At 53.0% G+C, this 57,671-nt stretch carries 46 protein-coding genes, 1 tRNA gene and 2 pseudogenes (1 of these 49 only partly in view); 29 read left to right on the top strand and 20 right to left on the bottom strand.

The annotated features are described in order from the left end of the window. A protein-coding gene (locus tag Y5S_RS09385; RefSeq protein WP_035232451.1) for a GntR family transcriptional regulator crosses the window boundary here: on the top strand, positions 1-404 show its 3' portion. 361 nt of this gene lie to the left of the window's left edge; the window shows 404 of its 765 coding nt (coding positions 362-765); its start codon lies off the left edge, out of view; the stop codon is at positions 402-404. A gap of 124 nt (positions 405-528) precedes the next feature. On the opposite strand, the gene Y5S_RS09380 is transcribed toward Y5S_RS09385, so the two are convergent. Next, on the bottom strand, positions 529-1,278 hold the full coding sequence (locus tag Y5S_RS09380; protein WP_035232450.1) for an aspartate/glutamate racemase family protein: 750 nt from the start codon (positions 1,276-1,278) through the stop codon (positions 529-531). A 284-nt stretch (positions 1,279-1,562) separates the two neighbouring features. Here Y5S_RS09380 and puuE point away from each other — a divergent pair, with 284 nt between their 5' ends. Genes puuE through Y5S_RS09365 form a run of 3 tightly spaced genes read left to right on the top strand, consistent with a single transcriptional unit; the run spans position 1,563 to position 3,855 of the window. Further along, positions 1,563-2,495: an allantoinase PuuE gene (gene puuE / locus Y5S_RS09375; protein ID WP_407921415.1), complete on the top strand. Its 933-nt coding sequence runs from the start codon at positions 1,563-1,565 to the stop codon at positions 2,493-2,495. Further along, entirely contained in the window at positions 2,495-3,343 is an 849-nt protein-coding gene (locus tag Y5S_RS09370) for a bifunctional allantoicase/(S)-ureidoglycine aminohydrolase (RefSeq protein ID WP_035232448.1), read from the top strand. The genes puuE and Y5S_RS09370 overlap by 1 nt, the downstream gene beginning before the upstream one ends. A gap of 20 nt (positions 3,344-3,363) precedes the next feature. After that, positions 3,364-3,855 (top strand): ureidoglycolate lyase, encoded by a 492-nt coding sequence (locus Y5S_RS09365; protein ID WP_035232447.1) that lies wholly within the window; start codon positions 3,364-3,366, stop codon positions 3,853-3,855. Positions 3,856-4,179: 324 nt separating this feature from the next. On the opposite strand, the pseudogene Y5S_RS19685 reads toward Y5S_RS09365, so the two are convergent. Together Y5S_RS19685 and Y5S_RS19680 are read right to left on the bottom strand one after the other, a co-directional pair. Further along, positions 4,180-4,503 (bottom strand): annotated as a pseudogene (locus tag Y5S_RS19685) (M48 metallopeptidase family protein); the annotation flags it as partial. 12 nt (positions 4,504-4,515) lie between these two features. Beyond that, positions 4,516-4,659 (bottom strand): hypothetical protein, encoded by a 144-nt coding sequence (locus Y5S_RS19680; protein WP_156107686.1) that lies wholly within the window; start codon positions 4,657-4,659, stop codon positions 4,516-4,518. A gap of 92 nt (positions 4,660-4,751) precedes the next feature. Here Y5S_RS19680 and Y5S_RS09350 point away from each other — a divergent pair, with 92 nt between their 5' ends. The 14 genes from Y5S_RS09350 to Y5S_RS09285 all read left to right on the top strand — a co-directional run bounded on the left by Y5S_RS09350 (position 4,752) and on the right by Y5S_RS09285 (position 18,187). Continuing rightward, entirely contained in the window at positions 4,752-5,360 is a 609-nt protein-coding gene (locus Y5S_RS09350; protein ID WP_052041495.1) for an IS3 family transposase, read from the top strand. Positions 5,361-5,588: 228 nt separating this feature from the next. Then, positions 5,589-6,740 carry a substrate-binding protein gene (locus Y5S_RS09345; RefSeq protein ID WP_035232439.1) on the top strand — a complete coding sequence of 384 codons (1,152 nt, stop codon included), beginning with the start codon at positions 5,589-5,591 and terminating at the stop codon, positions 6,738-6,740. A gap of 63 nt (positions 6,741-6,803) precedes the next feature. Next, positions 6,804-7,640: a branched-chain amino acid ABC transporter permease gene (locus tag Y5S_RS09340; RefSeq protein ID WP_035232437.1), complete on the top strand. Its 837-nt coding sequence runs from the start codon at positions 6,804-6,806 to the stop codon at positions 7,638-7,640. Beyond that, positions 7,633-9,426: a branched-chain amino acid ABC transporter ATP-binding protein/permease gene (locus Y5S_RS09335; RefSeq protein WP_081939722.1), complete on the top strand. Its 1,794-nt coding sequence runs from the start codon at positions 7,633-7,635 to the stop codon at positions 9,424-9,426. Before Y5S_RS09340 ends, Y5S_RS09335 begins: the two co-directional genes overlap by 8 nt. Then, positions 9,423-10,130, top strand: coding sequence for an ABC transporter ATP-binding protein (locus Y5S_RS09330; RefSeq protein ID WP_035232435.1), 708 nt, complete (start codon positions 9,423-9,425; stop codon positions 10,128-10,130). The genes Y5S_RS09335 and Y5S_RS09330 overlap by 4 nt, the downstream gene beginning before the upstream one ends. Before the next feature lie 79 nt (positions 10,131-10,209). Then, entirely contained in the window at positions 10,210-10,896 is a 687-nt protein-coding gene (locus Y5S_RS09325) for an urease subunit beta (protein ID WP_035232433.1), read from the top strand. A gap of 3 nt (positions 10,897-10,899) precedes the next feature. Further along, positions 10,900-12,615, top strand: coding sequence for an urease subunit alpha (gene ureC / locus Y5S_RS09320; RefSeq protein WP_035232431.1), 1,716 nt, complete (start codon positions 10,900-10,902; stop codon positions 12,613-12,615). Positions 12,616-12,627: 12 nt separating this feature from the next. Continuing rightward, the gene (ureG, locus tag Y5S_RS09315; RefSeq protein ID WP_035232430.1) at positions 12,628-13,242 is read left to right on the top strand and encodes an urease accessory protein UreG; all 615 of its coding nucleotides are present in this window, start codon (positions 12,628-12,630) and stop codon (positions 13,240-13,242) included. Then, positions 13,239-14,054 carry an urease accessory protein UreD gene (locus Y5S_RS09310; protein ID WP_035232428.1) on the top strand — a complete coding sequence of 272 codons (816 nt, stop codon included), beginning with the start codon at positions 13,239-13,241 and terminating at the stop codon, positions 14,052-14,054. The genes ureG and Y5S_RS09310 overlap by 4 nt, the downstream gene beginning before the upstream one ends. 7 nt (positions 14,055-14,061) lie before the next feature. Further along, positions 14,062-14,565: an urease accessory protein UreE gene (locus tag Y5S_RS20165; protein WP_052041494.1), complete on the top strand. Its 504-nt coding sequence runs from the start codon at positions 14,062-14,064 to the stop codon at positions 14,563-14,565. A gap of 37 nt (positions 14,566-14,602) precedes the next feature. Next, the gene (locus Y5S_RS09300) at positions 14,603-15,271 is read left to right on the top strand and encodes an urease accessory protein UreF (RefSeq protein WP_197055122.1); all 669 of its coding nucleotides are present in this window, start codon (positions 14,603-14,605) and stop codon (positions 15,269-15,271) included. Positions 15,272-15,295: 24 nt separating this feature from the next. Next, on the top strand, positions 15,296-16,840 hold the full coding sequence (locus Y5S_RS09295; protein ID WP_035232423.1) for an ABC transporter substrate-binding protein: 1,545 nt from the start codon (positions 15,296-15,298) through the stop codon (positions 16,838-16,840). Positions 16,841-17,570: 730 nt separating this feature from the next. After that, entirely contained in the window at positions 17,571-17,810 is a 240-nt protein-coding gene (locus Y5S_RS09290) for an AbrB/MazE/SpoVT family DNA-binding domain-containing protein (RefSeq protein ID WP_022990735.1), read from the top strand. Further along, entirely contained in the window at positions 17,810-18,187 is a 378-nt protein-coding gene (locus Y5S_RS09285; protein WP_022990734.1) for an antitoxin Xre-like helix-turn-helix domain-containing protein, read from the top strand. The genes Y5S_RS09290 and Y5S_RS09285 overlap by 1 nt, the downstream gene beginning before the upstream one ends. A gap of 103 nt (positions 18,188-18,290) precedes the next feature. On the opposite strand, the gene Y5S_RS09280 is transcribed toward Y5S_RS09285, so the two are convergent. Beyond that, positions 18,291-18,575 carry a metallophosphoesterase gene (locus Y5S_RS09280; protein WP_197055121.1) on the bottom strand — a complete coding sequence of 95 codons (285 nt, stop codon included), beginning with the start codon at positions 18,573-18,575 and terminating at the stop codon, positions 18,291-18,293. Then, a complete protein-coding gene (locus Y5S_RS09275) occupies positions 18,572-19,177 on the bottom strand; it encodes a 3'-5' exonuclease (RefSeq protein ID WP_035232417.1) in 606 nt (201 codons plus the stop codon). The genes Y5S_RS09280 and Y5S_RS09275 overlap by 4 nt, the downstream gene beginning before the upstream one ends. A 544-nt stretch (positions 19,178-19,721) precedes the next feature. Between Y5S_RS09275 and Y5S_RS09270 the strand changes: the two genes are divergently transcribed. The 3 genes from Y5S_RS09270 to Y5S_RS09260 are packed head-to-tail and all read left to right on the top strand — an operon-like array spanning position 19,722 to position 26,699. Beyond that, positions 19,722-20,969, top strand: a complete 1,248-nt coding sequence (locus Y5S_RS09270) for a hypothetical protein (protein ID WP_035232415.1) — start codon at positions 19,722-19,724, stop codon at positions 20,967-20,969. Continuing rightward, positions 20,969-23,332: a hypothetical protein gene (locus Y5S_RS09265; RefSeq protein WP_035232413.1), complete on the top strand. Its 2,364-nt coding sequence runs from the start codon at positions 20,969-20,971 to the stop codon at positions 23,330-23,332. Before Y5S_RS09270 ends, Y5S_RS09265 begins: the two co-directional genes overlap by 1 nt. Next, positions 23,325-26,699: a site-specific integrase gene (locus Y5S_RS09260; protein ID WP_035232412.1), complete on the top strand. Its 3,375-nt coding sequence runs from the start codon at positions 23,325-23,327 to the stop codon at positions 26,697-26,699. Before Y5S_RS09265 ends, Y5S_RS09260 begins: the two co-directional genes overlap by 8 nt. Before the next feature lie 303 nt (positions 26,700-27,002). On the opposite strand, the gene Y5S_RS09250 is transcribed toward Y5S_RS09260, so the two are convergent. From Y5S_RS09250 to Y5S_RS20020, 3 genes are read right to left on the bottom strand one after another with little or no spacing between them, the layout of a single operon-like run. Next, positions 27,003-27,296, bottom strand: a complete 294-nt coding sequence (locus Y5S_RS09250; protein WP_035232409.1) for a hypothetical protein — start codon at positions 27,294-27,296, stop codon at positions 27,003-27,005. After that, positions 27,286-28,494: an Arm DNA-binding domain-containing protein gene (locus tag Y5S_RS09245; protein WP_035232407.1), complete on the bottom strand. Its 1,209-nt coding sequence runs from the start codon at positions 28,492-28,494 to the stop codon at positions 27,286-27,288. The genes Y5S_RS09250 and Y5S_RS09245 overlap by 11 nt, the downstream gene beginning before the upstream one ends. Further along, complete coding sequence (locus tag Y5S_RS20020) at positions 28,487-28,723, bottom strand: hypothetical protein (RefSeq protein WP_035232406.1); 237 nt, start codon at positions 28,721-28,723, stop codon at positions 28,487-28,489. The genes Y5S_RS09245 and Y5S_RS20020 overlap by 8 nt, the downstream gene beginning before the upstream one ends. A gap of 151 nt (positions 28,724-28,874) precedes the next feature. On the opposite strand from Y5S_RS20020, the gene Y5S_RS09235 reads away from it, so the two are divergent. Beyond that, a complete protein-coding gene (locus tag Y5S_RS09235) occupies positions 28,875-29,081 on the top strand; it encodes a helix-turn-helix domain-containing protein (RefSeq protein ID WP_035232404.1) in 207 nt (68 codons plus the stop codon). A 57-nt stretch (positions 29,082-29,138) separates the two neighbouring features. Here the strand turns inward: Y5S_RS09235 and Y5S_RS09230 are convergent, their stop codons facing one another. Both Y5S_RS09230 and Y5S_RS19855 read right to left on the bottom strand, forming a co-directional pair. Continuing rightward, positions 29,139-30,482, bottom strand: a complete 1,344-nt coding sequence (locus Y5S_RS09230; RefSeq protein ID WP_052041493.1) for an McrC family protein — start codon at positions 30,480-30,482, stop codon at positions 29,139-29,141. Next, positions 30,479-33,106: an AAA family ATPase gene (locus Y5S_RS19855; RefSeq protein ID WP_035232402.1), complete on the bottom strand. Its 2,628-nt coding sequence runs from the start codon at positions 33,104-33,106 to the stop codon at positions 30,479-30,481. Before Y5S_RS19855 ends, Y5S_RS09230 begins: the two co-directional genes overlap by 4 nt. Before the next feature lie 288 nt (positions 33,107-33,394). On the opposite strand from Y5S_RS19855, the gene Y5S_RS09220 reads away from it, so the two are divergent. Further along, entirely contained in the window at positions 33,395-36,811 is a 3,417-nt protein-coding gene (locus Y5S_RS09220; RefSeq protein ID WP_035232399.1) for a TM0106 family RecB-like putative nuclease, read from the top strand. Positions 36,812-36,866: 55 nt separating this feature from the next. Here Y5S_RS09220 and Y5S_RS09215 read toward each other — a convergent pair whose 3' ends face one another. The 9 genes and pseudogenes from Y5S_RS09215 to Y5S_RS09175 all read right to left on the bottom strand — a co-directional run bounded on the left by Y5S_RS09215 (position 36,867) and on the right by Y5S_RS09175 (position 48,543). Next, a complete protein-coding gene (locus Y5S_RS09215; RefSeq protein WP_035232397.1) occupies positions 36,867-37,730 on the bottom strand; it encodes an HNH endonuclease family protein in 864 nt (287 codons plus the stop codon). Further along, positions 37,723-39,309, bottom strand: a complete 1,587-nt coding sequence (locus Y5S_RS09210) for an AAA family ATPase (protein ID WP_035232395.1) — start codon at positions 39,307-39,309, stop codon at positions 37,723-37,725. The genes Y5S_RS09215 and Y5S_RS09210 overlap by 8 nt, the downstream gene beginning before the upstream one ends. After that, positions 39,309-42,371, bottom strand: a complete 3,063-nt coding sequence (locus Y5S_RS09205) for a type I restriction endonuclease subunit R (RefSeq protein ID WP_035232584.1) — start codon at positions 42,369-42,371, stop codon at positions 39,309-39,311. The genes Y5S_RS09210 and Y5S_RS09205 overlap by 1 nt, the downstream gene beginning before the upstream one ends. A 4-nt stretch (positions 42,372-42,375) precedes the next feature. Further along, the gene (locus Y5S_RS19445; RefSeq protein ID WP_081939720.1) at positions 42,376-43,548 is read right to left on the bottom strand and encodes a restriction endonuclease subunit S; all 1,173 of its coding nucleotides are present in this window, start codon (positions 43,546-43,548) and stop codon (positions 42,376-42,378) included. Then, on the bottom strand, positions 43,549-45,039 hold the full coding sequence (locus Y5S_RS09195) for a type I restriction-modification system subunit M (RefSeq protein WP_035232393.1): 1,491 nt from the start codon (positions 45,037-45,039) through the stop codon (positions 43,549-43,551). It abuts the gene before it with no gap. After that, on the bottom strand, positions 45,036-46,535 hold the full coding sequence (locus Y5S_RS09190) for a type I restriction-modification system subunit M (RefSeq protein WP_035232390.1): 1,500 nt from the start codon (positions 46,533-46,535) through the stop codon (positions 45,036-45,038). Before Y5S_RS09190 ends, Y5S_RS09195 begins: the two co-directional genes overlap by 4 nt. Positions 46,536-46,701: 166 nt before the next feature. Further along, positions 46,702-47,289 carry a hypothetical protein gene (locus tag Y5S_RS09185; protein ID WP_052041492.1) on the bottom strand — a complete coding sequence of 196 codons (588 nt, stop codon included), beginning with the start codon at positions 47,287-47,289 and terminating at the stop codon, positions 46,702-46,704. A 231-nt stretch (positions 47,290-47,520) separates the two neighbouring features. Next, a pseudogene (locus tag Y5S_RS09180) lies at positions 47,521-48,194 on the bottom strand (transposase); the annotation flags it as partial. Positions 48,195-48,466: 272 nt separating this feature from the next. Continuing rightward, positions 48,467-48,543 (bottom strand) — tRNA-Arg (locus tag Y5S_RS09175). Between the two features lie 249 nt (positions 48,544-48,792). On the opposite strand from Y5S_RS09175, the gene Y5S_RS09170 reads away from it, so the two are divergent. The 6 genes from Y5S_RS09170 (at position 48,793) to Y5S_RS09145 (ending at position 54,682) form a co-directional block, all read left to right on the top strand. After that, positions 48,793-49,122: a DMT family transporter gene (locus Y5S_RS09170; RefSeq protein WP_035232388.1), complete on the top strand. Its 330-nt coding sequence runs from the start codon at positions 48,793-48,795 to the stop codon at positions 49,120-49,122. Between the two features lie 150 nt (positions 49,123-49,272). Next, positions 49,273-49,962 (top strand): response regulator transcription factor, encoded by a 690-nt coding sequence (locus Y5S_RS09165; RefSeq protein ID WP_035232386.1) that lies wholly within the window; start codon positions 49,273-49,275, stop codon positions 49,960-49,962. 33 nt (positions 49,963-49,995) lie between these two features. Continuing rightward, entirely contained in the window at positions 49,996-51,117 is a 1,122-nt protein-coding gene (locus Y5S_RS09160; protein ID WP_035232384.1) for a FecR domain-containing protein, read from the top strand. Between the two features lies 1 nt (position 51,118). Further along, entirely contained in the window at positions 51,119-53,713 is a 2,595-nt protein-coding gene (locus tag Y5S_RS09155) for a CHASE2 domain-containing protein (RefSeq protein ID WP_035232382.1), read from the top strand. A gap of 151 nt (positions 53,714-53,864) precedes the next feature. Next, the gene (locus Y5S_RS09150) at positions 53,865-54,323 is read left to right on the top strand and encodes a c-type cytochrome (protein WP_035232578.1); all 459 of its coding nucleotides are present in this window, start codon (positions 53,865-53,867) and stop codon (positions 54,321-54,323) included. A 2-nt stretch (positions 54,324-54,325) separates the two neighbouring features. After that, positions 54,326-54,682, top strand: coding sequence for a c-type cytochrome (locus Y5S_RS09145; protein WP_231552661.1), 357 nt, complete (start codon positions 54,326-54,328; stop codon positions 54,680-54,682). Positions 54,683-54,699: 17 nt separating this feature from the next. On the opposite strand, the gene ggpS is transcribed toward Y5S_RS09145, so the two are convergent. Beyond that, entirely contained in the window at positions 54,700-56,985 is a 2,286-nt protein-coding gene (ggpS, locus tag Y5S_RS09140; protein WP_231552660.1) for a glucosylglycerol-phosphate synthase, read from the bottom strand. Positions 56,986-57,671: the final 686 nt, after the last annotated feature.

Genomic DNA, 57,671 nt, shown 5'->3' with positions numbered 1-57,671 from the left:
GCATCACTGAAGCCGACATTAGTGAGCTGCGAGACATGGTCAAAAGGGAGCATGAAGCGCTCCGTAACCGTGAGCAACGAATCGCCATAAAGCTCTCCGCATCCTTTCATGCCCGTTTGGCCGACATTTCGGGGAATCGAACTCTGGCGGGCTTTGTGAACCAGCTGGCCTCACGCTCCTCTCTGATTCTCGCCGTGTATGGCAACGCCGGCAATCTGGGTTGTGAATCACACGACCATAAAAACCTGATTGACCTCCTGGCCGCTGGCGATGGGGCTAAGGCAGGCGATTTTATGGCGCGGCACCTGAAGTCGATTGAAGCGTCGTTGTCTATCTTCGAGGAACCCGAGGAAACCCCGGATTTGAGGGAGCTCTTTGCGGTTGATGCCTTAAGCTCAAACTAGAGCTCCGCGTTGTACATGCAGTGTCTTGTCCATGCCATTGCTGGCTTGGATGTCTGTGCCACCGATGAGTCTTGTGGGGGCATTGCAGCTGGGGCTGCATCAGGTCTCTTGGCGGTGATGTTTTTTATTGGGTCTTCAGGTTAGAGAAACTCTCGAAGCGACCGACGAACGGCTTCGGACGCGGGAACGCCAGGTCGCCGTGTTTGCTGGTGCCCAGGTTCAGTCCAACCAGGGCTTCCGACAATTTCACAGCGGCCGTGACGCCTTCGACAATTGGCAGACCGATGGCCTCGGAGATGTGATCGGTGAGATCGGCCATGCCACCACAACCGAGCACAATGGCGCCAATGTTGTCTTCTTCTTTTGCCCGCAGACACTCTTCAATCAGGCGTTGAAGGGCGGCGTCTGCGTTGTCTTCCAGGTCCAGCACGGGGATTTCTGCGGCCCGAACCCGACGGCAGTGATGACTGAAGCCGTAGCTCTCCAGCAGGTGCTCGGCGATGATGCCGGTGCGCCCGAGGGTGGTGACAACGGAAAAGCGCGTGCTGATCATGGTGGCGACGTGGAAAGCCGCTTCGGCAATGCCGACAACGGGTGCCCGGGTGAGCTCCCGCGCTGCCAGAAGGCCGGGGTCTCCAAAGCAGGCGATGATGTAGGCATCAACGGGGTCGTCACCCTGTTCGCCGGCCAGGACCTCTTCGGCAACACCGACGGCGCTGATGGCTTCGTCAAAGTGGCTTTCGATGGACACCGGGCCGCTATCCGGCTGGGTTGCCGTAATTCGCGTGCCCGGTGCCGCCACGTCTTTAGCCGCTTTACCGATGGTCTCGGTCATGCCGCGCGTGGTGTTGGGGTTGATGATTCGAATGTGCATGGTTTCCCCGATTCGATTCTTTGGTGAACAAAGCAATAATTAATTGTATACAATTTAGAGCGATGTCTGGGGAGTGTGCAAGTATTTGTTGCAGAAAAATGCCAATGCTCAGCTTCTGCGTGGTGTTTCGCGGGCCACGCTCCTAGCCTTAAAGGCGCCTTATCAGTCTGAGTGACGGAAAATTTTCACAAAAACAGATTTTGTTGTATACAATATTTTGGCGTCTTAACTCCAAAAGCCGAAACCGATTCCCTGTCATTAGTTGAGGACGTGTAGTTATGAGTATGACAACGGATTACCCCCGTGACCTGATCGGCTATGGCCGTGACCTTCCGGAGGTTCGCTGGCCGGGCCAGGCGAGGGTGGCCGTGCAGTTCGTGCTCAACTACGAGGAAGGCGGCGAGAACTGCGTGTTGCATGGAGATAGCCACTCCGAGCGTTTTCTGTCTGAAATTGTGGGCGCTGAGCCGTTTGAAGACCGCCACATGAGCATGGAGTCTATCTACGAATACGGCTCCCGGGTCGGGGTCTGGCGTCTGCTCAAAGAATTTGAACGCCGTGGTCTCCCGCTGACGGTGTTTGGGGTGGCGATGGCGTTGCAGCGTCATCCGGAAGTGGCGCAGGCTTTCCGTGAGCTGGGTCATGAGGTTGCCTGCCATGGCTGGCGCTGGATTCACTACCAGAACATTCCGGAGGACATCGAACGTGAGCACATGCGGCGTGCCATCGAGATATTCCGGGAGCTGTACGGCGAAACACCCTTGGGCTGGTATACCGGCCGGGACAGTCCGAACACCCGTCGCCTGCTGATGGACGAGGGTAGCTTCCTGTACGACTCCGACTATTACGGCGATGACCTGCCATTCTGGGTTCAGCAACAGGATTCCGCCGGCGAGTCCCATAATCATCTGGTGGTGCCGTACACCCTCGACACCAACGACATGCGATTCGCAACACCGCAGGGTTTCAATACCGGAGATCACTTCTTCGAATACCTGCGTGATGCTTTTGACGTTCTCTACGAAGAGGGCAGGGAAACGCCGAAGATGCTGTCGGTGGGGCTGCATTGCCGGTTAATTGGCCGACCGGGCCGCTTCCGTGGGCTTCAGCGTTTCCTCGACCATATTGAGTCCCACGACCGTGTCTGGGTGACACGCCGTGTGGATATTGCCCGGCATTGGGCAGAGCACCATCCTTTTGAATCCGGAGCACTCTGATGATTGACAGGAACAATCCCTCTCCCTACTACGCACCGACCGGCGGGCATCCGCCTCAGACACAGCTGCTGACGGATCGCGCCGTGTTTACCGAGGCGTATGCCGTCATCCCGAAAGGCGTGATGCGGGACATCGTTGCCAGTTATCTGCCGCTCTGGGAAAAAACGCGTCTGTGGGTCTTATCCCGCCCGCTCTCCGGATTTGCCGAGACCTTCTCGCAGTACATCATGGAAGTGTCTCCGGGTGGCGGAAGCGAACGGCCGGAGATTGATCCCGGAGCCGAGGGCGTTCTGTTTGTGGTGGAAGGCCAGATGACGCTGACCCTGGCAGGGGAAACGCATCAGATGGCGCCGGGTGGCTATGCATTCATTCCGCCGGGCAGCGACTGGGCGGTGCGCAACGAGTCTGGCTCCACGGTTCGATTCCACTGGATTCGAAAGGCATATGAAGCGGTGGATGGCGTCGACTATCCAGAGCCGTTTGTTACCAACGAAGCCGACATCGAGCCCATCGAGATGCCGGATACCAACGGCTGCTGGGCCACCACGCGCTTTGTGGACCAGAGCGATATGCGCCACGACATGCACGTGAATATCGTGACCTTCCAGCCAGGGGGCGTGATTCCCTTTGCAGAAACCCACGTGATGGAGCACGGGCTGTATGTGCTCGAAGGCAAGGCCGTTTACCTGCTCAACAAGGATTGGGTGGAAGTGGAAGCCGGTGACTACATGTGGCTCCGGGCGTTCTGTCCCCAGGCCTGCTATGCCGGCGGCCCTGGCCGTTTCCGGTACCTGCTGTACAAAGACGTGAATCGCCACATGAAGCTCAGTGGCTTTGGCGCTTGCTGAAAAGCCAAGGGAACACCATCATGCTGAAACTGACCGCCCAGCCTTTGACACCGGAAGCCTTCGCACCCTTTGGCGATGTGATTGACAGCCGGAGTGCTTCCAATTCGTTTCCTATCAACGGAGGTCGAACCCAGCGCCACCACGACCTGGCAAGTGTTGAGATACTGGGTGAGGGTGGACGGCCCATGATCAGTATCTTCGCAAGCCAGCGGGTTCAGGTTCCATTGCAGGTTGACTGCCTGGAGAGGCATCCATTGGGAAGCCAGGCGTTCATCCCCATGCACGGTGAGCGTTTTCTGGTTGTTGTGGCTCCGCCGGGTGACGGTATTGATCCCGACTCCGTACGCGCGTTCGTAACCGACGGACGTCAGGGTATTAATTATCGCGCAGGCACCTGGCATGCGGTGCATTCGGTGCTGGAGTGCGAGGGTGAGTTTCTCGTTGTTGACAGGGGTGGGCCAGGGCATAACTGTGATGAGCAACCAGTTGAGGCGCTCATCACTCTGGATTGATCGAACGCTTGATCGATATCCTCATTGGGAGTCGTAGACGTCAATGATCGTTCGAGTCAGCTCAACGATCCAGGGCTCGCTGGGAGGGGCAGGATTCTTAATCGTCGCTTTTAATGCTGGCTGGAAAGATTGGGGGCTACTCGGCTTTTGGACAATCACCGGCATAGACATTAGCAGGAATTGGAAAAGCTCCGATCCAATCTTCCTGCAAAAAACGATGAGCAACTAACGCCTATCAAAAAGGAATCATAGGTGTTCAAGGAGATTGTGTTCTACCTCAAAACCAGACAATTTCTCCAAGAGCACTACAACCAATTTTTGACTTTAGATTCTAGTCAAAATTGAATCTGCCTGACCATCCAGCCTTTCCTTCACCGACCGCCAATCCGGCATAAACCGATCCAGTAGCCCATAAAAGCGCGGGCTGTGGTTATGCTCCACCAGATGACACAGCTCGTGCAGCAGCACGTAGTCGATGGCACAGATCGGGGCTTTGATCAGGTGAGGGTTCAGCAGGATGGCCCCTTCCGGTGAGCAGCTCCCCCACTGGGTTTGCATCTCCACCATGCGCCAGGTCGGTGCCGTCGTTGTCCAGGGCAGACTCTCAACCATCAGGTCGAGCCTGCGCTGGAACACCTCCAGGGCGCGATCCCGGTACCACTAGCGCACGGCTTTCTGTATCCGATCCGCACTCAGCTCCTTGCCCTGCACGCGCAGCTGGCCGCCAATCAGTTTGCAGGTAACCTTGCGCTGCTCCGGGGCCTGGATGACCTTCAGCACATACCGCCGGCCCAGATACAGCATGCTCTCGCCGCTCACCCATTGTCGCGGCCGGACATCCCGGTGGCGCTCGGCGAGATCTTTCCGGCCGATAGCCCCGATACCTTTATCGAACAATTTGTTCGAAGGCGGGCCGGGCTAGGCGCAACAAGGCGGCCAAGAACCGACAGCCGCTACAGCAGGCCAACCATCCCAATCACATCTGGGGCATGGATTTTGTTTCAGACGCGCTGTTCGATGGTCGGCGACTGCGCCTGCTGACGATCATTGATCTGTTCACCCGGGAGTGCCTCGGCATCGTGGTTGGACAGAGCCTGAAGAGCCATGATGTTCAGGAAGCCTTGACGGCGATTGCGCGCTTCCGGGGCAACCCGGACGTTCTTAAGACCGACAACGGGTCGGAGTTCGCCGGCAAGGTCATGGATCGCCGGGCGTATGAGCGGAACATCGAAATCGACTTCTCACGGCCCGGAAAACCTACCGACAACGCAACGGTAGAATCGTTCAATGGACGGCTGCGACAGGAGTGCCTCACCGAAAACTGGTTCTTGTCACTGGCCGACGCCAGGGAGAAAATCGAAGCGTGGCGGACGTTCTATACTCAAGTCCGACCCCATTCTGCATTTACGTGGTCCACGCCGTCTGACTACGCCAGAAAACATGCGGTTTCACGAGGAAAACAGAAGCAACTGGAGCCGGATTTTTCCAACTCCGGATGGACCTAATACGGGGTCAGGGTCAGGCCTGCCATTGTTACCATAGTGAGCTGGTTTGGTGCGGGTGCGCTCAATTATGGAGCATTTTTGAGTGTGCCTTGGTTTAGTTTTAGAAAAACACGCAAGTGTGCACACCGCGATCCCAAGTGAGCTAGCGCTGAAAAACAGAGCTTTTCCCGACTTGGCCCGTCCTTTGCTAGAAATCTGCGCAACTTATCTTTTATAAAAGGAAAAACCATGAGATTAAAAAGTTTAGTTTTCGGTCTTGGGATTTGCTTGAATATTTCTGCTTACGCCGCCGATCCGATAAAGATTGGAATTCCTGTTGGACTGAGCGGAGCCAATAGCGTTGTCGCGCCATCCATGGTTCAGGCGGCTGAGTTGGCGGTCGCCGAAATTAATGCCAAAGGAGGAGTAATAGGCCGACCTTTGCAGCTGGAGATTGCTGATGATGGATCCGGGGCCCAAGGCGCACAGCGAGCATACGATAGCTTGGTCTTTCAAAAAGAGGTCGACGGCATTGTCGCAATGGAGACTACGGCGGCTCGAAATGCAGGCCTGCCAATTGTAAACCGTGGCAGAGTTCCTCTCATCTATACATCCTTCTATGAGGGTCGTTCCTGCTCGCCATGGATGTATATAAATGCCTGGGTTCCGGAGCAACAGGTAGAACCTATCGTAGATCAGTTTATGTCTGAATATGACGCTAAAAAGTTTTTCCTGATTGGCAGTGACTATGCCTTCGGTCGGGGAATGCTTAAATTTACGCGTGAGTATGTGGAGAGCAAAGGGGGAACCGTCGTCGGTGAATCCTATCTGCCCATCGAAGGCTCCGATTGGACAGCAATCATTTCGCAGTTGCGTTCGGCAAATCCTGATGCATTGATTACTTCTACATCGGGTGGTGCTCCTAATGTGACACTCACGCGGCAGCTCCGGTCAGCAGGAGTGGATATTCCATACGGGAACTATGCGATCGACGAGGGCACTGCAAAAAGCATGGGCGGGGACGCGGAAGGAGTCTATTTAGCAGCGTCTTATATATCAAGCTTGGACACACCAGCCAACAGAGAGTTTCTTCAAGCTATAAAGGATAAGTTTGGCGATGATGCGGAGACACCTCATGAGCTGTCTGTTCCTCTGTACGACGGGATATACGCATACGCTGCCGCTGTCGAGAAGGCTGGATCTACTGAACCATCCGCAGTCATAGACGCCCTCTCCGAGGTAACTGTCGAGGGTCCAAGAGGGGCAATAAAGATGGATAAACAACGGCATGCCGCCCTAACTATGTACCTTGGTAAAGTGGCAAGCGATGGTTCCGTCGAGGTCGTGAAGTCTTTTAAGAACGTTGACCCGGGCGAACAGTGCCCGCAATTCGCCGACTAATTAGCTTGTGGCGCGCGGTCTTATATATTTAGATCCGCGCCCTCTACTGGTAAGAGGTTTAATGTGGGTAGCGTCATCTTCGATATTTTGACGACAGCCGGAATTCTATTTGTCGTAGCAAGCGGTTTAATGATCATCCTTGGGGTAATGAAGCTTTTGAACTTCGCCCACGGGGCGTTTCTTACCGCCGGTGGATATGCCGCATACCTAACCGGTGCTGCTGGCATAAGCCCATGGTTTTCCGTGCCACTCGCCGGGATCGTCGGGATTGTTTTCGGGTTGCTTGTCGAACGTACCATCATCAGGCCGCTTTATAACCGACCGCTTGACGCCATTCTCGCCACTTGGGGGCTAGGTATTGTAATCAGCCAGATATTTGCGCTGACGTTCGGTCGCGGCGTTCAGTTTGCCCCATCCCCATTATCGGGAACTATTGAGGTTCTCGGTATTGAGTACTCGGCATACCGATTAGCAGTTAGCGCTATCGCCGTACTGCTCGCGATTGCCCTTATAGCATTACTTAGCCTTACACGTTTTGGTCTCAATGCCCGGGCTGTGATTGTCAATGAGAACCTGGCCCGCGGTTTGGGCATTGATAGCACCAGGGTCCGCGCCATCACTTTTGGCTTAGGTGCGGGATTGGCTTGTGCTGCTGGCGCCCTGATAACGCCGTTACTATCGGTTGATCCCAATATGGGACTACCTTGGCTGGTCAACAGCTTCATGCTGGTTCTGATATCGGGAGTCTCTTTCCCAAGCCTTCTGCTTGCATCGCTAGTTCTGGGGGGAACTCAAGTGCTCATCAGTACTTTCATCAGCCCTATTCTCGGAGGTATGACAATCGTGGTTCTTGCAGCAATGATTCTCCGTTTAAATCCGAAGGGGTTTAGTCGTGCCTAGAAAAGAAATTACGCTATCTCGTACTCATCGCACAGCCCTTATTGGGTGTCTGGTTGGGCTGTGTACAGTAGCCATCGCGCCTTTGTTTCTTGACACTTACTTTACCAACATCCTCATTAGGACATTGCTTCTTGCTGCCGTGGTTATGACGGTGGATATACTCTGGGGATATACAGGTATTCTGACGTTTGGCCAATCCGCCTTTTTTGGTATAGGCGCGTATGCATGTGGCCTTGTATTTACTCACTACGGATTCGGGCCTGGCTGGGCTCTAGGTGGCCTAGCTTTGGCATTGGGTTCAGCGGCAGTCGTGGCAGCTGGTACGGGATGGTTGGCCTTTTTCCACGGTTCGTCACCTATTTATGCGTCTATTATAACCCTCGCATTACCTATCGTTCTCACTCAGGTCATATATTCCGGCGGTAGCTACACTGGATCGTCCAGCGGACTTTCGGGCTTTCCGACGTATTTCTGGAGCCTGGAAGTTTGGTTCTGGATAGCTGGGTGTTTTCTTGTACTAACCACTACCGCAGGATGGTTGCTGGTTCGTAGCGACTTCGGTCGTGTACTTATTGCTATCCGTGAGAACGAGGACCGCAGCGCATACTTGGGCATACCTGTATCGCGTATCAAAACGATGCTGATGGTGGCTGCGGCAATGGTAGCCTCAGTTGCCGGGTTTGCGTACGCAGCGTTCTCAAATGTTGTTGCGCCAGAGCTAGCGGGTTTTCAGCTTGGTACCGAGCTTTTAATCTGGACTGCTTTAGGAGGGAGGGCGACCTTGCTTGGCCCCGTTTTCGCGGCCATCGGTATTGATACCATGTCTTCCTGGCTTTCAGGGGCAATGCCCTTCTTCTGGAAACTGCTCACCGGCATAGCTTTCGTAGGGGTTATAGTTGCGTTACCCCGTGGTCTCGCACCCCTTATCAGCGGCCTATGGAATCGCCTCCGTCCGCAACGAAATGCCATTGATTTTGAGGCCAGCGTTGTTAAAGCACCGGGGACCAGAATGTTGCAGGGATCTTTCGGAGATGCACCACCCTTAAGAATAGTAGGGCTCTCACGTCGGTACGGTAGTTTAGAGGTCTTAAGGGATGTGAACCTCATAGGAAAGGGTACCGAACTGCTGGGTATTATTGGTCCCAATGGTGCGGGGAAGACTACTTTGATGCGCTGCATCAGCGACGGAAAAGAAAGAACGACCGGGACGCTTTACATCAACAATGTCGAGATAGCGCACAGTTCACCTCAGCAAGTAGTGGGTCTGGGCGTGGGCAGAAGTTTTCAGAACACCAATCTATTCGAGACACTAACCGTTTCGGAATGTCTTAAGCTGGCTCGTTACCGGATTGATGGCGCCAGTCTCTTCAGTCGTAGCGACACTGTCGCCCTACCTCAGCCATCACTGGACATTCTGCAAGCAACAGGCCTAGACAAAAAACTTTCCGAAGAAACTAAGAACCTTTCCCATGGGATGAAGCGTGGCCTGGAGCTAGCGATGGTTTTGGCAACTGAACCGTCGGTACTTCTGCTCGATGAGCCTACGGCAGGGCTAACAAGACCAGAGCGCATGGCTATAGGTAGTGTCCTGACAAAACTGACACGGGACTTCGGTCTTTGCATCGTTCTTATCGAACATGACCTCGACTTTGTTAGAGCGATTAGTGATCGCGTTGTCGTTCTTCATCAAGGGGCAATCCTGATGGAGGGTACTGTAGAAGAGGTCGTCGCGTCTGACTTGGTCAAGGCCGTGTACGCGGGCCACAAAGAGGATGAATCGGCATGAGCGATGCGATCCTAACACTAAGCGATATTACAAGCGGGTACGGTTCAGCTGCCGTGGTGAGGGACGTTTCGCTGGATATAAAACAGGGTGAGATCTTGGCAGTACTGGGAAAGAACGGTATGGGCAAGTCTACTCTTCTCAAGACTATTATGGGCTTTGTTAGTCCTTTTGGCGGACAAGTAATCTTAAGAGATAAGGACGTTACGCAGACCCCCCCGCATATGATGGCGCGATCTGGCGTTGCTCATATTCCACAGGAAAACACCTTATTCCCTGACCTATCAGTCGAAGATAACTTACGGCTTGGGGTCAATTCGGACCGCCTCTTCAGGCAGCGCCTGCCAACAATCGAGTCACTCTTCCCTCGTATCCTTGAACGGATGAAACAGCGGGCCGGCACTCTTTCTGGAGGTGAGCAAAAGATGTTGTTGATGTGTCGAGGCCTAATTTCACACCCGAGATTGATGCTTATCGATGAGATAACGGAAGGCCTCCAACCCGCAATGGTTGACCGTATGGCAGAAGTATTGGTCAAGGCACGTGATGACCTAGGTATTTCCGTACTGCTCGTGGAACAGCACCTGGACTTTGCTTTAAGCATTGCGAACCGCTTCATGATCCTGAAGCTCGGCGAGATAGTTGACCAAGGGGTAGTGGATAGCCAAGTAACAAGCGATCAGTTGTCGGCTCATCTAGCGGTCTAAACAGGCGCGGGTGTGGTCGCCCATTTCAAGTGCAAGGTCAGTAGTGAACAGATCATGCGCAATTGTTAGGAGGTAAGTAATGCGGCTTTTTCCGCGCGAAATTGATCGGCTTCTGTTGCACCAGGCAGCAGAGCTTGCGAGGTCTCGTCATAAAAAAGGACTTTCTGTCAGTGAGCCTGAAGCCCGGGCTATGATCGCCGACGCTATCTGTGAAGGTGCGCGTAAAGGGGGAACCGTTTCTGACATGGTTTCCTTAGGAGCAAGCCTGTTAACCGAAGATGATGTGATGCCGGGCGTTGCTGAGCGGATCGACGTCGTTATGGTTGAGGCATTTTTTCCAGATGGGCAGAAACTCGTTTGCGTCCATGATCCGATCGGGCCGGGAACGTCGGATCTTATGGTACCCCTCAACCCGCGATGGAAGCTTGGTAAAGCACCAGTAGAGGTAAACAGCGGGCGCGATACGACGAGCTTAAGGGTCCAAAGCAAAGCTGACCGCCCCGTCCAAGTTGGTTCGCATTATCACTTCTTCGAAGTCAACCCAGCGCTATATTTCGATCGTACGGCCGCATACGGATTTCGCCTCGATATCCCTGCTGGAACAACACTGCGCTTTGAGCCAGGGGACCTGCGGGAGGTCAACCTAGTGGCAATTGGCGGAGCCAGAATTGTAAACGGCCTTGCAGGTTTGGTTAACGGCTCTCTGGACGACCCAAACGTCTATTCCGCCGCAAAATCCCGACTATCAGACTTCTTGCAGGAGTAGTGTATGGCTCATTCAATCGAACGTTCGAGGTACGTACAGCTTTATGGGCCTACTGTAGGGGATTCTGTTAGGTTGGGTGACACCGGCTTATGGGCAAAAGTGGAGCACGACAGCTGTGTTGGTGGTGACGAGTTAGTGTTCGGTGCAGGTAAAACCATGAGGTGCGGCACTGGATGCGATGGTGTTTTAACTGCGGCTGATGGCGTGCTTGACCTCGTCATCACTAACGCTTTGATCATCGATACGGTTCTTGGCGTTATTAAAGCGGACATTGGCATCAAGAATGGCCGGATTGCTGGCATAGGTAAAGCAGGTGATCCAAACATAATGGACGGCGTGACTGCTGGCCTTATCGTGGGAGTTAACACAGATGTTCGAGCGGCTGAGGGGTTAATCGTCACTGCTGGCGCGATTGACTGTCATGTTCATTTCATCGACCCGGGACAAGTAGAGGAAGCGCTTTCGGCTGGCTTCACAACATTGATGGGCGGCGGTCTCGGCCCGACTACTGTTCCTATAGCCTCAACTGGAACGACAAATTTGGGGCACATGTTGCGGGCAGCAGAAGCCTTCCCTGTCAACTTTGGATTTATTGCAAAGGCCGCTTCCCACACAGTTGAGCCGTTACTAGAACAGTTAGCCGCCGGCGCAGCGGGGTTAAAAATTCACGAGGACTGGGGTGCGACTCCGGCGGTTATTGATGCTGCTCTCAAGGCTGCCGAGATCGGTGGGGGTCAAATTCAGCTGCATACCGATACGCTTAATGAGTCCGGATTCGTCGAACACACAATGCGTGCCATCGCCGGACGTGGCATCCATGCATACCATGTAGAGGGTGCTGGTGGAGGCCACGCGCCAGACATCATTCGAATGTGCGGAAAAGCCAACATTTTGCCTTCATCGACCAACCCGACGAACCCGTTCACCATAAACACCTTCGATGAACACTTCGATATGGCCATGACGAGTCACCACCTTAATCCTCGGCTGCCCGAAGATGTTGCATTTGCGGAGAGCCGAATCCGTAAAGAAACTATTGGGGCCGAGGATGTCTTGCATGACATTGGCGCCATAAGCGCGATCGGATCAGATAGCCAAGGAATGGGGAGAATCGGAGAGACTATTACGCGGTGCTGGCAACTTGCCGATCATATGAGAGAGCTTCGGGGGACGTTACCGGAAGACCGCGGTAGTGGAGCAGATAACTTCAGAATTCGTCGGTATCTTGCAAAATATACGATCAACCCAGCACGAATGTTTGGCATTGATGCTGAAGTTGGTTCGCTAGAGGTAGGGAAATTGGCCGATCTCGTGTTTTGGAAACCGGAATACTTTGGAGCCAAGCCGGAACTCATTATGAAATCTGGCTTTCCTGTGTGGGCGCCGTTGGGTGAGGCCAACGCATCGCTGATGAGCTGTGAGCCACTTCGTTACAGACCTATGTGGGGCTATTTCGGGCGGGCACCTCAGGCTTTGGGTGTGCGCTTCGTCTCTCCAGCCGCGATCACTTCAGGCATTGCTCGTCGACTAGATCTCAAGTCCGCCATGGTACCCGTAGCTGACACACGAGGGACCAGAAAAAGCGATATGTTGCTGAATGATCTAGTGCCGAACATCGATGTTGACGCAGAGTCTTTTCAAGTACGAATCGATGGTCAGCCACTCATCAGCACACCTTTAACTCGGGTGACGCTGGGACAATCATACATGCTTAAGTAAGGAGTCTAGGCTATGGCAGCGGTTCGTTTAGGGTTCGGAGGCCCAGTTGGTAGTGGAAAAACGCGGTTAGTGGAACGCTTGCTCCCTTTGTTTAGTGAGGAATCTATCTCTGTCGCAGTGATAACAAACGATCTTGTTACAGATGAGGATGCTGAGCGGGTCAAGCGTTCGGGCTTAATCGATCCCGAGAGAGTTCTAGGTGTCGAAAGCGGGGCCTGTCCTCACACTGCCATCCGTGAAGACCCATCTGTAAACCTTGAAGCAGCGGAACGGTTAGAGCGACGCTTTCAGCCTGACGTCATTCTCATCGAGAGCGGAGGGGATAACTTAGCTGCCACTTTCTCTAGTGAGCTTGTGGACTGGTGGGCTTTTGTCATAGATGTATCTGGCGGAGATGATATTCCCCGAAAGCGAGGTTTGGGTGTGTTGAGAGCAGATTTGCTGGTGGTCAACAAGATAGATCTAGCTCCGCATGTAGATGCCGATTTGGAACGGATCACAGGCGACGTCTCGTTAGCGCGCCCAGATAGAGCATCTCTTTTCACCGACCTCCGCAGTGGCCTGGGAGTAAAGGCAGTGTTTGAGGAAATTAAACGAAGTGCGCTTTTCGGAAAGCTGACCGGATGAACGACGGTCTGCTGGCGCTGCGTTTTCGCACCGACAAATACGGCCGTACTAGACTAGTGGAGCGTAGGCAGCGGTATCCGATGACTACTACGGGAGTGCTTCCATTTGAGTCTGAATCTGGCGCCTTGATCTACACCCAGAATGCGGCGGGGTCGGTTTTTGGGGGGGACCGGCTTCATACCGATTTGCATCTTGAGGACGATGCCTCAGTTTGCATCTCAACGCCCTCCGCAACTCGTATTCAAGGCAATGGATTGGCTGCTCAGACAACGCACATCAAGCTGGGCCGAGGGGCGTTTATCGAATCGATTCCGGACATGATTATCGCGCATCCCAAGGCTGTGTACCGGCAGGAAACTCACATTGACCTGGCTGAGGGGGCAGAGGCAATCCTGGGTGAAAGCATTGCTCCTGGTAGGGTTGCCCGCGGTGAGGAATACGTTTATGACGCGGTCTCGTTACGCCTTGAGGCAAGTTTTAACGGTCAGCCGGTATTGGTCGACGCGTCGACGTTTAGGCCGGGCGAAGCGAGCCCGGCGTTAATAGGAGCGTTGGGGCAAGCCGGATATATTGGCTCTCTTGTGATCTTGAGCCAGAAAAACGATCAAGAAGAGCTGGCCACGAAAATTAGTGCACGGCTTGAGGAATTAAAAATGGTCTATGGCGGGGCTGCAGCTCTCGCTTCCGGTTGCGGCGCCATCGTCCGTTTTCTTGCCGACGATGCTCCGGCTTTACGAAATGCTATGCAGAGCGTGTGGGCTATCGCCCGACATCATGTTCGAGGTCGCCCGGTACCAACATTAAGGAAGTAGAAGAACAATGTTGCTAGTACACGAAATTCTAGGTCGTTTCGATGACATGGCTTTTAACGGAAGAGCTAGAGATAAAATCTGGATCACAGCTGCAGACGCAGGACGTCGCCGATTGCGTGCGGTTAGTGAAAATGGAGAGCAAGTCGGGATAGATTTACCCAGACCAGATTGGCTCTTTGATGGGGCTGTAGTCCACGATGACACTAGACGAATTCTAGTTGTTGCCCGGCGACCTGAGTTAGTGATGGTCGTCGCCTTGAGCGAGTTAGAACCTTCACAGGCCTTCCAGATTGGTCATGCACTAGGTAATCGGCATACCCCTGCTGAATTCCGCAATGATGAAATTCTGGTACCCGTAACTGACACACCAGACCTAACCGCACGGCCAGTTCGCGCACTAGGCTTCCGGAATATCCAGATTCGGTTTGAGGAGCGAGCTTTTGCTGCTGACGCGCCCCCGAGTGGCGCGACCGTCTTAGACCATGGTTCCCATCATCACCTCCATGACTAACTGTACCTTCGATACTCACGCTAGCTCTGTATTGGCAATGATGCAGCTTTCTGATTCAGCATTGCCGATTGGGAGGCATGCACATGCATTTGGTCTTGAGCGCTTGTTCAGAGATGGGCGAGTCGAAACGCCACAAGATCTGCAAAGCATGATTATGTCAGCTCTGACTCACGGGGTTGCACGAGCTGATGGTGCAGCTGCCGCGTTGGCCCATGACGCGCTTGGAGCTGGCCTTCTTAGCGGTTTGCTTGAGATAGATGCCCGGCTAGACCTCCTCAAGCTGACAGCTTCATCACAAGCGGCTTCTCGTCGTTGCGGTAGCAGGCTAGCTACGTTGGCACCCGCTTTCCACGCTAACTCTACGCTCGTAAAATTTGTCCAGGAAGTCTCGGACAAAAAAACCCCAGGCCATGTATCAGTAGTATCTGGAGCCGTTGCAGCTGCAATGGGAATAAGCAGGGAAGATACTGTGCTTATGGAGTTACGAGGCGTCGTCACGATGATCCTGTCAGCGGCCGTTCGTTTGGACGTGATTCCTGCGTCTGCAGCTCAAGAGATGTTGGTCGTTCTTGCTCCTGAGATTATTGGGTCTGCGGGGATATCTCTTGGCACGGGGATCGGTGAGATGGAATGTGGTGCCGCAGCAGGTTTAGAGATCGCGTCAATGCGCCATGCCGGAGATCATAGTCGGTTATTTGCCACTTAAAAAATATTCAATTAGGAAAAGCATATGCAAGAAGACAAGATCCTGAGGGTTGCTCTTGATTGGTCGGTAGATGAGATTGATCCCCCCAGATCGTTCGGGGGGTGGAATACGGGTCGAGTAGTGCAGCAGACCCATGAAAGCCTATTCGAAGACGATTTTGATTCCGCTCCCGCTAATTTCAATGACCCGACAGATGTTATCCCAAGGCTCGCAGTCGAATGTGAGATATCAGAAGATTTTCGTACCTATGTTTTCAAAATAAGGGACGGCGTGAATTTTCATGATGGTGCTCCACTAAACGCAGAAGCTGTGGTTATCAACTACGAGCGCTTATGCTGTCCGGATTCACCTTTTTTCTCACCTGTGGCCGCGGACTTGAACCGCTCTGGAGTTGGACTGATCGATAGAGTTAGAGCACTTGATGAGATGACGGTTGAGCTTAGCCTTTCCGAGCCAAATCCGGAGTTTCTCCGGTATATGACACAAGAGGACGCTCCGGGATCACAGTCATTGATTAGTCCTGAAGCAATTCGGAAATATGGTCCTGATGAGTGTGCTGATAGAGCACCAGGGACTGGCCCATTTCAGTTCTATCGTCGATTTGAAACCGCGTATGGTTCTGCTGTAGAACTGCGTCGAAACGAAGATTATTGGTATGGTTGTCCTCAGATTGAGGCTATTCAGTTTTTGCCTTTTCCTGATCGTGACGATCGAGTAAGAGCGCTAATCGAAGGACGGGTGGACTTTGCGTATAGTCTGGAGGGGGCAGATTTGGACAGTTTGTCTGCGCAGGGCTTTAACGTACCGGAGTTTGCACCACCTTACCTCTGGTATCTAGTGTTTAACCAGAGAGACCCACAGATATCAGACTTGCGTGTACGGCATGCAATAGCACATGCTATCGATCGCCAGGCGCTGTGTGCGGACCTCTTTCCCGGTGCTGCTATGCCCGCAGTCAGTGCAATTCCACCTGGAGCTCCGTCGTATGATGAGTTCGCGCCAGACTTCTATTCGTATGATCCAGAGTTAGCCATAAAGCTCTTGGCAGATGCGGGTTTTTCTGATGGGCTAGTGCTTAAAGTGGAGGCAGCCCAAGCGGGCTCTGCACAGCTCGACCCGAGTGCAATATACAAGCGGTTGGCCCAAGACTTGGAAAGAGTAGGCATCCAGTTAGAGATAACTTTCCACAAAGACTGGGTCACGTACTGCAATCAATGGCGTGAGGGTGCTCCCGTGGGTGTTGCTTTTACAGAGATGAGTTGGGGCATGTCATCCGATCTTTGGCTGGCCCAAGTGCTTCATGGCTCCAACCAATCGCCTGTTGGCTTCAATGCTGGGTACAACAATGATACAGGGGTGGATGTTCTATTGGACCGAGCACGAAATACAATCGAAGCGTCAAGCAGGAGGTCGCTCTACCGTGAGGCAGATTCGTTGCTGATGAAACACCTGCCTATCCTACCTTTGTTTACCTCTCGGCGCGGAATGTTTGCCTATTCGCAGAGGGTAATGGGGTTAACTACGGTCAACCAATGCTGGCATGATTTTCGAGGAGTGAGGTTGAAGTAAATCAGGGACGTTGTAAACCAAATTGGGTTAGTGTCACCGGCCTCCTTTTTCCAAGTAACAGCCAAAGCCGGTAACGTAAAACAGTCGAACAGCGGTTTGTGCCATCCTCCTCCCCAGAGTAGCGGGTATGACAGAACCCAGAGCTTTACTTCTTTTGACATCATTCAGGCTTGCCTGGACGCCGGGGGGTAGTTGCCCAAAGGACTCTCGCTGGCGCTGTTAAGTGATGTCGACGCACATCCCATGGAAAGCGTTGAACACTTGAGTTACCAGCGTTCTGAGTTTGGTCACGGCTGGAGCGATCAGTGCCGGAGTTGTCAGGATAGTCGGGCTTAGGCACTCACTGGTGGCGTCCTCGACGGCGCCCGTTCGATTTGCTACTGAACAGGGATGCAGGGTAGTAACCGGCCGTTGGGGCAGCCCGTTTACCGGCAGCGTCATTCAGAACGCTTCGGATATCGATATTGATCACGTGTTGTACCGCTGGCCTGGGTTTGGGATCGTGGAGCCTGAGAATGGCTTGGCCAGAAGCGCCGGTCCATCGCCAATGACTCGGTTAGTCTTTTGCCTGTCGAGGCGAGCCTGAGCAAGGGAGCCGAAGGTCCCGACGAATGGCAGCCCCCATTGGGCGAGTGCGGCTATGTAGCTCGCTTCGTTCGGGTGGTAAAGTCATACTATCTGCAGCCTACTGCCCCGGAGTTGGCCTGCTTGTGATTGCGGAGAGTGTGCCATGAAGACCAAACGCCCAACCGAAAAAGAACTCCTGGACGGCCTAGATGCCCACACCGCCCATGCTGACGAGCTGGCCGAGCCGCTCCCTCAGGAGCTTACACCTCTGGAACGCCTAAAGGGGACAGTCAAAGGCTACGAGCGACCAACCGATCCGGTTTGGGACGAGTGGTTCGACTCTGAAGGCGTCAGTGACGACTTTGTGGAAGATCGAGAGCAGCCCAAGGATGGACGAACATAATGGCCCTCGATGACGAAAAAACTAGAGGGCATGTGGCTCTCAAAGGCTTTTTTGGTATCTGTCGCGAATGGGACTGCACCCAGAAAGAGATGATGCAGTTGCTCGGCGGTGTGTCCCGGAGCACGCTGGCCAAGTATGAGACGTTGCCACACGTCACGCTCTCGCAGGATACCCTGGAGCGCATCAGCTACATCCTGGGCATCTACAAATCCTTGAGAGTCATGTACCCAACGGCCGAGCGCGCCAATCACCGGATTCGCCTGGTAACCAGTGAAGTTCCTTTCGCTGGAACGTCTGCCCTGGACTTTATGGCGCTAGGCTCCATGAAGCACCTCATGGAAACTCGACGCTACTTTGATGCAAAGCGGGCGGGTTAACCAGCCCCCGTCGACCAAGATTTTGGGCGGTCAGTTTGGTCACCTTTTTTGTTTGAGTGGTAGGAAATACGGAGCCAGCTCGAGAGGCTTTCCATGCTAAGGATCACCCGGATCCCTCAATCTCCACGCCACTGTCTTCGAGGTAAATGGCGTTGGTCAGTGCCTGACGGGCTAGTTCCGGCGTTTCCTGGAAAGCCCAGTCGTGATTGCCGGCAATCACAATCTTATACCGATGCGGCAGCGTTCCGAGCCAGTCATTGAGCTCTTCGATGTTCTCCAGCGTGCCCTGGCCCAGGCAGTCACCAGCATGGATCAATACATCGCCATCTGGAATATCCGGTATGCGATGGTGCAGGCTGTGGGTGTCGGAAATACAGACCAGTTTCATACTGGCACCTCCGGTGGCGTCAGCAACTCGGGTTCCAAAGACCAATCCATATACGGGAGGACTCGGGCCATATTTCGCGCATCGTCCACACCACGATGGTGATGGCCCTCAAATTCCAACCCGTGAAAAGCTAGCGCGTTGGCAAATCCATTCTTCCTCTTCTGGCCGGTGGTGCGTCGCCAGATACGTTTCAGGTTCAGATGAGGGCGGGCCAGGATAGCTGGCTGCGCACCGTCCAGCAGGCTTTGGGCTTCCAGATGTAATCTGTCGTAGTTGCCCCAGCTGCACCAGATGAAGTGGTCCGGTAGATCACCCAGCCAGGCATGCATGGCCTCAATCGCCTCGGGGAGTGTGGGTGCGGCATCCACCATCGACTGGGTGATCCCGGTCAGCTCCATGCAGAAGTCGCTCAGCACAGGATTCCGGGTTGGCCTGACCAAAAACGAGCGGGCATCCAGCAGGCTTCCTTTCCGAGTGGCGAGGGCACACCCGACTTCAATGATCTCCATGTTGTTGACACACTGAGCATCACCTGCGGGTGTCGTCTGGTCTTCCCAACAGGTCGCCTCAAGGTCGACAACCAGGATTGTGTCGTCACGCATTTTTCTCGCCCGGGCACTCGGCTTGGCATCTTAAAAGCGGATATTCCGCTCACCTAGAGTTTCACTTTTCTTGATTCGTAGATCTAGTTTACCGGAGTTGTTGGCGCTTGAGGGCGACTCCTCACAAACGATGATTTTTCTGATTTCTTGCTCGATTTTGCTGGACGGGAGAGCTGCCTTTGCGGTCACTTCGCCTTTGTTTTGCTCCAAAGTCGAGATTAAAAGCGGGCTTTTTCGTACGCATTTTCCAGTACGACGCCAATGCCTGTTCCAGTTCCTTCCCAGCTTGGTGAAATAAACGGTTTTTTCTTGGGTAAAACATAATCATAAAAATCAGTTACTTACATATAATATTTTATGATTCGGTGGTCATTTATGGTTACATGGTAGGCGTTAAGCCTACCTAACTTGCTGAAAAGGCTCGGTTTTTTGACGGCCTGCGTGCTTGCGCACTTTCTGGGGCAGTGATACTCCTAAAAAAGGATTTTTGAGGGGCAAAGGTCGAACGCCCCTGATGTCGATTGAATTCAGTTAGGAGCAGAACGTGACCGGAACTAAGCGAACCCTAAAATTTTTACGCGTTGCGCAACTAAGACTTGAACGGTTAGATACCGAGGTTGAGGACGTGATCCTCGGCTCCTACTCTGGACTACGTAGGCCAGAACTCCTCACTGAAGACGCGCTTCTAGCTGTGGCCAGTCACTATCCTGTTTCGGTTTGCAAGACCAGGAATGGCGATTACCGTGTCGTCGGAAACGCGCACGTAGCTGCACTCCTGAAAGTATTCGCTCCGGATAACAAGGTTCAGGTTCTCGTGTGGAAGCACCGAGAAGCTGAAAGTCAGCAGGTTTCGCGATTACTGGCAGCGTTGCTTTTCGGGCTGGGCTCGCAAAATGCTTTCCTTCGACTCTGGGCCAGTCTTTCGGATGAGGAGCGCCGTTGGATCTCACCTTCTCTCAACACTCGAGTGGGGCTGGAGGAGTTCGCCGGCATCAGCCGCAAGCTCAAAATCCAGGATGAGGAACCGGTTCTCGTTCCCGGACTGGCACGGCACTTACTTCGGCCGGACGAGAGCGAGGAGCCTGAAGTTGACCATCATGACGCGCTGAGTGAGGTTGATCACCCCGACTTGGAAGCGGGTGTTGCTGAGGCGGGGGCTAGAACCTCAAGTGCCGATATCAAGCCTGTATTTCTGGACCCCCGCACCCGCTCAATTTTTGAACACCTACTAGCCTCCGGCTCTGAACAGCCAGGCCTCCAGAGCTCGTCGCCAGCTGTCCCTGACTACCTGAGCGATGCCCTACGCCAGGTAGAACTGTTGGGACAGGATAACGATGGAACTGTGCAACCCGATGATGTAGCTGACGATGCCCCAGCATCGAAAATCCTCGACGCGGTCAAAGCTCATTTCACGGTTATGTGGCAACAGGCTGCTGAAGAAAGAGAGTCGGGGTTACGTCTACAGCTCTGCGCGACGCTCACCGCTTCTTGTATCGAGTGGCTGAATGATCTCCATAGCGACAGTCTCCTCAAACAGTTTTCCAATCCGAAGAATGCCTGGGCCGCTATTTCGGCGTTGTCACTCGACACCATCGGACAGTTAGCGCCGTTCTCACCCAACGCTGAAAGTCTGCTCCACAAAGTTCAGGACACATCTCAACAGTGTGACGACGGTAACCCTGACAGCAAAGCCGAGCGGCGGCACCTCAAGAACCTGGAGAAATATCTCACGGGTTATCTAACGGCGAAGGCTCAGATGCGTCTTCCCCTCAACGACGCGGAGGTCGCGTGATGGCATTGAAATTTGACCCCAATAACCCCGAGGCTCTCCTGATCGAACTTGTGCAGCCTCGATCAGACTGGCTCGGGATGGATAGCATCGTAAGTCTGCTACCACGCTTGGTGAAGGCATTTGAAGAAATTTCGCAGCCGATCGACGGTGCGGACGCATTTCTGGAATGGTTGGGTTGCGGTTCAGTAGAAACGAAGTATGAGGAACTTGCCCCCAACCGCCGGGGACCCCGGGGAATTGTCGGTGAATCTCCGCAGCATGCTGGGCTGTACAAACTCGCGAGGAAACCGGAGTGCTCTGAAATTAGACTGCAGGTTTCAGCGTATGTCATTAACACTGCCGCCGTTTGGCGAAAAGAATTAGTTCCTTCCGAAAAGGAGGGGTTTGACCGGCGGCTTGCTGATGCTTGGCGAGCGTTAAGGTTCCTATCGGACTCAGCTTTGGTGAAAGTGCCAAAGCCTCTAAACGATATAGAAAAATTTGAGCGACACTTTGCCCGAGTCAATGAGCACCTGGATCAACGGCAATTTGAAGGGCAGGACACACGTTACCTCAAAGAACTTCATGGATTTTTCAAATCTTATCTTGGTGAAGGGAAATTCGTTACTTACCAATCCGACAAACAAAAGTCACAACGCCGGGAAATACAGAAAACCGGTAAATGGACCCCTTTGGACAACGATGTTGATTCTGAGGTGGAAGGTGTTCAGGGGCGTACGGTCCACATTACGCTGCCGAAGCAGTCGGAGCGTGTGCATACGCAGTACCGGCGCGCTGGCAATGCGCCAGAGGAATTGATGAATGAGAGCGTTCTGATCTCACAGCGCGGAGCCGCCCTGAATACCGAGCGTGGTGAAACCCCCTCCATCGGACTCAGAAAACAGCAACCGAAGCGCGCAGCATACCGGCGTGCAAACAGTTTTCTACCAGGTCGTTGGGAAAGCCTCAACGACTATGAGCGAGGGCTGGTTTTGAAAGCCCTGTTTGAGAACAAGATGGGCTCTGAAAATACGCGCCTACATGTCCTGTTGATCCTCCTCACCGGGCGCTCTCTGGAATCTATATCGGAAACTGTGGTCGTCCAGAACCGCTCTCAAGTACCGGATAATGTGACAACAAATAAACCGGGATGTATCTACCTCGTCAGAGACGATCAAGCTTGGGCAGGCTTTGTTGCGGAGCCTCCGGAGCGTCGAAAATTAGCGAAAAAATGGGCGCCTCATATGGAGGTCACAAATAAGCTGTTTATCGGTCCGATTCCGGATGTTTTTTGGCAAATACTCAGGCCGCGGGTAGAACCGGTTGCAAGGCGGGCTCGAAAGAAGGACCGGATTCTTTTCGCGAATAATCTTTCGACTGAGTCTGTGGCTGAGGAGATTGCGATTGAGATCAAAAAAATCAATAAGAGCACTGGTTCGAGGATTACCCTGAAACGAATTCAGACCTGCGTGTTTGAGGGGTTGATTCATCAAACCACGGATACGGTGGATGCGAGCCTGGTGACCGGGCGCACGCTACCCACCGGGCAATCGGCAAACCTCTACTACCACACCCGGGCGGTTGAGACGTTGGCGGCGGATTATGTCGATGTCGTGAATACCTGGCTGGTGAACCTGGGGCTCTCGTCGCCGTCGATGGCTCCTGCCAACCTCGATTTCGGTTTGCCGAGAGTGGGTTCTCCATTTTGCGTGCGTCTGGAGGTCATGCGAGACGTCGTAAGCCGATTGCGAGCGCAGATTGCCGAATACCGTAAAACGGCCTACTCCAGGGCCAACATCCGAAGATTTCATAATCTGTTTACAGCGTACGCCATCCTGCAGGTTATGTGGTCGACCGGTTTTCGGGCCGTTCGCGATCCGATCGCCCATCCATACGAGTTCAACGAGCGCCGGGGATTCGTAATTATTGCTGACAAAGTGGATGACAATCTCGGCCACTCTCGCCTGGTTTACCTGCCGGAGGTCGTTATCGATCAGCTTCGCCGCTATGAGACGCACCGGCAGCACATGAAGCTGCGCCTGAATGAGGTAGGAGTCGAAGCTCCCATTGAAACCTTCTTCGTTTTTCTTGATGCGAAACTCCAGTCAGAGTTCGCGACCCCAAAACGATTGGCGGATGAAATTCAATGGACGTTTCCGTGGCCCCTGAACGTCAGCCGGCACACCCTGAGAGGCTTCCTGCGTGACCAGGGGGTTCCAGGTTATCTGGTCGACGTCTTCATGGGGCACTGGGGCGTGGGGACTGAGCCTCTCGCCAAGTTCTCATCGCTCGATCTTTTCGAGATGAAGAATCGGATTGTGCCGGCAACAGCGGCGTTGTTGGATGAGTTGGGGTTCGGGGTGGAGGCAGGTCTCGATGCGTGATGATAAAGCAGTGTTTGAGCCATTAAATAAACCGATTGATGCTTTGAAGAAGAGGCTGTCAGCGGCAAACCAAGGACCCTCAGTGGGCTCCGAGTACCGGACCAATAATCGAAACGCCGAGAAACTCGGCCACCTGGAGGCGGTCCGGGATTATCTGCGAGAGCACCACCCGGAGCTGGCAAGCGGCCAGCGAGGATTGACGATGACAGCCGAAGAGGTTGCCCTGCTGATCGACAATACCTGTCAAACCGTTGAAGGTCGGGCGGTCAAGGACCGGCAGTACTACCTCGTGAAACTGTTGGAGGACGGGGTGAAAACCCGGAATTGGCAGCTGCCCGTCCCGATGCCTGTGCAAAGCGTCCAGATGTTTTCCTCGTTCACCACCCCTGACATGGGAGCCCGATTGGCCGACTACGACCGTATAAATGATGCGTTCCTGGCCAGCCTGGAGATTGCTGCCCCTGAGCTGCCAGCCGAAGAGGCCATGGAGAGGGATGCTGGTGAGTTACTGTACAGCCTGGTTTTTCATAGCGGCGTTACCGCGCGCCGATGGTTCAACCGGCTGAGTGAGGCGATCCGGCAGGGTGCCGGTAGCGCCGGTGATTACACATGGCTGGAATTGGAATCGACCTCGCTTGGCGGGCGTACCCGTCCCTCAACCGACACCTGCCGTCGGGTCATTCTGGCGCCTATCACCGAGCTGCTGCTTCGACGCTGGTACCTGCGCTGGGGCAGCAATTGGCCAGAGGTAAATGAGGTAAAAGGTAAGGCGTCTCCGGATGAGGAACTGCTGAAACGCTTTGTCGGTGGGCTCATTGAGGCAAGCCGGATTACCTTGAACCGGCCGTTGCATGTTTTTGCGGTTGCCGAGGCAAACCTAGTCATGGTCGCGCCAGGTTTCCTGGTTCACTACGCCCGAACACCTGACCTGGGCGCTTCTTTGCCATTGTCTAACTGGATGCGATTGTTGACCGGTGGGACGGTGGTCCAACCTGCACTGCAAGCATCTCAGGCCGAACGTGAGAACGAGATGGTCGGCTCTCCGGCTCTCATCATTCCTGAATTCCCGTTGACCGACCAAAAACCATTTTTCAAACGTCTGATGAAGCGGGTGCGGTTCCTGGCATCTGAAGCGTTGACCGCCCAGGGGGTCAGAGACCCTATAGGGACGGACAGGCAACGGAGGGATGTATTGGCAACGAAAGCGGAGGTGTTCAAAACGCTCGACAAAATTGCAGAAGAGAAGGGGTGCTCCATTCTGGTGCAGTTGATGTGTCACTACGTTCGAGCGCTTCTGAGAACCGACGAGAGTGTGTCACCGGCCTTGCAGCAAAAGATTCGCAATCTTCAACACCTGGAACTGTTGTTGCCCTATGCAACTGACATTCCGAACCCTGAAAGCCTGGATTCGGATGAGTGGCAATCGATCTATGAGACGGTGGTGAGCGGCTTTCCCGGTAACGGTGGAGTTCTCAGGCAGACATTGTCCGAGTGGCATGAGTTCCTTCACCGATATTACGGAATGCCTCGTATCCCAATGGAGGAGGGCTCAGGCTATGGCGTGGACGCGGCAATACTGACGCCTCTGGAGTATCACCGGGCAAAGGGCTTTTTGATGGCTCGTGCCGACGATGAGCTGGCGGGGATACAGCTGGCGCTTCTGATTATGGGGTTCCGTTGTGGGCTCCGGCGAACCGAGTGTTGGGCCCGGCAATACGGTGACTTCCATGGCCTCGGGGATCCTACCGTTAACAATCCCGAGCTGCTGGTCCGTCCCACCAAAATTGCCGGCGTAAAGTCGGACGCGGCAATCCGCCGACTTCCTTTACGCTTGCTTTTAACCGGAGATGAACTGGAGTGGTTGACCGGGTTTGTGAATGGGCGCAAGTTGCGGCGTGCCAACGATGAGGCGCGTGACGCCTTGTTCGAAGATCCAGTCAGCGGAACCTTTCGAATCCAGGAAAAATGGGCGTTTGATGGGCTGACGGCCCTGCTCAGGTCCGTGTCGGGTGATGAAAATATACGTTTTCACCATCTGAGACACAGTTTTGCATCGCTGACCTTGCTGCGATTGCTGGAGCGCAAACCTTTTGACCTCTTGCAGGAAACTTGGGTTCGGTCGAATGACGTAGAACTCATGCCAGCCGTGCACGGCTCAGGCAACACGGTGAATGCTGGAGTCGCTAACGCCTGGCGGCCGCTTTCTCAGCTGGCTCAGTGGATGGGCCATTCGAGTGAAAGGGTGACCCTAAAAAGCTACACCCACCTGCTGGATCTCGCACTTCGCCAGTACTTGCTTAGCGATGATCGGTCTTACACGATTGCACAGCAGCAAACGCTTCTAGACAAAACTTCAGGTGCACTTGAACGATTCCGGCACCGTGCACAGCTAAAGGACCGAGTGACACCCGGAATAACATTGGCAGCTGTGGCTCGAATACCTGCGAAAGGCCTGATGGCGCTTCCGAAAATCAGCGATAAAAAGAAGGAATTGCCACCCGTTGTTAACCGGGTGGCCGAAGACATCAATCCGCTGCTGCCGTATCGGGTTTCGTGCCAGGTTTTCATTCGGACGCAGGCGCAGATCCATGAGCCCCTGCCTGTGGCATTGGAGAAAACGGCGGCCCAGTTGGATCTGGATTTGCCGATCGTGCAGCAGTGGTATGAGCGCTCGGCGTTGCTGATGAACAGCTCTACTGGCATGACCGGAACACCCTCACCGACTCGAAAGCTTGGCATTCGGTTGAGTTTTTCGTTGAGACCGAAATCAGAGCTAGCTAACACAGAATTGTATAAGGCCTTTACGCTGATCTTTCGGGCACCGGAATTGCCGACCTACATCAGCCCTCCCCAATCGAAATCCGCGTTTCAGGAGTGTATGCAGTTCTTCAAATGGTTGTCTGACTGGATGGCTGAAGATCCGGAGTCTGGGCGACGAGCGCTTATCGCAGCAGCCGAGAGCGTGCAGCGGAGTAAGGCTCCGCTCCGGCCCCTGGGAAGGTCAAGGCAGATTGCCTTTATGGCTCTGATGAAGAAGTTTCGCCTCGGAGCAAGGGCTACTATTACGCTGACGGTCAAAGAAGAGAACAGAAAAGCAGCTTTAAAGTTCTGGGGACAGAGCTTGGGTGTTGCGCAAAATGCCATCATTATCCGGCCGGCCGAGGACATAAGAATCCCTATGCATGGCAATGTCAGCTTTGATTGGAAAGCCCCGCACAAGCTTGGCAAATACCTTTGGCCCACCATTCGGTTTGTGGTGTTCACCGGGTGTGTGCTGTACGACGCAGTGCCTGAGAGTTTCCGAGACGGGAGCTTTGATGCTGACACGCTGGATGATGAAAGTGAGAAGGGCGCCGTCCCTGGCTAAGATGTTCACGCTATTGAGTGTTGGAGGAAAGATCTAACGACTCCACGATCAGGCGGCCTCCCGAAGGAAATCTCAGCAGCTTCAGGCTGGCGGTCACTCGGTTGCCTAATACCGGTACGCCAGTCTGAACTGCCTGAGCCTGCGCGAGATAAGCCATCACCTGTCGTCCGCGGCAGTGCAGGGTTAGTTGATAAATGGTTTTCTGAGTGCGAGCTGACTGGAACGGATGCACTCCGAGAACCGTAAACTGATCCCTCCAAAAGGCTAGATGAAGGCCCGCAGTGTCAATCGCCGGATTGGCCATTAGTATGTCCTCCATTCATGCTCCAGTTCCTGAAGCCGGTTGATCAGCATTGGAAGAGAGTCACGGCCCGCTTCCAGATTCTGCTTAACGAGTTCGCAGTACACCCAGGTTTCCATCGCCTCCTGGTTGGTGCGTTCTCCTCCCAGACCAAGGATGGCCACCAGATGACAGCCCTCCTGCAGGATGCCCATGGCCACACACAGGCTGCTAGCCAGATTACGAACGGTGCGCCGTTCGGCAGGTATCAGACGGTTCAACGGCATGGCCGCCAATAACATCAGCTCAGACCTCATCGCTTGCTGCCTCCTCTTCCGGTGTTACCTTGGCCTCGAACTCATTGATCAACAGCCGCTCAAACGCAGAACCATCCCGACGGGTCAGGTTCGGCACATACCGGCTATAAACCCGGAACAGCATTTCGGTCGTAGTGTGCCCCATCTGCCGGGCAATCCATTCCGGGTTCTCGCCAGCGGCCAGCCACAACGTGGCGGCAGTATGGCGGGTCTGGTACGGCCGGCGCTTTCGTAGGCCCAGATGGCTGAGCAGGGGGTACCACACCCGCTTGGTGACGTTGTTGTGCTCAAGCGGATTGCCTGCGCCATTACAGAACACAAAAGTGTTGTTGCCGGTGGCCTTGCGCTGATCCTTCAGAGCGTCGTAGACCAGTTGAGGCATTTCAATGTGCCGGTAGCTGCCGTCGGTTTTGGTCTGCTCGATCTCGCCATTCACCAGTGCCTGGCGAACCAGAATCTGCCGGCGTTGAAAGTCGACGCAATCCCACTGCAGCCCGTCGATCTCACCGGTCCGAAGACCGGTAAAGAAGCGAACGGTGTAGTAGTTCCTGAAGTCCGCCCGAACCGTGGCGAGAATCAGCCGAACTTCCTCCAGCGAAAACGGCTCCACATCGGACCGCGGCACCTTCAGTGATTTGATCCCCTGAAAGGGTGAGGTAAACTCAAATCGGTTGGCTGCCTCTCCCAGAATCATGCGCAAAGGCGTCATGATGCGGTTGATACGGCTGGCGGAAAGTGGCTTTTTGCTCCGGGTCTGAACTTTGGCGAGGGACGCCCGGAACGAAAGAATTTCCTGCCTGGTGATGTGGCCAACCTCCTTCTCCCCAAACTCCGGGATCAGGTAATTCTTCAGAGTGCCTTCGATGGTGGTGATGTGCGACTTTCGCCACTGCACCCGCATCTCATCCATCCAGGTTTCACAAAACTCACTGAACAACGGCGTGTCGTGAGCTTCGCGAGAACGCCGGAGCTCTGCTTGCCTCGTGAACTCCTGGGCTTTGGGGCTGTTTGGGAAATATTTGTGGTACTCGAAAGTGCCCAGTGTGATTTCCGCTTCGATTCGTTTGAGAATCGCCTGGAGTTTTTTCCGATTTGCGGGCGTGTTATCAAGAGCGGTTTGCTCTCGGCAGCGTTTGTCCCGGTAGCGGAAGTCAAAGAACAATTTGCCAGTCTCTGGCCGCTCTACAATCTTACCCACGGCACACACCTCCCCGTGCCATCGGCACGGCAAACACAGTGCTGCTGGCCTGGTCAAACATGTCTTGCTCGACTTTCTCCCAGATATAGAGAATCTTTCGGCCGCCAAAGGGGCGGAAATAATGGATGCCCTCAAGCAGCACGGAATCCTTCAGCCGTTCACGGATGGTCCGAACATCGTATTTGATGCGTTGAGCGAGCTCTTCGGTGGTCAGATACTCTTGTGACATAACAATTCACCTCTGCTATGGTTTGGTGCTGGAGAACATGGCGCGCTGTTAGCGCTTCAAAATGTCCTCCTGAAGATCATTATGCACCCATAAAGACCTTTTTCAAGTCTTTTTGATCTCCTGCGGGTTAATTTGTTCTTTGGTGGGCCAAATGATTAAGTGCCATCTGTCCAAACTGATGGGTGAGAAAAAGCTCAAGATTGTTGATGTGGCGAGGGAAACAGGGGTGAACCGGGGGACGATTACCCGGCTTTATCACGAGACTGCGAGCCGGGTAGAGCTCGAGACAATTGACGCCCTTTGTCGCTATCTGGATTGCGATGTGGGCGATTTGTTCGAGTTTAAGGAAGATCGGTAAACAAGTTCTGGTTTGGGGCAGTCCAGGTAATGGCAACCCCATATTTTCAGCCGGTTATTAGACCTGTTCTTGTGGCCGTAAGTGACAGCGCCCCAAAGCCCCTTGGTGACCTCGCGTCAAAGCTGGGAAAAAACTTTCCCACTCGCCACCAATTAGCCGTTTTTCATACAGGTCGAACGGAACACACCATAGGTGAAGATCTTCGCTAAAACTCAACTCAGGCAGAGGTTCCTGAAATGCCGCATGCTTGGGATAAACCAGCAGCATATGGCCATATCCGTTCTGGTATTTGTGCCCATAAGCGAAGAGTTGGTAGAGGTCAGCTTGTTTAATGCCGTACTTCTCAGCCGGTGTGTTCTGAGTCGAGTCCAAAAGCTTCCATTTGGCGTCCATCACGTTCTTGCGACTGAGATAAGTTACCAGCAGGTCAGGTTTCATTTGGAACCAGGATTTCTCAGGGCCCCCATCCGGAGAGTGTTTTATCAACCATTGGCTTGCCGCTTGAGATGTCAGTGACGAACCAGAGCGCATCCGCTTTTTGATGTGGTGTGCGACATAGTTTTCAAAAAGCTGTTCCATCGGGAACAGCATCGCAATGCCGCTGTGCAGGCCGTGTTGAAAGTTGGGGTTTAGCCGTTCGAGAACCAAAACACACCAGGGCTTTATGGCTTTGTAGGGCTGCATCAACTTGGTGTTCTGCCATTGACCGATTTGTGGCAGGGGCTTTCTGAAAGGCTCGATAACGGACAGTTGGTGAGACAGTGTGTTTGCTACCCGCCAGTTCCGAGCGTTCTTCGTGAGCTTAAGCACGTAATCCAGTGCGGTTCTCAGCAGACGGTTTTCGGTCCTATTTGGGGTGAATACGTCATGGCGGATATTGAACCAAGTGGCTCGTGCTGGGGATTGTCGGCTTTGTCTGCCTACATCCAACTGACCGCGAATAAACCTACTTTCCTCTTCGACGGTTTCGTAATCGAATCGGAGACCTCGCTTCACGAGGTGGGTCAGCTGATTGAGAAACTGTGCGATGATCCATTCGTGAATGGGTAGCTCAGAGCGCTTGAGGTCCGCTGAGTCTCCTTCGCGGCCATCTAGTGACGCAGAGCATCTAAGCATGTCCTGCAAAAGAGTTCGCAGCGACTCGGGCTCTTCCGGCGATGCAAATTCAGTTTTTGGCAGAATTTCGATGCCTTCACCGGAAGGGCTTTGGAGATAACCGATGTAGCTTCCCAGCTTTAGGTATTTCTTGCCGTTCCGAATCATGAGCTTTGAATCCTGCTCCCACTGATTGTGCAGGTCGATAAGCCACTCAAATGTTGCACCTGACACTTGCCCGACATCCATAGTCGGGTTGGCCTCAGGATCAGCGGTGAGGACGGCATACTCGCGAACCTGAATCACCGATGCATTCCAACGATCTGTTGATACGCTTCTGCTTCATCGAAAGCGGTTTCGTTGATCTTGAACCTGTTGTCGGTCAACTGTTCTGCAATTTCCCCTGGGAAAAGATCGGTTAAGTTGCGCGTGAAGGCATTAGCACCAGTCGTTCCTGGAGTAATGAATTTATGCTCGGGAGCTTTGGCAGGATCGTTCAGGACCCAACCGATACGCTCGTAATCTTCGAAAAAGTATTCCTGAAGCAGAGGAATGACTTTGTCGCGGAATATGTGCCGGAGAGCCACCTGTCGTTCTGACTCCGATTCCATGCCTGCTAGTTCTATGAAATAGGCATGCCCAATCTGATGGTCAGAGTCCAGCAGGACTTCGATACGCTGGTTAATCATATCCAAAAGCGTATCAAGCGGAATGTCGTAAACGGTGGTGTCGGACAAGCTGCTTGGATCAGGAAGCATTTCAACGAAGCTAAAGCGCCTACGAAGTGCCAGGTCCAGTTGGGCCAGGGATTTGTCAGCTGTGTTCATTGTACCAATGACAAAAACATTGGATGGCACTGAGAACTGCTCTTTGGAATAAGGCAATGTCACCGACTGCGCGTCAGAAGCTCCAGCTCGCTTGCTCGGTTCTAGGAGGGTAATGAGTTCCCCAAAGATCCGCGCGATATTGCCTCGGTTGATCTCATCGATGATCAGAACATGAGGAGGCGCGTCCTCTTCTGGAGATTCCGTTGAGACCATTTCCTGAAGGCGACTGAGGCTCAACTTGGAGGGCTTCAATTTGTACAGAGTCTTTTGGGTGAACTGGCTGCTATACAACTCACTCACAGGCCGTGAATTTTCGTAGACTTGAAGCCATTTGACGTCACGGGCTTGGTGAAACCAATCAGGCTTATCTTCAAGTTTTCTGTGTTGGCCAGTGACCTCTGCAATTGCACGGAATCGAGAATTGCCGTCAGAAATAACAAGCAAATCGCCCTCTTTTACTTGGTTTCTGAAGGTATTAACGGCTCGAAATGCATATTCCTGCGTCTCAGAAGGGTAACGCTCGAGGTATCGCTTTTTGACAGATTCGTAGTCATCGCACCCCGAGAAGTCAGCGTCTCCGCCCCATCCCAAGAGTACATAATCGTTCTCAAGGCACTCGGTGAAAACCTCACCGGCTTCAGCCGTTTGAGAATTGCCCAAGGACATTTTCCAGATCGCTCTATCAGACAGGTTCGATGATGAGATAGTTTGGTGAGCGATTACCCGTTTGTCGGCATTCTTGCATAGCGTTTTGAAAACTCCATCTCGCACGGGATAGTGAAGCTCATCCGTTTCTGGCTGGCTTTCAGCCCTTATTCCCTCAATGAAGTCCTCGTAAGCAAAACTCTGGTGGAACGTCGTAAACTGAATTCTTTCTGATCGAACCAGTTCGTCAAACCTTGCTTTAATAGCTGCTCTGTTTTCATAGGACGCAGATCGATCAGCGTTTTCTTGGTACCAAACTGGATCGGCGATTCGGACGGCTAGATCAGTAGTACGGTAGGTCTTCCCGGTCCCCGGAGGCCCATAGAGAATCTGGTTGAGTGGCTCAGTTGGCATGATGTTCTCTTCTTTCTGAGGAAGGTTTTCTTCCGAAATGGGTTCAGACATATCGTTGTCCTCCTCGTCATACCACTCTAATAGCGTGTCCAGCTCGTCCATAGATGACACCGGTACCAAGTAGGCTGTACTTCCCAGTGCAAGGGATGGGGCATGCTGTTTTAAGTGATGGTTACGGGTGTCTCGCGGGCCGTACTCCCTCACTTTTTCGAGTTGGATTTCTTCAGGAGGTTTGTCCCCAATAAAAACCTTCACTGACTTTGGTTTAGGATCAAGGGCAATAGGCTTCCCATTCGTACACTTGAATCCTGCAATATGCATCGTTCCCGAGTACGTTCCGGGATAGACCTTTTTAAGGTGCTCAACTGCGGTTTTAGAGTCGAATGGCGTGCTTTGATTCTCGTACCAAGCTTGGTACGAAATTTCCCAGAAAGGCTTATCGGTCAGATTGCGGACGCGTTGGAGACATTCTCTGTAGTCTTGCCAGTTGGGTTTGGGAATCTCCAGGCCGTTCGAGGTAAGCCAATGGCGAGTTTGTCCGTCCACCGGTAAATAGATGTCGGGGTAGGCGTAAAATAGACACTGGGTAAGCTTCGCGAAACCTGTTCCTTTAATCGAGAGCACAGATTGAAACTGCTCTCTGTCGAACTCGAAGGTGGCCGCATCCCGAAAAAATTTCCAGAGCTTGCTGATAGTTCCCGGAGCCCGAGACTTGGCATACGGGAAAAGCCAGACCTTCAGTGGCTGAGCACTGGGCACGCCGGAAAAATCGGAGGGAGGTGGTGCATCTAGGCCTATTAGCTCTATTAGTTCCTTGAACAGCTTCTTGCGTGTCTCTTCCCCATATTTCATGAAAATGGCAAAAAAGCTGAATGGATCAATTTCTTGTAAAGGCACCTTTTCACCGGTCTCAGTTTCGTCGGTGAGTCCCTTTTCTATTCCCAATTTTTGTAGGATCGCGATGAGTTCTGGTTGCCGATCCTCATAATCTTTGATCCATTGCGTGAGTGCTTTAAACGCTGGTACCCATGTGTACTGATCCACCTGCCGATCCTTTTTGTTGGTAGTCAGTTCGCCTTTCAGGCTGCGCTCCGATCCAAGTCGCAAGCCAATAGACGAAGTAAACTTCTAGCAAAACGTGTGAGCCCCTCAAAAGGGAAAAGAAGTTTTCATTTCATAGTCTTACCATCCTAACTGGTCTATTGGCAGAATGTCGTCTAAATTGGCGTATCTAGAATACTGAAAAAATGAAAAGGCGCTCAAGTTTTCCCCAAACATGATGCTCGGCAGTTTATAAACTTTGAGTACCTGCACACACGGAGGTTGCAGCCAATGAGACACCTAGATGGGCATTTTCAACTCACCGCTACTGATCTTGTTGCTCACAGCGCATGCAACCATTTGGTCACCCTTGAAAAGCAGGTGGCTCAAGGAGAACGTGAAAAGCCGGATCATTACGACCCTCTGCTGGAAATTCTTCGGGAGCGCGGGCAACGCCACGAGCAGGGCTACCTCGAGCACTTAAAATCTGAGGGACTGGATGTCACTGTCATCGAAGGGGTCGAAGTAAACGAAGAAAGCATCAATCAGACCATAGAGGCAATGAAAGCCGGTGCGCCGATCATTGCCCAGGCTGCGCTCAGAAATGGAAGCTGGAGCGGACGAGCCGACTTTCTGAAACGAGTAGAAAAGCCCAGTGCGCTGGGGGGCTGGTCGTACGAGATCATTGACACAAAATTGGCGCGAGAGACGAAGGGTGGAACCGTTCTTCAGCTCTGTCTTTATGCCGATCTTCTGGCGAGCGTGCAAGAGGTCGATCCCGAGTTCATTTTTGTAGTTGCGCCATGGAGCGACTACGAGCCCCAAAAATACCGGTTCGCCGATTATGCAGCTTATTTCCGGCAGGTTCGGAAAGCAGCCGAAACCGACATCAATACTGATGATCCTATCGAGACCTATCCCGATCCCAAGTCCCACTGCGACATCTGTCGTTGGCAAAGCCAATGCGACCAGCGGCGACGGGACGACGATCATCTCTGCCTCGTTGCCAATATCACCAAAGCACAGATCGTTGAGCTAAACGCCCACGGCGTTGCCACTATGAAAGACTTGGCAGAGCTTCCAATACCAATTCCGTTCGAGCCAAAACGAGGCACTAAACCCTCCCTCGAGAAAGCCCGAGCACAAGCTTTGATTCAGGTTGTCGCCCGAGAAAGTGGTGAACTCAGACGAGAGTTTCTCGATCCGGTTCCCGGTGCTGGGTTTGGGACACTACCAAAGCCCTCAGAAGGCGACGTATTCTTTGATATCGAGAGTGACCAGTTCGTCGGGGAGCATGGCCTTGAGTACTTGTTTGGGTATGTCTTTAAGAACAAGAGCGGAGAGGTCGAATACAAGGCTGAATGGGCCTTTGGGCCAGACGAAGAGAAAGCTGCCTTTGAGGGTTTCATCGATTTTCTAACAGAGCGTCGTCAGCAATACCCGGACATGCATGTCTACCATTTTGCTCCATACGAACCATCGGCTCTGAAACGTCTCATGGGGCGATATGCCTCGCGTGAAAACGAAATGGACAATTTGCTTCGAGGGCTGGTGTTTGTCGACCTTCTGAGTGTTGTTCGAAATGGGATCCGTGCCAGTGTGGAAAGCTACTCTCTCAAAAAGCTGGAACCGTTCTTCAAGTTTGAACGCAAGGTTTCGCTTCACGATGCCAACGTTGCGCTCACACAACTCTCATCGCATATCGAGTTAGATGATTTTGGTTCTGTAACAGATCAGACAAAATCGATTGTAGAGGCTTACAACGCAGATGACTGCTTCTCCACCGCTGCTCTGAGAGATTGGCTTGAAAGCTTGCGGGCTGAACTAATCAGCGAAGGACATTCGATTAATAGGCCAGAACCAGGACCTGAGCCCAGTGAAGAAGCTGACGAGCAGGCGCAGCGTATTCAGGCACTGGTTGACCGTCTGATTGATGGGGTTCCGGTAGCCGAAGAAGAGCGCACTCCCGAACAGCACGGACGCTGGATTCTGGCCCATTTATTAGAATGGCATCGAAGAGAAGATAAATCGGTTTGGTGGGAATATTTCCGGCTGTGTGAATTGCAGCCGGATGAACTTCTGCGGGAACGGGCTGCAATCGCGGGATTGGAGTTCGTAGGTACCGTTGAGACCTCAAACCAGGGTATTCCTACCGACCGGTACAAGTTTATTCCCCAAGACACTGAGGTGCGGGCAGGAGATGAGCTGAAGGCCGTAGGGGGCGACGATCTCGGTAAGGTTGAAGCGGTGTCGATGGAAGATGGAACGCTGGATATCAAAAAGAAGGGAGCGACCGCAGAAATACATCCTGAAGCGGTATTTTCTCACACTCTCATAAGGACTAATGAACAGAAGGCCGCGCTTTTTCGTTTAGGAGAGTACGTAGCAGAACATGGCATTGAGGGTGATGGCCCATATAAAGCTGGCCGATCAATTTTGCTTCGCTCAAAGGTCGGTGAAGATGGAGTCTCTCTTCAGCATGAGGGCGAGCTAACGTTGGATGCTGCGCTCCGAATCGCTCCCACTCTGAGTGGTGATGTTTTGCCGATTCAGGGGCCCCCAGGAACAGGTAAGTCCTTCACGGGGGCTCACGTTATCTGTGATCTGGTTGAAAAGGGGATGACCGTCGGGATAACCGCGAATAGCCACAAGGTCATCCGAAATCTGATCGATAAAGCTCTCGATGTTGCGGTTGAGAGAGGCATTGATCTCAAATGCATTCAAAAGCCCAGCGGGGGCAGTAAGGAGCCTGATCAAACCAACCTGGTCTTTGCGAAAAGCAACCAAGCACTTTTCAAAGCGTTGGAGAAAGGCACTGCTCAAGTTGCAGGCGCAACGAGCTTCCTTTGGGCCCGAGCAGAAGCAGAAGAAACACTTGATGTACTCATTGTCGACGAAGCAGCTCAGATGGCTCTAGCCAACGTGGTAGCGGTTTCTGCGTGTGCAAGGAGCCTGATCCTGCTGGGTGATCCTCAACAGCTTGAACAGCCGACCCAAGGCTCACACCCTGATGGAACGGATTGTTCTGCTTTGGACCACCTATTAGAAGGGCACCAGACCATTTCTGACGATCAAGGTCTGTTTCTGGGGGTCACTTACCGCCTTCATCCAGAAATTTGCCGCTTTAATTCGGAACTGTTCTACGAGGGTAAACTGTCCGCCATTCCCAAGGCGGCAAAGCATGAGATCAAATCTGAAGGCTCTCTTTCTGGCACCGGCTTACGATTCGTGCCAGTTGAACACAGCGGCAACACGAGTAGTTCAACTGAAGAGGCGGATGAGGTCTTCCGAATCGTCAACGAGATTCTGAACAGTAATACGACTTGGATTGATGGTGAAGGGTGCGAGCAAGAAGTGACTCTGGCAGATATCCTGATTATCGCGCCTTACAACGCTCAGGTGTTTGAGATTCATCAGAGGTTGCCCGATGCAAGGGTGGGCACAGTCGATAAATTTCAGGGTCAGGAGGCACCCATCACGATCTTTTCTATGGCGACCTCCAGCCATGCAGATGCGCCAAGAGGGATGGAGTTTCTCTATAGCCCGAACCGACTGAATGTGGCGATTTCTAGGGCCAAGTGCTTGGCGGTGTTGGTTGCCTCACCAGCTGTTTTTGAGGCTGATTGTAAAACACCCGGCCAAATGAAACTGGCAAATGCTTTTTGCAGGTTTCTTGAGTTGGCTGAAAATGTCCAGCCCACTCGCTAGCGCCTCGCCCTGGGTTATACGCCCAAAAAATTTATGACGTATAACAGACACTGGTCTAGCCGTCATTCATGGTCTCAATAACGGCTTTTCCCATAACTCTTTCCCAGTGATTGACGTGAGGCGCATGGTCAACCATGGGTCGCAAAAGGACCTTTGAAATTTCGTCTGATGAAATGCCTAGATCAGCCAACTTATCAAGTTGTTCCCGAAGAGAAATGAGTCGACTACCAGCTTCCTTTGCGTATCGGACCCCGAGTTCAAAGTCTTTAAAATGGGTTTTGGCGCGCTCCTGGTCTACCTCGGACCAGTGAAGAGGGGGATCGGCGTAAAAGTTGACAGATCCGGTCGGTTCATCAGATGGGTCATATGTTCCGAAAATCCATTGTTCTTGGAAAAAATGCTCAGCATCCAAGAATGGATGGATTATCTGTTTTCCGGCGGAAGCTGAAAACCCTTGCCCTTTTCCATCCATATTGCAATCACGGCAGGCCGGGACCAGGTTTTTTGGGAAAAGCGAGAATTGCGGAAACTTAGACTTAGGCAAATAATGATCTAGGTTCCTTGGCCGACCTATCCCGCCACAATAGGGGCAGCTTCCATTTGCCGATGCTAACAGTTTTTCATATATCACTCTGCCGGGCTTCTCTTTACCTCTAAGGTGGACTTCGTAAAGATTTAAAAATTCAGATTTCTTGAGATCTGAGACAATAATGGGATCCGGGCCATGCTCTTTCACGAAAGGCTCTAGGGTGTAAAGCTCACCGATTGGCGCTTTTTCAGAATAGAGGTCCAACTGGGCATCAATATCGGCTTTTCCAGCAGAAAGTCGGGCTTTAAATTTTGGTTTCTTATCCAGGCCCTCAAGACAGGTACTGAATACTTGATCGAATTGGTAAACAGGGGGCGGCAGTTTAATCATTTGACCCGTTCTCTTCGTTTTTCGAAGTTAAAGCTTTCAAAATTGCTCGCCCCTCAAGACCGAGTTGACCATTGAAGTCTTTGAGGACTTTGTCATATGAATTTAGACTTTTTACCTTGTCCACCAACAGATCATGAAAACCAGATTTAACCGTTTCTAACCCGAAAATCTCCCGCGTAAGTACTCCCACATTTTCACCGAAGCTCTCCCTGTTTGGACGTTTTGGTTTTAGTGAAGAGCCAATTCGATCTAGAATCCAGACACAAGACTTGGGTATTTCCTGCAACACGACCGGTGAATGAGTCGCAATGATCGCAACACCATTCCTGTCGTGTAGAAGGTCTGAGAGGGCACGTGTAAACGCTGCAAGCAGTGGCGGGTGTAGATGACTTTCGGGTTCATCTAAGAGAACCAGCGTTTTTTCATCGACCTTTTCAACCAATTTAGAGATGGTTAATAGAACAATTGAATGTCCTGAACTCATCTCGGATAGAATAGGCTTAATCTTCTTATAATACTTCTTTTGGAATCGATTGGAATCTGGCTGTTGCTTGTCATGAGTCTCACTTTTTTCTGCCCGGTATAAGCTCTCGAGCTGTTTTAAATCCATCGCTTCAAAGTTGTCATCAGAACAAAGCTTGTCGATAGCCTTCAACCACCGATTTTTTTTGCCCTCCTTGCTAAAACAATTTATAAGGCTGCTTACACAGTTCTTTTGAAGCTCTTCGAGGGTATAATGCAGACCTTTCTGATTGCGATTTTTTAGCCCTAAATAGTAGTAACAGGTTCCCTTTGCGGGATTGGGTTGCTCTTCTGGCGGACTGAAAGGATCGAATGCGCTAAAAGATACTGAAACCAACGCATCGAAATAATCGCGGCTTATAGGAGAGTCAACTAGCCAGCTTTTGTCGACGAACTGACAATCCGACATTGCTGAGTCCGTTACGGCCTGAATCATTCCATTCAGGATGGTAGTTTTTCCACATCCATTTCTACCAATGATCGCATGAATATTCGTGCTTGGGCTTGAGTTCGCCTCCACCTGAAAATTCAGTGAAACTTCCGATAATTTTTCAGTTTTCTCCCGTTTAAAAGAAAATTCGAAATTAGTAAGGGCGGGCTTGCCATAAAGCACCCTAAAATACTGGCCTTTGATTATTGATAAGCTGGTGTCGCGTAGCAGAGAGGTTCTGAATACGTCTTCGTCTATAGCTTTTTTAAATACTGATTCTCGATCAACTAGGTCGTTTAATGATTCCAGAACCTTAGATTTTGTATCTGATGATAGTTTCGAAAGGTTAGAATAATATTCGACGTCTTCACCTAGAGAAAAGTACCTCTCAGGTAGCTTTTCAAACTCTTTTTCAAGAGTTGTGTGAGTTGCTGTAGATACGGATTGCCCAACGAATCCTATTTTGATGTTTCCAATTTTGTGGAAATTGCCGCCTTCATCGAAGATAGATAGTTGGAACATCGTTTGGTAATGAAAGTCGTTCCAACGATCAATTTTCAGGTATCCGACAAGCTTTCCTGAGCTTGGAATACTTACGTCTCTAGGAATAACTCGAAATTTGAACATCAATAATGCCCCTTGATGTACTCATAGGCTTTGTTGAATAGCTCTTTATCCTTGCCAAGCCCAAACTGAACTAACGTCAACATCAAAGCTTTCTGTATCTCTCTCGGTCCACTTGCGGAATTCTGCCAACCATCGAATCGTGTCGCTTTTACGATCTTGTCGATCTGCTCCACCACATCCTGAATGACCTTTGGCGTTCGATCGGGCCTGGTTTCCATGAAAAGCTTGGTGAGCGCCTGAACATTGTCTTCTTCAGTCACTGGACGCTCTCCAGTCTGCCTCTCAAGCTCAACGGTTTCTTTCGCAGTATCCAGAAGCCCCTTGAGCCAGTCGATTGCTTTTATCACCCCCGCTTCGTACTGCTGTCTGAGTTTCTCCAATCGTTCACCGAGCGCGACGAATTCTGGGTTTCCACTACCGCGAAGCCGCCCCATCAAATCAATCTCGAGCCTGCGTGCACGCTTTTCCTGTTCCTTCTCAGTGAGCGTGAAAATAGCGTGCTCATCCATCACCAATTCATCGATATCGTTCCGGATGCGTTTGATATCAGTGTTCTCGTGGATCATTTTGATGGTTTCAGGCCCGAGAGCAGCCCAGACAAGCGCTCCTGTTTGCCCTATAGGTCGAACGCTCTCATAGATTTGCGCAAGCCATTTGTAATCGTTTCGGTAGGGCGCGAGGAAAGGGTCTGGATTAATGGCAGACCAGAGTTTGCTGAGCACGCCGAACGCTGCGGCAAATTCGTCTCGTTTCTCATTGGTCGGCAGGCATTCCTGAGCCGCGATGATGCCCTCAAAGCCTTCAAGGGATCGATCCACTCCAGGGAAGAACGCCAGGCACTTTTTTAACTGTTCTGGAAGCATTTCCTTGAAGCGTTCGATGCCTTCGACAACGCCCTCGATTTCGTCGGGGTTGTAAGCGAGGGCGGTTCGAAGGTTCTCGAACACGCCAAGGTAGTCGATGATCAGCCCCATCTCCTTTCGCATACCGTTCGCCTCATAGAGGCGGTTAGTTCGGCACATGGCCTGGAGGAGGGTGTGGTCTCGAAGCGGCTTGTCCAGGTACATGCAGTAGCAAATGGGAGCATCAAAGCCGGTGAGCAGTTTTGCCGTAACAATAAGAAGCTGGAGAGGATTCTCTGGATCTTTGTAGGACTCGATCAGGTCTTTTTGTAGCTGGTCATCCCCATCAATCTCCTGCCAACGCTGGAAGTCCTTTTCCGTTATCGGCAGTTCAAGTTCCTTGCTCCATTTACGCCAGTCTTTGTTTTCCTTTCCGTCTTTGCCGCCACCTTTCGCTTTAATTGGAGCTTGATCGACATTCATGACCACTTCGACGGTATCGAAACCAAGCTTCTGGCCGAGTAGGTAATACATCTGAACACAGGCATCTCGGTCGTAAACAACCACCATGCCTTTCAGCCTTTTCGGTTTTACATGGCTGGTGAAGTGTTCAACGATATCGTCGCTGATAGCTTCCATACGCTTGGGGGCTTTCAACATGACTGCCAGTTTGCCCGCCCGAGTAGACAGCGCAGTCTTTTCTTCATTGTCCAAGCCGTGTTCTTCGGCAAGCCTTTCAAACTCATGGTCAATAGAGGCTCTGTCTACACGAAGTTCAGCCAAGCGCGGCTCGAATTTCACCGCTACGGTGGCCCCATCGCGGATGGACTGCTTGTAGCTGTAGCGATTCATGTATCTGCCAGGGTCTTCGTCCGCACCAAACAGCTTGAAGGTGTTCCGCTCGATGCTTGAAATGGGCGTACCTGTCAGGCCGTAGAAGTGTGCATTCGGTAGGGCCCAGCGCATCTTGTCACCGAGGGAGCCCTCTTGGGTACGGTGCGCTTCGTCCACCAGCACAATGATGTTGTCCCGGTTATTCAGGCCTTTGTGATTACTTTCATCAATTTCGATATCTTGGAATTTGAAGATGGTAGTTATCAAAATGCCCCGGCTGTCCTGTTCAATGTGCTCGCCCAGTTTCTTGCAGCTTTGCACTTTGACGAGGTTCTTAACGTCTGCACCGCCAAAGGTTTCGTTAATCTGACTATCAAGGTCTCGTCGATCCACCACGACGAGAACGGTGGGGTTTTTGAGGTTGTTGTCGGCTCGCAGCATGCGAGCGGCGTAAAGCATCAGTAGGGACTTACCAGAACCCTGGAAGTGCCAGATCAGTCCCTTTTTGGGGTAACCGGTTTTAACCCGGTCGACGATTTGCTTGGCAGCTTCGAATTGAGGGTAACGAGGAAGCAGCTTGATGCGTTTGGGTGGCGTTTTCTTGCCAGTCTTGATGGTTGAGAAGAGAGCGAAGGATTCAAGAATTTGCAGAAGCGTTCGAGCGTTCAATAATCCTTCAACACTGGCAAGTACTGACGCCATGCCGGTGAGCTGCTCTTCTTCCTGTTCAGTGGTATGCCAGGGGCCCCAATCTTTGGGGCCAGCGTTTATCGCACCATACGCAAAGGTTCGACCTTCGGAAGCGAAACACAGCAGGTTTGGGACGAAGAAGGGCTCCGCATTTTTCCAATAATGCTTAGTGCCGCCGATGAAGTCAGCAGCGCCGTCCTGCCAAGTTACACTAGGGCGTGTTGCGGTTTTTACTTCACCCACAACCAACGGGATTCCGTTGACATAGAGGACGATATCGAAAAATACCTCCGTGGCGGCGACATAGTGCACCTGTTGCGCCACGATAAAGTGGTTGTTTTCGATGTTGTCGAAATCGATCAGGTTGATGGTGATGTGGTCGCCATTTTCGCCAAAGGGCAGGGTCTTCTCGGCCATCAACCATTCCTGGAAGTTTTCATTGGCCTTTACTAAACCGGTGTGGCGGGCTTCCAGCACCACGCCGCGTAGCTTGTAAATCACTTCATCGGCGTAATCGGGCTGCCGAGCAATATCGGGGTTCAACGAACAAAGTGCGTCTTTGAGCCACTCATCGACGAAGATATCCTGCGCTCGTTTCGGCAGGTTCTCACCGTGATGGTACTTCCAATGCTCTCCGCTAAGTCCCTTTAAGCGGTCAATAATTCCATTTTCTGTGACGGTTTGTTCGTTGAACATGAACTCACCCATTTATTAGTTGTTTTGAAAGTAGGGTTGCTGATTTTCCACTTGCGCGTATGCAAGAAGCAGTTAATTTGAGCTGGTCCCACAGTTTAATTATTTCCTCTTGCTCAGTTTCGGAGGCGACGGGAATAGTTAACTTCTTCTGAGCTTTTATGCCAATGTATGCTCTTGTGGACTGCGCTGCTTGATTTTTGAGAGTTCTTTGAAAATTGAAAGATCGGAAGTACAATTCTAAAAATTTCGGTTTAATACGGCCATTTTTGTTAACCCGATAATATGTAACTTGTGGTGTGAGCATTATATAGTCTTGCACTTCAGGGGTGACAGCAACTAAACCAACTGTTCCTTTGTGGGAGAGCAAAATATCTCCTGGGAACGAAAAGCCTATCCGCAGTGCATCGGTCCGATTTTTAGGTAGCTTTTTGCACCTTTTTAAGTCGACGTCGTTACCATTTAAATCGTTGGCCATCACGAAAGGGATGCCCTCTTCAACATACTCTGATGCCTTCGGATGATCGTTTCCATGATTTCCGTCCTGAATATCAATCAGATCCCCCGTCTCTAGGAGGCTTTCAAAAGAAACATGTTCTGCTTTAATGGCTTTGAGTCGAGCTTCAATTATTCTGTCTGCAAGTTTTAATAAGCTATCTTCTGTTTCGTAATATCCATTTATAACTGAGTTCGATTTTTTTAATAGCCGAAGCATCCTGTTCTGGATGTCAATTGGCGGGATTTTAAATTTTTGCCTCTCAAGGGTCTTCCATTTTATTGTCGGTGATAACGAGCCCTCGGATATTGATACCGCTCGATTCATGAATTCATCACTCTGCATATAAAATGGCAGAAATTCGGGAATTATTTTTCCTGGGATAGCTTCTAAGACCATGGCATGTGCCGAGCAAATGCAATCAAAGTCGGTTACCGCTACCTTGCGCTGATAGGCACGGCGTTTACCAAATATGATCTGGCCTTTTTTTACCAACAGTTTTTGGCCCGCAACGTCGCTGGGCACGCCGTGTCGTTTAATCTTAAGGCTTCCTGGATCTAAATGTTCCAAGCCCACATAGACTTTAAGTTTGGTTTCCCTTGGTTCAACCCGCATAGAAATCTGCTTAGCGATGTCACCAAATCTTACCATTTGCCAGCCTTCAACGTTTTGCTGCTCAGTCATTTAATGCCACACCTTACTTTTAACGTCGTATCCAAGCTCTGCAAGGCTATCGAATAATTCATTGGTCTGATTTTTCAATCGCAGACGACCGACCTTCCACGCCTCGACGGTATGTTCAGTATCGTGAACTTCGTCATTTCCTGGAGCTTGCACATATAGGGGGATCGACAAGTTATAAAGATTCTCTTCGATGGTATCGAGTTCCACTAGAGCAGAAATACCGGTGTGCTTTTCCGGACTTAAGTAAGCTTCACACAGCACTGACAAGTCATTGTTCGACAAGTAGCTATGGGCGCGTTCGCGAGTAACCTGCTCAACACCATTGATAAACAAAATCTTGTTTTTTCGTTCAGGTGGTTTGTTGCAGTTGAGCACCACCACACAGGATTCCATCGGTGAGTTGTAGAACAGGTTAGGACCTAACCCGATCACCGATTCAATAACGTCTGATTCGACCACCTGTTTGCGAATAGCTTGTTCGGAGTCCCGAAAGAGCACGCCGTGAGGCCAGAGCATCGCAGCGCGTCCGGTGTCGCGTTTCAGACTTTTGATAATGTGAGTAAAAAACGCGTAGTCGGCACAGCCCTGTGGAGGGACCCCATATAGATTCCGTCCATATGGGTCTGCGGCAAACTTGTCGCGGTTCCATTTTTTGATGGAGTAGGGAGGGTTCGCAAAAATCACATCAAACTGTTTGAGCTGATCGTTCTCGACAAACTTGGGATCACCGAGGGTGTCACCGCGCAGAACGTCAAACTCCTCAATGTCGTGCAGGAACATATTCATCCGGGCGATGGCTGACGTGAGTAGATTTACTTCCTGGCCGTAGAGTTTTACCGATCGCCACTCTTCACCCTGGCTTCGAAGGTCCATAACAGCGTTTAACAGCATGCCTCCGGTACCGCAAGTCGGGTCGTAAGCAGTCTCGCCGGGTTTAAGCCCCATAACCCTCGTCATCAGGTGGACTACGGTTCGGTTTGTGTAGAATTCAGCAGCCGTGTGGCCAGAGTCATCTGCAAATTTCTTAATGAGGTATTCATAGGCTTCACCCAGATCGTCCTGATTAACCGATTTGATGCCCAGCGGGATTTTGCTGAAGTGTTGGATGAGGTCGGCGAGAAGGTGGTCAGGCAGGCGTTCTTTGTTCGTCCACTGGGCATCACCAAATACGCCGTGCAGTCTCTCGTTCTTCGCTTCGATGAGCCTGAGGGCGCTCTGGATAGCTTCACCGATATTTTTGCTGGTATTGCGGACCCTTTCCCATCGTGCCTCTTCCGGAATATCGAACCGGTGGAACATGGGCATTGTGGCGTAGTGAGCATCACCATCGCTCAGTTCCAGTGCTTCTGTGTACTCATCCAAGTAGACGTCGGATAGGCGCTTATAGAAAAGCAGAGGGAAAATGTACTGCTTGTAGTCAGACGCATCGATCTGGCCACGTAGGAACTCGGCAGCGCCCCAGAGAAGGTCTTCCAACTGTCGTTTGTTCATAGCTCAAAGCCCTCCTTTACCAATAGTTCCTCAAGCTCCTGCTCAGCTTTTTCCAGGGCAGTCAGTTTTTCCTGAAAATCCTTCAAAGCTTCCTCGACAGAGATTGACTCTTCCTCAAGAGGCTTTTGAACGTATCGCGCAATGTTCAGATTGAAGTCGTTCTCGGCAATTTCAGACAGAGGAACCCAACGAGCTTTGCCTTCAACTGGTTGCCCAGCGGGGCCAGAGGCCTCTTGATTGCTGTAGATTTCAAAGATTTGGTCGGCTTGAGCGTTTGATAAGGTGTTCTGTGCTCGGCCCTTGGTGAAAATTTCTTCTGCGTTAATGACCAGCACATGGTCCTGATGATCAGCTGGGCGTTGTTTGCGCAGCACGAGAATGCAGGCAGGTATACCGGTGCCGTAAAATAGATTGGGTGCAACGCCGATAATGGCCTCGATTCTGTTTTCTTGCAGAAGTTTCGTTCGGATTTTTCCTTCTGCGCCACCTCGGAACAAAACTCCATGGGGTAGGACAACGGCCATCCGTCCTTGGTCGTTGAGAGAAGCAAACATGTGCTGAACCCAAGCAAAATCGCCATTGGTTTTTGGAGCCAGTCCGTAGCGATTTCGGTCGTAAGGATCGTTCGACCAGAGGTTTTGCCCCCACTCTTTGAGACTGAAAGGAGGGTTGGCGATTACGCAATCGAATGTTTCCAGGCGGTCATTAATCAAGAATTTGGGCTGCCGCAGTGTATCGCCTCGCACGATTTCGAAGTCTTCCTGTCCGTGTAGGAATAGGTTCATCCTCGCGATGGCCTCGGTGGTCAGGTTTTTCTCCTGCCCTTTAATGCTAAGCAATCGCGGATCTCCGCCACTCTCACGCACGTGGTGAATGGTTTCGAGCAGCATGCCCCCCGTACCACAAGCTGGATCGTAAACACTCTCTCCTGCCTTGGGGTCAAGGATGTTCACCATTAGCCTGACGATGGTCCGTGGCGTATAGAACTCCCCAGCTTTCTTGTTGGCTTTGTCGGCAAACCGCTTAATCAGGTATTCGTATGCGCGCCCCATGTCGTCATCACGTACGCTGCGGACACCAAGATTAACCTGGTTGAAGTGGTTCAGCAGCGTGGCCAGCAATTCATCTGGCAGACGGTCTTTGTTGGTCCAGCTCGCATCCCCGAATATCCCATGGAGCTTGTCATTCGCCAGCTCAATCCCGCGAAAGGCGTCCTTGAGCGTCTGACCGATGTCTTTGGTCTGTTCAAATACATGCTGCCAGTGGCAATCAGGTGGAATCTGAATGCGGTGGAACATGCTCTGGGCGGCCAGGTCTCTGTCTCCAACTTTCTCCATGGCGTCGGCGAACTCTTCGTCGTAGACGTCACAGATCCGTTTGAAGAACAGAATCGGGAAGATGTAGGTCTTGTAGTCAGAAGCGTCGATGGGGCCGGTGATGATGTGCGCGGCGTGCCAAAGGTGGGCTTCGAGATCCTTCAGGTTGATCAGTGTCATGGGTGCTGAATAATCCGTTACTGCTCGAATCGGGGGAGAGAGCGATAGGCTTGGGGTGCTCTCAATCTATGTTTTTCTTGTCGGAGATGGTAGCAAATCTGGAGGGCAGAAAGGGGCTTTCCTCTACTTGGCGGCAGGGAATTGCCGCCAAGTAGAGGAAAGCTATTTAGCTTCCGAAAACAGGAAGTGGATCCTCATAACCTTTTTCAAACTCATAGAGTTTGCCTTGAAACCACACGTAAAACGCAGGCCAGAACGATCTCTCATCAAGCAGTTTGAGTACCTGATCCAGTGATTCGACGGAGACTTTTTCACTCAGGCGGAAGTACATGTTGTCGTGAAGGTTGGTATGAAACCATTCCTCAAATTCGTCTTCTGTCATGGTCTCAGAGGGAGGCCTGCCAAGTTCATCATCTGGGTCTGGGCCCGACCACATCATCTTTCGAAAAGATTGGGCGCAGACCATGGGAAGAAACTCATCGTAGATGAACGTTCCGTCCTCAGTGACTGAGTCGAAATAGTCCATTCCATCCTTCATATCCATGCCGATGATTGCGCCTGACTTCAACGCCTGTTCTGCGGGTTGCAGAAGAACGTTGGCCTGTTTGGCTTGGTGCCAGTTTGCGAAACCTGCTTTCTGAGCGGCGAGTTCCAGTGCCTCTGTATGGGTGATCGATAGGCTGCGCTTGTATTGCTTGGCTATTTGTTTGAGCTGTTGAACGGCTTTAGACGAAACAACGGTCGTTACACTCATCAGTATTTCCTCTGTTAGCGAAAACTATGGTGCCCACTGCCATGATTCGCGGAGAAAATCAGAGCGTAAGAAAAGGTTGGTAAGGGTTGTCCCGTCCGGGTTCGCTATAGTGGGCAGCGTGCGTCAACCTCGCAGCCAGAATCTTCTCCGACTTTCGGGATAATTTCAACAAGTAATGTTTACTGTCACCGCAGTCGGCGATTTTCAACCCAGCTGTCCAAATGACCACGTTTAAGCAGCCAGTTTATTGCGCTCAACTTCCTGCAATTTGCCAGGGTTGAGCGATACCGATCCGGTCACTTCCCAGTTCCGGGTATTGCCAGACCAGCGCCGTGGATTCTGGCGCTTTGCTCTTTCATAAACCAGTTTCCGGTGCGCCAGGCGCTCGTGGTCAACGCCGCGATGTCGATCAGCCGGTGTCACGAACCGGATGCCGCTGTGCAGGTGCTGTTCGTTGTAAGCGTACTCGAACGCAGCATCCAGTCACGCACCGCCGTGAGCGATTCAAAGCCCTTTGACGGCCACTCCGGGCAGTATTTGACGGTCCGGAACAACGATTCCGAGTAAGGATTATCGTTGCTAACTCTCGGTCGACTGTGAGACATCAGCATACCCAGCTCAGCCAGCCGGGCTTTGAGCATATAAGAGGTCATCGGCGCTCCGTTGTCAGAGTGCAGCACCGGCGGATTATGCCAGCAGCCCTCTCGCAACAGAGCACGTTCAACCAGTTTCCGGGCCAGCTCGCCAGACTCCGCCTCATGGATTTCCCAGGCAACGATCTTGCGACTGTAGATGTCCATAATCAGGTACAGATACCAATGCTGGCCACGTACTACTGAAGGGCAATAACTGATGTCCCAGCTCCACACCTGGTTCGGGCCTGTCGCGCGGGTTGTTTTTGGCGCCCTGCCTGAACACGCGTGATGCACACTTGGCTGGATGAGCACTACTGGTAGAAGCAGTTATAGCTCTCGGAACCATTGCATCCAGCAAATGCATTGCAAGTGCTCAGCTCGGCCCTTTTCTGTGTCCATTACGCAAGATGACGATTTCAGTGCAAAGGTCAAAATTCCATGGCCGGAAAAAATGTCCTAGAAACCGTGGACACACCATGGACACAATTTGGACACAGGAAATAAAAAAGGACCTGCGCTTTCACGCAAGTCCTTGATATTCATGGCGCGCCCGAGAGGATTCGAACCTCTGACCTCTGCCTCCGGAGGGCAACGCTCTATCCAGCTGAGCTACGGGCGCAGAACTTGATGCACAGCGGTTGGGAGCCGTTCTGGCACCCTGACTGTGCAGGCTGGAACTTGGGGGAACCAACGGCGGCGAATGATAGCCGGTTGTGGCGGTGGCGTCCATGGATGGGGTGCATCGCTGTGTGGGTTGGTGATAATCTGTGCGCGCACTATTCTGGTGCAAGCGGTCTGGTCGCCTCTTGCGGGTTTCCGGCGATCAGATATCAGTACGAGCCCGATGGATGCAATCAGGAAATAGCGAATGAATGCCTATTGGGTAGTGCTGCTGTTGGCAGTGATCGTGGAAATAGCCTGGGCTCTGAGTCTCAAATGGATTCAAACGCAGCCGGGAGTTTGGTCAATCGGAACATCGCTGCTCCTTACGGGTCTCAATATGTTGATGCTCTCCTACGCCATGCGCGGCATACCAGTGGGGACGGCCTATGCGGTATGGACCGGGCTGGGTGCGGTGGGCATTACGGTGATTGGTATCCTCTGGTTCAGTGATCCATTGAGCGCTTCGCGTCTGGCTTTCATGGCCCTGATTATTGTCGGGGTGGTGGGGCTCAAGTTGACAGCCGAAGCTGCGTGATTGTCAGGCAGAATGCGGGTTGTAATGGACGCTGGCAGGGTTTTGGTGTCGAATGCTGAAAGTGTGCATTTTACAATCTTTTCCCGCTAACCCTTTGATGAACCGGTAGTCTTTGCAGACAGTTGCAGCTGCAAAGTAATGGAGAACGCCGTGCGGATTGCTTATCTGGAAGATGATATGGCTCAGGCCGAGCTGGTGACACACTGGCTACAGGGTGCTGGCCATAACTGTATCCATCTTTCCAGTGGTAGGGAGTTCATGTCGTTGTTGCGTCGCGACACCTTCGACATTCTCCTGATGGACTGGGAAGTGCCGGACATGAACGGTTATGCGGTGCTGGAGGAGGTGCGTGCCAGTGGCAATCGTACCCCGGTGTTGTTTGCCACCCAGCGAGATGATGAATCTTCTATCGTCGGCGCGTTGTCGCTCGGCGCGGATGACTACATGGTGAAGCCGACCAAGCAAGCGGAATTGCTGGCCCGGATTACTGCCCTCGGGCGCCGGGCAGGGGTAGCGGAAATGGATGAAGAAACGTCGCTGACGGTGGGGCCCTGGGTGGTGGACCGGTCGCGCCGGCAGATTCTGCTGGATGATGAGCCGGTGAAACTCACAGACAAGGATTATGAGTTGGCCTGCTATCTGTTTCAGAACGTGGGCAAGCTGATGAGTCGTGCGCACCTGCTGGAGAAAGTCTGGGGCATCATGACACCGATTGAGTCACGCACGGTGGACGTGCACATTAGCCGCATTCGTCGCAGTTTGCAGATCCGGCCCGAAAGAGGTTATCGCATCAAGACGGTGTACCAGCATGGGTACAGGCTGGAGCCAGTCGAAGAATAAATTAGGAAACACGCACATTCAGGAAGGGGTTGCATGAAGGGCTGGTTGTGGACCGCGCTGCTGTTGGGACTATTGTCTTCCGCGGTTGGCGCGCAAGAAGATTGGCAGTATAGCCTGCGCCCCGGAGACTCCCTGTGGAAGATCTGTGATCGCTTCGCCCAGCAGCCGGATGCCTGCTGGCGCGAGCTGGCGTCTTATAACGGCCTGGCTAATCCGCATAGTCTCAGCCCAGGCGATACCCTTAGTGTTCCCATCGAATGGCTCAAGGAAAAACCGATTGAGGCCACCGCGCGCAGCGTGGTGGGTGAGGTGTTGCTGTATCCAGCTGCGGGCGGTGCTCCGCGGCAAGTGACAGATGGGCAGTCCGTTGCATTCGGTGATGCTCTCGAGACCGGTATGGATGGCAGCGTCCGGGTGCATTTTGCCGACCAGTCAGTGGTTCAGATCCGCCCCAGTAGTCTATTGGTGATTAACCAATACCGTCGTTTCCTTGGCCAGAAAGGTGAGCGTACCGAGTTGCATCTGGAGCGTGGCAGTATCCGTAATGCGATTACGCCAATGAACCCGGATGAGGCAACGTTTGAGGTGTATACGCCCGGAGTGGTGGCTGCAGTACGAGGCACGGAGTACTACCTGTCAGTGGACGGTGCCGAGACGACACGCAACGAAGTGCTGCATGGTCAGGTCGATGTGAGCGGGCGGGAAACTACCCGTGAGGTGATGCAGGGTTATGCCACCATGGCGGCGGTGGATGAGCCTCCCATCGAACCGGTGGCACTGCTTCCGGCTCCCGCCGTGGAAATCATCGCCTCTCATGCTGGTGTGGAAGCTGTATGGCCAGCCCAAGCCGATGCGGCCAGCTATTGGGTGGAGTGGTATCAACTATCCGAAGAGACCCTGCTGGGGCAGCAACCAGTGACTGCGTCGCGTTGGGAGCATGTCTTGCCGGAAGGAGAGTATCGCCTGCTGGTGCGAGCGGTGGATGCCAATGGTCTGCGTGGCGAAGAAACCTGGAAAACCGTTCGGATCGAACCCGCTCCGCCCCCGCCGGAGCCCGAGCCTGCTCCCCCGCCACCAGAGCCTGAGCCGGAGCCCAAAAAGTCCTGGGACCTCTGGGTGTTCCTCGGTGGGGTTGCCCTGATGCTGGCCCTCTAACATGCGTAACCGTCTGACGCTGGATCAGCGCCGTTATCTGGCTGAGCACATCTCAGTGTTGCTGCTGGTGGGTGCGCTGAGTGTGTTGCTCAGTGTCAGCGGCGCGCTTTCCTTTATTGATCGCTATCTCTACGACAACCTGCTCCAGGCGCTGCCGGATGAGCCAGCCAATGACGTGGTGATTGTCGGTATTGATGAGTACAGCTTGCGTGAAATTGGCCGCTGGCCCTGGGATCGCAAGGTACATGCGCAAATCATCGATCGTCTCACCGAGCTGGGTGCCCGTGCCGTGCTGGTGGATTTGATCCTGTCTGAGCCGGACAGGAATAATCCGGGCTCTGATCAGGCTCTGGTCGATGCCATGGCGGCCAATGGTCATGTTTATCTGCCGGTGCATGTGGAGCAGCTGCGAGCGGGTGGTCAGTTGATTGAGGTGCTTCCTTATTCTCCCTTTGCGCGGGCTGCTGCAGGTCTCGGCCATGTGGATCTGGAGCTGGATGCGGATGGAGTTGCCCGTTCGGTGTACATGCGCTCCGGCATTGGCCAGGCCTGGTGGCCGCATATTACCCAGACGTTGCTGGTCAACGAGGGGGCATTGCCGGAAAACATCTTTCCCGCGGACAAGGGAGAAGAGTTTTCCGGGTTGGCCAACGTGCGCCGCTATCACCGTTTTATTCCCTTCGTGAGTGGGCCAAACAGTTATCCGCAAGTGTCTGCGGTCGAGTTACTGGAAAACCTGATTCCAGAGCAGCTGATCCGCGACAGGATTGTATTGGTGGGAGCCACGGCGGCGGGTTTGGGCGATATGTTGCCCACACCGATAGCCAACAATGGTGAGCTGATGGCAGGGGTGGAAATCAATGCCAATCTGCTGGACGCCCTGCGCAGTGACCAGCTGATCCGGGAGCTGAACATGCCCAGTGTGCTGATTCTCGGCGCGCTGCTGGCATTGCTGGCGCCGCTGCTGCTGCCCTACGTGTTGCCCCGCTGGAGTATTCCGCTGGTGGCCGCAATCATGCTGTCCTGTGTCCTGGTGAGCATGGTGATGTTGATTACCCTGCGGCTCTGGTTTCCTCCAGCCGCTGCCATGACGGCTGCACTGATGGCGTATCCGTTGTGGACCTGGCGCCGTCTTGAATATTCATTGTCTTATATGCGCAAGGCGCTGGAACGTCTGGCCGAGTACAGTGAACTGAATCGCCGGCTGACACGTTCGGCCTCGTTGGAGCAGTTCGGTGTGATGCTGGAGCGTGTGTTGCCGGTGCGGGCCTGGGCCTTGAGCGGCCCGGACACGCCTTTGGGTGGGGGGGAAGCCGTCGGGGAAGAGGTATGGAAGGGTCCGCTGGCCCGTCAGTATCGCTTTCGTTATGAAGGACGGCGTTTCGAGCTGCAGCTGGTCTGGCATCAGGGGCTAGACGCGGACACCTATGATTACTGGGTACATGCCATGCTGGTGCGCATTCGTTCCGGGGTGCCCAGTGCAGGACCTCGCTATGAAGTACTGGAAAATCACATTGAACGGTTGCGCCGTGAAGAGGAGCGCCAGGAAGCGCTAACCCGATTTTTCCAGGTCACCCTGGCACAGATTCGCGAGGGCGTGGTGATTGCTGACGCCTGCGGCGGGATTGTCTTCGCCAACCCCCAAGCGGCGTTACTGCTGGGGTTGGATGCGGCTCGCCTGAACAGTGGTGACTTCCCTGTCACTGATCTAGGACGTGAACTGGAGTTGCGTGAGCATGGCTGGGATGGGCTGCTAAGGCAGACCCTGGCGGAGGGACGTTGCCAGCTGGAATGTCGCAATCGCCAGGGGGCGGATCTTTATCTGGATATGCTGCTGGTGCATGCCGGAGATAATCCCGGGCGGATGATGATTCTTTCCTTCAAGGATATCTCGGAAGTGAAGCTGGCCCTGCGCACCCGTTCGGAGATGCTGGACTTCCTGTCCCATGATCTGCGTTCGCCTATGGTGTCTGTGCTGGCGCTGACCGAGAAAATGCGCCAGGGCAGTGCTGAGGATGAGCTTCCCCAGTTCCTGGATAATGTCCAGCACTATGCCCAGAAGAACCTGAATATCGCCGAGCAATTTCTGCAGCTGGCCCGTGTGGAAGCGGTGGACAGCGTGGAGATGAATGAGCAGGACATGCTGGACGTGGTGGAGAGCGCCATTGATCAGGTGCAGATTCAGGCCCAGCAGCGCGATATCGTGCTGCGCTTTGACTACGACCCGGAGCAGGACGTCTGGGTGCTGGGCAATAATGAGCTATTGGAGCGGTTGATCATCAATCTTCTCACCAATGCCATTAAATACAGCCATGAGGGCAGTTCGGTGGATGTGCGTCTGTACGCGCAGGACGGTCAGGTATGCTGTGATGTCCGCGACCGCGGGGTGGGAATTCCGCCGGAGTTCCAGGCCCGGTTGTTCCAGCGCTTTAGCCGGGCCAGCACCAGCGGCGGGGCCGGGGTTCGCGGGGCGGGTATGGGGCTGCGTTTCGTCAAGGTGGTCACGGAGCGTCACGGCGGTGAGGTGCGGGTGCAGAGCAAGATAAATGAAGGCAGTCGCTTCACCCTGGTTTTACCCCGCATTGACATGGGGTGAGGGAAGCTGGGGCCTGTTAACAGGCTCAGGGCAACGCTAACCGCGCTGCGAAAAGATGCCATTTTGTCCCCACGGCCTGAGCGGGTATAATCGCCAACCGCACGCCCCCAGAGGCGACTCACAGAACAGTAGAGGTGTAATTGTGAAAAAGATGCTGACAGCCAGCCTGGTACTGATTGCCGCCCTGTTTGCCGCCGGCAATGTGGCTGCCAAGAGCACCAAGGAAATCTCTCCCTATCCGCTGGGTGAGCGTTCCGTGTTCAGCGACCGTGCTATCGAAGACCGTATCAAGCCGGTGGGTTCTGTGTGTGTAGAAGGGGAAGAATGCGGTACTGCAGCCCCTGCTGGCGAAGAAGTGGCCAGCGGCCCTCGCTCTGGTGATGCGGTTTACAATGCGTCCTGCGCGGCCTGTCACGCCACTGGTGCGGCTGGTGCACCGAAGACCGGTGACAAGGCTGCCTGGGCACCACGTATCGCTCAGGGAAATGCCACTCTGGTCAAGCACGCTATCGATGGCCTGAATGCCATGCCGCCCAAAGGTATGTGCATGACTTGCTCAGATGATGAGATCAAGGCTGCCGTTGAATACATGGTTAGCGAGAGCAAGTAAGTTTGATCCGGATTCTGTTGCCGGCGGCGGCCCTGTTACTGGCCGCCTGCTCGGATAACGATTCCAGCAGCAACGCCCCGACTGCGTCTGCCGAACCGGCGGAACGCAGTGGGGCGTTGTTGTATCGTCAGTACTGTGTCACTTGTCATGGCAGTGGTGCAGCTGGCGCTCCCAGGGTGGGTAAGGAAAACCGCCTGTACTGGTCACACGAAGTAGAGGAAGAGGGCTTCGAGACACTGGTGCAGGAAGCCATCCATGGCATCAATGCCATGCCTCCACGCGGTAATTGCTACGATTGTTCTGATCAGGAAATCCGCAATGCCGTCATCTATATGTTGCAGCTGAGCGCGGCCAAGTAAAACTCGCTACAAAAGTATCAAGCTACTCGGCTATCAGCCCCTACCAGATTCACTTTTTTCTTTGGCCTTCTGCTGAACATGTCCACGTTGTCCAGGAAGTCATTCGCCCAGTAATCAATGTCGTAGTGCTGCACGGCGCTGAAGGCTTCCGCCAGGCGGGCGCGGGCGTCGGTGGCGCTCATGGACAATCCCAGGTAGCAGGTTTCTGCCAGTTCCAGCGGGTTGTGGGGGTTGGTGAGAATGGCGCCCCGCAGTTCGGCGGCGGCGCCAGTGAATTCCGACAGCACCAGTACACCGCAGCCTTCGGTCAGGCCCTGGGTGGCGACGTATTCCTTGGCTACCAGGTTGAGGCCGTCGCGCAGCGGTGTAATCCACATGACGTCTGCCATGGCGTAGTAACTGACCAGTTCTTCAAACGGAAAGGCACGGAAGAAGAACTGCACCGGGGTCCAGCCGACACGGGCGAACTGACCGTTGATGCGGCCTACCGTCTGTTCGATCTGGTTCTGCAGTTCGTCATAGATGCGCATTTCCTTGGCGGCGGGAACGCAGACGGTGAGTAGCGTGACCTTGCCAATCAGTTCCGGGTTGTCGGTAAGCAGCCTTTCGTAGGCCACCAGTTTTTCCAGGATGCCTTTGGTGAAATCGAGGCGTTCCACGGAAAGGATCAGGCGGGTGTCCTTGAGCTGCTCGCGCAGTTCGGCCATGCGTGTCTGGGACTTCCTGTCATCCAGTACGGTCTTGATGCGGTTCAGGTCGATACCCACCGGATGGGCGCCGAGGCCGATATAGCGATCATTCACCTTGATGGTCTTGGTCATTTCATCCAGGCCGACGGCGCAGCCGTAGGTGAGAAAGCGCGGCGCGCAGCCCACTTTTTCGACCACTTCCAGTGGCGTGACGCCACGGGCCACGTCGACAAAGTTTTCTGCCTGACGGGGAATGTGAAAGCCCACGTAGTCACACTGCAGCAGGCTGCCGACAATCTCGCGGCGCCAGGGCAGTACGTTGAACACATCCGCCGACGGGAAGTAGGTGTGGTGGAAGAAGGCGATAGTCACGTCCGGCCGCAGTTCGCGCAGGTAGGCCGGTACCATCCACAGGTTGTAGTCGTGAATCCAGACGGTGGCGTTCTCCGCAGCTTCGGCAGCGGTCCGCTCGGCGAACATCTTGTTCACCTTCAGGAATACTTCCCAGTGTTCTTCCTTGAAGCTGGCTCGCTCCCAAAAGGTGTGCAGGGTGGGCCAGAAGGCTTCCTTGGAGAAGCGCTTGTAGAAGATGTCGATGTCGTCCTTGTTGAGGAGCACGCGGGCGGCCACCAGATTGGGGAAGCGTTCCGCATCCACTTCGGTGTGGGTCTGGAACTCTTCCGGATCACCATCATGAGCAGACCAGGCCACCCAGGAGCCCGACTTGGCATCATCAAAGAAGCTCAACAGTGTCGGGATGATGCCGTTGGGAGATTTGGGGCGGTGGCGTACCACCTTGCCGTCGATGACGGATTCTTCGTAGGGCAGGCGGTGATAGACGATCACCAGATCAGCCTTGCCGGGGGTGGCGATATCGCGCACTTCGGTGTCCACGCCGGCGGGGCCGAGAAAGCCAAAGTAACCCAGCGCTTCCAGGATGCCGCCGCAACCCGGTGATGGCGCATGCATGACGCGGGTGCTGTTCTCGGTGGCTTCCAGCAGTGCCGGTTCGGATTCACCGACACAGACACCCTTGAAGCCGTGTTCGTACATGGAAAGGTCATTGAGGGTGTCGCCGGCCACCAGGACTTTTTCGATGGCGATATCCAGATGGTTCACCAGGTTGAGGAGGGTTCTGCCCTTGTTGATGCCTTTGGGGAGTACGTCCAGGTAGCGGTCAGCGGAATAGAGCAGATCGCAGCCCAGGTCTTCCACCAGGGTTTTCAGGGTGGTGTCGACTTCGTCGGCATCACAGAAATAGGAGCAGCGGCGTTCCTGGGGTACATCCTGACGTTGCAGGGACGCGGCCACCTGTTCTACCGCGTTGCCGACGATATGTTCACCGGGCCAGATGTTGTCGATGTGGCCCTGAATGGGTTGTACCGGTTGCAGGGTTTCGCCATCCACAATGGTGCAACCGACATCACAGATAATGTATTGCGGTGTGGGGATGGTGGGGTCAGACAGAAGCGGCAGCACGGATTCGAGGCCGCGCCCGGTGACAAAGACCAGATCGATATCCGGGTGAGCGGAGATCAGTTGATAGAGTCTGGAGCGGTTTTCTTCGTTGCCGCCCAGAAAAGTCCCGTCAAGATCCGTTGCTAAAAGCATCATTACCTCGCTGTGAAGTTAATCGACTCCAGTATTGCGAGAATGCGAGTTCACAATAGCGCTGGCTCAACAGGGAAAAGCCTGTGAGTCAGTACGCATTGCCAATTTAGCAGCCGGATGCGGGACGATGTAGAAGGTAGCTCCGCATCAGAAGGGAACAATGTGCCGGCACCGCGGTGCTAACTGGCAATCTGTTTCCTGAAGGTAGTGGTGCATAATCTGTGCCGGGTGGTGGTTTTTTGCTCTGAAATTGCCTTTTGGTAAATGGCTGAAAGGTAGATGCCATAAGGGATTGCGGTGGTTACAAAAAAATGGGTATCCATGGTGTATTGGGTGGGGTGTGACGGAAAGATTACGGTGGTTTTCGGGTGATTGTGGGGCGTTTTATGATGGTGGTGCATGCTGTTGGCGCCATTGGCAAAGCGGCATGGATTTGCTGTAGGAACGTAGCGTAGCGGAGTAACGCACGCAGTGCGGCCCGGAGGGTGAGCGTAGCGAATAACCTGCCTGCAAGCGTTCCGAGCCTAAGCGAGGTAAGGATTCCAGAAGCGAACTTTAAGTGCAGAGTTTCGAAAGGCAAAAAACAACAACCAGGCACGAGATTTGAGGTTTCCCTTTCGAAACTCGCTTCTCGCAACTCGAAACTGATTTCCTCGCTTATGCTCGGATCGCCTTGCGAGCAAGGCTCC

Origin of the sequence: Alcanivorax nanhaiticus (genome assembly GCF_000756665.1) — a bacterium.
Lineage (GTDB): Bacteria > Pseudomonadota > Gammaproteobacteria > Pseudomonadales > Alcanivoracaceae > Alcanivorax > Alcanivorax nanhaiticus.
Note: the sequence above shows the minus strand (reverse complement) of the source record. Positions and strands in the feature narration are given on the sequence as shown.

What these genes read in the sequence shown, in the direction of transcription:
- Y5S_RS09150 (WP_035232578.1), top strand. Translation starts at nt 53,865, where the DNA reads ATGCTGACAGCCAGCCTGGTACTGATTGCCGCCCTGTTTGCCGCCGGC.
- Y5S_RS09215 (WP_035232397.1), bottom strand. Translation starts at nt 37,730, where the DNA reads ATGATTAAACTGCCGCCCCCTGTTTACCAATTCGATCAAGTATTCAGT.
- Y5S_RS09160 (WP_035232384.1), top strand. Translation starts at nt 49,996, where the DNA reads ATGAAGGGCTGGTTGTGGACCGCGCTGCTGTTGGGACTATTGTCTTCC.
- ureC (WP_035232431.1), top strand. Translation starts at nt 10,900, where the DNA reads ATGGCTCATTCAATCGAACGTTCGAGGTACGTACAGCTTTATGGGCCT.
- Y5S_RS09155 (WP_035232382.1), top strand. Translation starts at nt 51,119, where the DNA reads ATGCGTAACCGTCTGACGCTGGATCAGCGCCGTTATCTGGCTGAGCAC.
- Y5S_RS09250 (WP_035232409.1), bottom strand. Translation starts at nt 27,296, where the DNA reads ATGAGGTCTGAGCTGATGTTATTGGCGGCCATGCCGTTGAACCGTCTG.
- Y5S_RS09235 (WP_035232404.1), top strand. Translation starts at nt 28,875, where the DNA reads ATGATTAAGTGCCATCTGTCCAAACTGATGGGTGAGAAAAAGCTCAAG.
- Y5S_RS09290 (WP_022990735.1), top strand. Translation starts at nt 17,571, where the DNA reads ATGAAGACCAAACGCCCAACCGAAAAAGAACTCCTGGACGGCCTAGAT.
- Y5S_RS09275 (WP_035232417.1), bottom strand. Translation starts at nt 19,177, where the DNA reads ATGCGTGACGACACAATCCTGGTTGTCGACCTTGAGGCGACCTGTTGG.
- Y5S_RS09310 (WP_035232428.1), top strand. Translation starts at nt 13,239, where the DNA reads ATGAACGACGGTCTGCTGGCGCTGCGTTTTCGCACCGACAAATACGGC.
- Y5S_RS09205 (WP_035232584.1), bottom strand. Translation starts at nt 42,371, where the DNA reads ATGTTCAACGAACAAACCGTCACAGAAAATGGAATTATTGACCGCTTA.
- Y5S_RS09195 (WP_035232393.1), bottom strand. Translation starts at nt 45,039, where the DNA reads ATGAACAAACGACAGTTGGAAGACCTTCTCTGGGGCGCTGCCGAGTTC.
- Y5S_RS09170 (WP_035232388.1), top strand. Translation starts at nt 48,793, where the DNA reads ATGAATGCCTATTGGGTAGTGCTGCTGTTGGCAGTGATCGTGGAAATA.
- Y5S_RS09345 (WP_035232439.1), top strand. Translation starts at nt 5,589, where the DNA reads ATGAGATTAAAAAGTTTAGTTTTCGGTCTTGGGATTTGCTTGAATATT.
- Y5S_RS20020 (WP_035232406.1), bottom strand. Translation starts at nt 28,723, where the DNA reads ATGTCACAAGAGTATCTGACCACCGAAGAGCTCGCTCAACGCATCAAA.
- Y5S_RS09300 (WP_197055122.1), top strand. Translation starts at nt 14,603, where the DNA reads ATGATGCAGCTTTCTGATTCAGCATTGCCGATTGGGAGGCATGCACAT.
- Y5S_RS09365 (WP_035232447.1), top strand. Translation starts at nt 3,364, where the DNA reads ATGCTGAAACTGACCGCCCAGCCTTTGACACCGGAAGCCTTCGCACCC.
- Y5S_RS09190 (WP_035232390.1), bottom strand. Translation starts at nt 46,535, where the DNA reads ATGACACTGATCAACCTGAAGGATCTCGAAGCCCACCTTTGGCACGCC.
- Y5S_RS20165 (WP_052041494.1), top strand. Translation starts at nt 14,062, where the DNA reads ATGTTGCTAGTACACGAAATTCTAGGTCGTTTCGATGACATGGCTTTT.
- ggpS (WP_231552660.1), bottom strand. Translation starts at nt 56,985, where the DNA reads ATGATGCTTTTAGCAACGGATCTTGACGGGACTTTTCTGGGCGGCAAC.
- Y5S_RS09265 (WP_035232413.1), top strand. Translation starts at nt 20,969, where the DNA reads ATGGCATTGAAATTTGACCCCAATAACCCCGAGGCTCTCCTGATCGAA.
- Y5S_RS09330 (WP_035232435.1), top strand. Translation starts at nt 9,423, where the DNA reads ATGAGCGATGCGATCCTAACACTAAGCGATATTACAAGCGGGTACGGT.
- Y5S_RS09220 (WP_035232399.1), top strand. Translation starts at nt 33,395, where the DNA reads ATGAGACACCTAGATGGGCATTTTCAACTCACCGCTACTGATCTTGTT.
- ureG (WP_035232430.1), top strand. Translation starts at nt 12,628, where the DNA reads ATGGCAGCGGTTCGTTTAGGGTTCGGAGGCCCAGTTGGTAGTGGAAAA.
- Y5S_RS09370 (WP_035232448.1), top strand. Translation starts at nt 2,495, where the DNA reads ATGATTGACAGGAACAATCCCTCTCCCTACTACGCACCGACCGGCGGG.
- Y5S_RS19680 (WP_156107686.1), bottom strand. Translation starts at nt 4,659, where the DNA reads ATGCTGTATCTGGGCCGGCGGTATGTGCTGAAGGTCATCCAGGCCCCG.
- puuE (WP_407921415.1), top strand. Translation starts at nt 1,563, where the DNA reads ATGACAACGGATTACCCCCGTGACCTGATCGGCTATGGCCGTGACCTT.
- Y5S_RS09380 (WP_035232450.1), bottom strand. Translation starts at nt 1,278, where the DNA reads ATGCACATTCGAATCATCAACCCCAACACCACGCGCGGCATGACCGAG.
- Y5S_RS09260 (WP_035232412.1), top strand. Translation starts at nt 23,325, where the DNA reads ATGCGTGATGATAAAGCAGTGTTTGAGCCATTAAATAAACCGATTGAT.
- Y5S_RS09325 (WP_035232433.1), top strand. Translation starts at nt 10,210, where the DNA reads ATGCGGCTTTTTCCGCGCGAAATTGATCGGCTTCTGTTGCACCAGGCA.
- Y5S_RS09285 (WP_022990734.1), top strand. Translation starts at nt 17,810, where the DNA reads ATGGCCCTCGATGACGAAAAAACTAGAGGGCATGTGGCTCTCAAAGGC.
- Y5S_RS19445 (WP_081939720.1), bottom strand. Translation starts at nt 43,548, where the DNA reads ATGACTGAGCAGCAAAACGTTGAAGGCTGGCAAATGGTAAGATTTGGT.
- Y5S_RS09280 (WP_197055121.1), bottom strand. Translation starts at nt 18,575, where the DNA reads ATGAAACTGGTCTGTATTTCCGACACCCACAGCCTGCACCATCGCATA.
- Y5S_RS09295 (WP_035232423.1), top strand. Translation starts at nt 15,296, where the DNA reads ATGCAAGAAGACAAGATCCTGAGGGTTGCTCTTGATTGGTCGGTAGAT.
- Y5S_RS09210 (WP_035232395.1), bottom strand. Translation starts at nt 39,309, where the DNA reads ATGTTCAAATTTCGAGTTATTCCTAGAGACGTAAGTATTCCAAGCTCA.
- Y5S_RS09185 (WP_052041492.1), bottom strand. Translation starts at nt 47,289, where the DNA reads ATGAGTGTAACGACCGTTGTTTCGTCTAAAGCCGTTCAACAGCTCAAA.